We start from the raw sequence: 55,770 nt of genomic DNA, 5'->3' as shown, positions 1-55,770 counted from the left end.
ATGCTGGTGAAGCCGCGGATCTGCCAAGCGGCGGTCAAAAACGGGATATTGTATGTTAAACTGCGCAAACGTCCATCCATGTCCAAATACGTCGAGCATTCCATTCGATGGTAGAGAAGAAGGCTGACGACAACAAGCGTGCAGGGAGCGCAGCCCGAGCACGCTATTTTTGCGTTCCCGGATCATTTTTGATCGAGTGAGAGCTTGCCGGTCGATGACCTCAATTGTCACGAAATCGACGGACTTTGGATGTGTCGGCGGCTGGATAATCGATAATATTTTTCGTATAATGGCTAGTAAAGTGTTCATATTGGGTCGATAAGGAGTGTCGTCGGTGACGTTGGTAGATGTCAGCAGTGTTTCCGCCTCATTATTTATTTTGGGCGTGGTCTTCCTGCTATTGATTTTTGGTTTGCTCAGCTTCGGCATCTTGCGCATGTTCCAGCAGCGGTTCCGCGCCGGGTGGTACAGCTTCGCGGGAGCGATCGTCAGTTTTAGCGTCTTTATGTTCATTCTGAATAAGTGGTATTTATAAAACGGAGGCTGCCTCGTGGTTTGGACTGCTATATGGTTTATAATGAATATGCTGTTTGTCGCTTCCTTGATCGCGTTCCTGTTCATGCACCGCTCGCATGCGATGGCCGCGCAGCAAGGCGAGGGAGCCGGTAGAATACTGTTGCTGAAGCGTCGGAAGCTCATTGCGGGCGTAGTAAGCGCCGTTTTTTTCGCTGCGATGTGCGCCAGCTTCCTCATTAATATGAGATTGAACGGGTAAGGACTCTCATTGACGGGAGTCTTTTTTTTCGGCATTATGAAGAGAAAGCAAATAATCATTGTTCTTAAAGTCCGGTTTCAGTAACAACCTCTAACAGATTCGGAGGATCGTTTATGCATACGGTAGAGGAAATTGTCGCCCGCATGTCGAGCCAAGGGCTACGCGTGACGGACCAAAGGAAAACGTTGGCCAAGCTGTTCGCGGATTCGCCGGGATATTTATCCCCTAAAGATGTATATGAATTTATGGGCAAGACGTATACCGGCCTTAGCTTCGATACCGTCTATCGCAATCTGCGCGTCATGGAAGAGCTTGGCGTCTTGGAGCAAGTCGTTTTCGAGGAAGGCGTAAAGTTTAAGCTCCATTGCAGGGAGCATGACCATCATCATCATCTCATCTGCTTGCAATGCGGGCTTACTTATCCGATCACGTTCTGTCCAATGGTTCAAACTGCCGTTCCGGATGACTTCCGCGTCGTGAAGCATAAATTCGAGGTATTCGGTTATTGCGGAACTTGCGAGCAGGAAGAGACGGCAACGCAGCCTTAAGAGGGGGACGAACCCATGAGCGGCAAGTCCGAACGAAATCACAAGCTATCCTCTTCAGTCGGCAAAAGGTGGTCGAAGGCGCTAGCGCAGGCGCCAATCGTGTTCTACAGGAAAGCGATATCGCCGCTCAAGCCGCCGACCTGCCGATTCTACCCGACCTGCTCGGCTTACGCGCTTGAAGCGATCGAGCGGCACGGAGCCGCGCGCGGAGGCTGGCTTGCCGCCAAACGGATCGCGAGATGCCATCCGTTCCATCCCGGCGGCTACGATCCGGTGCCGGAGCCGAAGCCGCGAAGATCCGGCGTCGGCAGCCAATAGCGTAGCAGTCTGTGCAATGGGCATGCGTGACCTTGACACGGCATGACGATTTTGAGTATAGTAACATCATATCAGCATTGCCAGCGAATGGATAAGTAAAGCGTGGAACCTTCCTAGAGAGCCGGGATCGACGGTGCAAGCCGGCAAGGGGAAACGCTCGAAGATGGTCCGGGAGGCATCGCTTTCGAGCCAGGACGCGAATGTTCGGTAAGGGAGTGGCGCGGCGCCAGCGTTAACGGCGGCTGCCGTCTGCACGGACGGCGAACGAAGCAGTCTGATCTTGAAATCCAACGGCGCCGCGCGAAATGCGACGGAGGCTTGCGTGATTCGGAAAGACTGGAATTTGGGTGGTACCGCGTGAGCACAGCTCTCGTCCCATGATGGACGGGGCTTTTTTTGTGTTTATTTTTGGATTCAGGTACGATTCTCTACACCATAAACGGGAGGAATTTCGATGGGAAACAAGAAGAGCTTCTATATTACAACTCCGATCTATTACCCCAGCGACAAGCTGCATATCGGCCATGCGTACACGACGGTGGCCGGCGATGCGATGGCGAGATACAAGCGGCTGCGCGGATACGATGTCTGGTACTTGACAGGTACGGACGAGCACGGCCAGAAGATCGAACGCAAGGCGAAGGAAAAGGATCAAACGCCTCAGCAATTCGTCGATGATATCGTCGTAGGCATCAAGGAACTATGGAAAAAGCTCGAAATTTCGAACGACGATTTTATCCGCACGACCGAAGAGCGTCACAAGACAGTCGTCGAGAGCATTTTCAAGCAGCTGCTTGAGCAGGACGATATCTACAAAGGCACGTATGAAGGCTGGTATTGCACACCTTGCGAGTCGTTTTTCCTGGAGCGCCAGCTCGTCGGTGGGAATTGTCCAGATTGCGGCCGTCCGGTAGAGCTTGTCAAAGAGGAAAGCTACTTTTTCCGGATGAGCAAATACGCGGACAGACTGCTGCAGCATTACGAGCAAAATCCGTCATTCATACAGCCGGAGTCCCGCAAAAACGAAATGATCAACAACTTCATTAAGCCGGGTCTCGAGGATCTGGCCGTCTCCAGAACGACGTTCGACTGGGGCGTCAAAGTGCCCGGAGATCCGAAACATGTCATCTATGTCTGGATCGACGCGTTGTCCAACTATATTACGGCGATCGGCTACGGCAACGAAGAAACCGACAGCTTCAAGCGATATTGGCCGGCGGACGTCCATCTGGTTGGCAAGGAGATCGTCCGTTTCCATACGATCTATTGGCCGATCATGTTGATGGCGCTGGGCTTGCCGCTGCCGAAACAAGTGTTCGCGCACGGCTGGCTGCTTACGAAGGAAGGCAAAATGTCGAAGTCCAAAGGCACCGTTGTCGACCCGGTCGTCCTGATCGACCGTTACGGACTGGATGCCCTTCGATATTACTTGCTGCGCGAGGTACCGTTCGGCGCTGACGGCGCTTTTACGCCGGAGAACTTCGTGGAGCGGATCAACTTCGATCTCGCGAACGATCTCGGTAATTTGCTGAACCGTACCGTTGCGATGATCGACAAATATTTCGACGGCGTCGTTCCGCCTTTCGCGGGTTCCGTTACGGCGTTCGACGAGCCGCTGCAGAAGCTGGCAGCCTCTACGATCCAGCAAGTTGAGGACGCGATGGAGCGGATGGAGTTCTCCGTTGCGCTGACCGCTTTGTGGCAGTTCGTAAGCCGCACGAACAAGTATATTGACGAGACGCAACCTTGGGCGCTTGCCAAGGACGAGGCGAAACGAGGCGAGTTGGAATCGGCAATGTATCATCTGGCCGAGTCGCTGCGCTTGATCTCGATTATGCTGCAGCCATTCCTGACGCATGCCCCGCTCGAAATGTGGAAGCAGCTCGGCTTAAAGGAAGGTGAACTGACGAGCTGGGACAGCATGAAGGCGTTCGGCCGGACGCCTGGCGGCACGCGGGTGAGCAAGGATGCGCCGCTGTTCCCGAGGCTGGAGACGGAAGCCGAGGCTGCTTTTATCGCGGCTTCGATGAGCGGCGGAACCGTGAAAGAAAAAGAAAGCGGCTCCGAACAGGAAACATCCGCCGCACCCGAACAGTCCTCAAGCCCTCGTCCGGAAGAGAAGCCGGAGATCGGCATCGACGACTTCGCCAAGGTCGAGCTTCGAGTGGCGCAGGTTCTGTCTGCCGAGCCCGTGCCGAAAGCCGACAAGCTGCTGAAGCTGCAGCTGGATCTCGGCTACGAGAAGCGACAGGTCGTATCCGGCATCGCCCGTTATTACAAGCCGGAAGAGCTTGTCGGGCGCAAAGTCATCTGCGTAACGAACTTGAAGCCCGTTAAGCTGAGAGGCGAGATGTCGCAAGGGATGATCCTTGCCGCATCCGAAGGCGATCAGTTGACGCTCGCTACCGTGCCGGACAACATGCCGAACGGGGCTATCGTCAAATAATAGCAGGCCAAAAGCCGTTCCTCTATCGATCCGATAGGTATGGAACGGCTTTTTTTGGCGTATGGCTGTAGGTAGGCTCCTTACATAGAGTAGAGAAATAAGAAAATCCGTGTTGACAAATGCAAAGCGACGGTCTTATAATTCTAAAAGTAATCATAACGATTACTATTAAGCAGATCGGAGAACCTAATCCTATGACTTTAACGAAACCAATACACAAATCGCGCCTCATTATCGCAATGATGCTGTCGGCATTGCTGCTTGTCGCGGGCTGCGGCGGGAACGATTCGAATAACGGCGCTACGGCAGAGAACGGCGCTACGGCAGAGAACGGCGCTGCGGCAAAGAACGGCGAAGCGGCTGCAGACGCGGGCAATGCAGCGTCCGATGAGGCGAAATTATCCGTCGTGACAAGCTTCTATCCGCTCTATTACCTGGCATCGGAGATCGGCGGTGAGCATGTCGAGGTGACGAACCTGATCGCTTCGGGCGTGGAGCCGCATGATTGGACGCCCAAGAGTCAGGATTTGAACAAAGCGTCCAAAGCCGAGCTGTTCCTGTATCACGGAGCTGGATTGGAAACGTGGGTGGACGACTTCATGAAAGGATTGTCCGGTGACAGCAGCGTCGTCGCGAAGGCGATGAGCGATGGCATTACGCTTATCGAAGGTGGGGACGAGGGTGAAACGGATGGTCACGAGCATGAAGAAGAAGGACACGAGGAACATGCGGATCACGAGCATGCCATCGATCCTCACACATGGGTGAGTCCGAAGTCGGCGCAAGTCCTGGCGGAGAACGTGAAGAACAGCCTCGTCGCCGCGGATGCCGGACATGCAGCGGATTACGAGCAACGTTACGCGGCGCTGAAGAGCAAGCTGGACGTGATCGACACCGACTACACGTCCAAGCTTGGAGAAGCGACTCAGAAGAACATGGTTGTCTCCCACCAGGCCTTCGGATACATCGCAAGGGATTACGGCTTGAATCAAGTGGCGATCTTGGGGCTGAATGCGGACGCGGAGCCGAGAGCCCAGGATATTCTGGAAATTGCCAAGTTCGTCAAGGCCAATAACGTAAAGGTCATTTTTTTCGAGGAGCTCGTGTCGGATCAGATGGCCGTCATGCTGGCGAACGAAGCGAACGTGGACACGATGGTGCTGAATCCGCTGGAAGGTTTGACGAAGGAGCAGGAAAAAGCAGGCGTCACCTATTTGAATCTCATGCAATCCAACTTGCAAAATCTAGTGCAAGCATTACAATAGAATAGATAATGATCAAAAAATCGGAGCTGTCTCAGCTCCCTTTTTTTGCCGCAAGGAGCGAGTGGAATGCCAATCGAAAGCCAGACCGATGCGACTAGCGAAAACTGTCGCAATCATAATGACGTGATTACCTTAGACGGCGTATCGTTTGCCTATCAACATAAGACGGTGATGGAAAACGTAAGCTTCAGCGTGAAAGAGCGAGACTTTATCGGTCTCATCGGTACGAACGGAGCGGGCAAAACGACGCTGCTTCGCATAATCGTAGGCCTGCTAAAGCCTAGCGCCGGACAGATCCGTTTATTCGGCCAACCGATTGACAAGTTCAAGCAATGGGACCGAATCGGCTACGTGCCTCAGCGGAATGCGTTTAATCCCCAATTTCCGGCAACGGTGAGAGAGGTTGTCTTATCGGGGCTGTTCGGCCGTCGGAAGCTGTTCAAGCGGCTGTCCAAAACCGATTATACGAAGGCGACTGACGCAATGGACGCAATGGGCATTAAGGATCTCGAAGAGAAACGGATCGGGCAGCTGTCCGGCGGCCAGCAGCAACGAGTGTTCTTGGCTCGGGCGCTTATCAACGCCCCGTCGCTGCTCATTCTGGACGAACCGACCGTAGGCATCGACGCGGAGACGCAGGAAAGTTTCTTCCATATGATCAAACATATGCATCAGCACCATAATATGACGTTCTTGATGGTGTCCCATGACATGGAGATGATCCGGGGATATCTAGGAAAGGAGCCGGCGTCCAGCGCGGGCAAACTAAACTTCTACATCAAACATTCCCACGAAACCCAGGACTGCGTCGAAAGCAATTTGGCGCATAGCCTCAAAGGGTTGCGTGAGCAGATGGAAAGCGGGAAAGAGGTTATTCGGATTGGAAATTTTAACTAGCGAGTTTTTCCAGAAGGCATTGCTTGGCGGATTGTTTATTGGGATAACGGCCCCGCTCGTCGGGTTGTTCCTAGTGCTGCGGCGATTGTCCATGATCGGGGATACCATTTCTCATGTTGTCATCGCCGGCGTTGCACTCGGCTTCCTGGTTCGCGTGTATCCGTTGCTGCTTGGCATTGCGTTCGCGATCGCGGCGTCCTTTGCCATCGAGAAGCTGCGGAAGGCATATAAGTCATACGCGGAGTTATCGCTGGCGATCATGATGTCCGGAGGCGTGGCGTTGGCATCCATTCTGTTCACGATGGGAAAAGGATTCACAATGGATGTGAACAGCTACCTGTTCGGCAGCATTTATACGCTAAACAGCACGGATCTATGGATCATCGGCATCGTGACGGCCGCGGTTCTGCTCGTCATCGGCACGCAAGTGAAGGAGTTATTCCTCATTACGTTCGACGAGGAGGCGGCGTCTGTCAGCGGCTTGCCCGTTCGATTCTACAATGTTATGATTAGCGTGCTTACGGCACTTATCATTAGCGTCTCTATCAAAATCGTAGGAGCTTTGCTCGTTTCCGCGCTGCTTACGATACCGGCGGCATGCAGTTTAATCATTGCGAGAAGCTTCCGGCAAAGCGTCATCGCGGTCGTCGTCATCGGGGAATTCGCCTTATTGTTTGGCTTGATCATTGCCGGCGTATGGAATCTGGCTCCCGGCGGGACGGTCGTATTGCTATTGATCGCGATTCTGCTGCTGATGTTGTTGTTCCGCCGCGGGATCCGCATGGGCGGATAACAAGGATTGTTGAAAGGTGGTTATTTGGTGTCTGACATGAATATTTGGATAGCGCTGGGAGCGGGATTCGCATCATTTATCTCGCCCTGCTGCTTGCCGCTGTACCCGTCCTACCTGTCGTACATAACGGGCATTTCCGTAACGGAGCTCAAAGATGCGCAGCTATCGAAGGGCAAGCGGATGCTGATGATGTCGCATACGCTGTTTTTTGTGCTTGGCTTCAGTACCGTCTATTATACGCTTGGATACGGAACCAACGTGTTCAGCGAGTTTTTTAGCGAATATAACGCCCTCATCCGACAATTATCCGCTATCCTGATCATTTTGATGGGATTATTCCTCATCGGCATTTTCAAACCTCAGATGCTCATGAAGGAGCGCCGCATGAATTTGGTGCCCAAGCGGGCAGGATATTTCAGCTCGTTTGTCTTCGGCGTTGGATTTTCGGCCGGATGGACGCCTTGCACGGGTCCCGTCCTGACCGCGATATTAGGACTTGCCGCTTCCGAGCCGGGAACTTGGTTCGGGCTGACGACCGCATACTCGCTTGGTTTCGCCATTCCGTTTTTCGTCTTGGCGTTTTTCCTTGGGACTGCGCGATGGATCTTAAAATATTCCCAAACCGTTATGAAGATCGGCGGTGGAGTCATGATTCTGATGGGCATCCTGCTGTTTACCGACCAAATGACCAAAATCACGATCTGGCTTAACCTGATTACGCCGGAATGGCTGAAGTTCTAGGCGATGTGAAGTTGCAGCAAACAAAACCACAGTGTATGATACATAGAGTGCGTGTTCAAACAGCCTGGTTTTCAGCACCGAGAAGGTTGAAAGAAGCTAGGAAATGAGGAGCGGAGCGTAGTGATAGCTACGTGAGCACCGGAAGTTCCGGCTGAATTCAAGATTCGATGTCGAATAGGCATCCGGATATACTTCGTGATCAAAAACGGGCTTTTTGAACAACCGTTTAGAGTAAAACCGCGTTCAAGGTGCGAGCGCGAGGTAAGGAGGCTTTCGCGAGTGCCGACTCCGAGCATGGAAGATTATTTGGAAAGAATATATAAGCTGATCGAAGAAAAAGGATATGCGAGAGTTTCTGACATCGCGGAAGGGCTGGAGGTTCATCCTTCGTCGGTTACGAAGATGATCCAGAAGCTGGATAAGGACAACTATTTGATTTATGAGAAATACAGAGGTCTTGTCCTGACGAATAAAGGCAAAAAAATGGGCAAACGGCTAATGGACCGCCACGATTTGCTGGAGTCTTTCTTATCCATCATTGGGGTGCAAGAAGAAAATATTTATAAAGATGTGGAAGGAATCGAACATCATCTCAGCTGGGATTCCATTACCTGCATCGAGACGCTCGTGGAATATTTCCGCAGGGACGGCAGTAGGCTGGACGAGCTTCGGGCGCTGAGGAACGAACTCGAAAGCGACTGACCGATACATATCGATAGAGGCTTTTCAGCTGTGCAATCCGAAGAAACCCAAAACATTTCGCAAACGAAAAAGGCCGCCGGATCCAATTTGATCCGGCGGCCTTTTGGCATATTTCGCTAATGATATTTTGGTGTATCGTCATCATCCTTACCGCCCTCAATGACGCGGAACGGAACCGTTCTGGAGCGTGACTTGTCTTTCTTCGACTTGGCAGGCGCCGATTTGCGCGGGGCGAACGGATTGCGGTCGCGCTTCGCGTAACCGCCGGAGCTTCCCCTTCTTAGGAAGGAGGGAGGGAATTTGTAGAGCAGGAAAATGCCTCCCAGTACGATAATCGGTAGAAGAAAATTGAACGGATTGCTGCTCATCAAGCCGTCCACGAATCCGATCACGAACAAAAGCGCCACGACGATCGCGGCGATCATCCAGCCTTTCGATCTGTTACGCATGTTACCACGCCTTTCCGTACAAGGGGATTAATAGTTAAGGTTAAATCGCTTTCGGCGGGTTCGCCGGCATGCCCGATCGAGCCGCGGCTTCGCGATCGAGCTCCAGCATCCGGTTAAAGGAAGCGATCGATACTTTCACTTGCTCGTCATTCGGTTCCTTCGTCGTCAGCAGCTGCAGCCAAAGCCCCGGGAATCCGAACAGCCGGAGTACGGGCACTTCGCGAACGGCGTTCGTGAGACGCAGCACTTCGTAGGAGAGACCGAGCACAACCGGCAACAACAAGATCCGAAGATAGATTCGTTCCCAAATCGAATCCCAAACGAATATCGGAAGCGAGTAGACGACGACGCCTACGATAACGGTGAAGACAATAAAGCTGGAACCGCAGCGATAATGCAGGCGGCTGTACTTTTGGACGTTCTCGACCGTCAATTTCTCGCCCGCTTCGTAGGCGCTGATCACCTTATGCTCCGCGCCATGATACTGGAACAACCGTTTGATGAGCGGAGTCATCGAAATAAAGTACAGGTATGCTAGCAGCAAAATGATTTTGATGAGTCCTTCTAATAGATTATGACCGACATTGCTTTCGAATAACTGCTTGAACAACGCTTCTTCGATCGCTGCCGGCACGGCCGTGAAGATCAGCTTGCCGAAGATGAACGATAATACGCCCGCGACCGCCACGCTGACGACCATGCCAAGACTGAAGCCCTTCTTCTCGGGAGCAGCCGGCTTAGCATTCTCCGCAGCGCCTTCTTCGACGCTCTCGTCTTCCGCGTACGCTTCCATGGAGAAGTTCAGATGCTGAGAGCCTTTGGCGCTCGATTCGACGATGCCGACGACGCCGCGGAGCAACGGGATCTTTTTTAATGCGGTAACCCAACGTTTAGACGTTCTCGGCACCTCGTAAAATTCGATTTCGTCGTTTTTGCGCCGAACGGCCGTTACGTTGACGTGTTTGCCCGCGAACATCACGCCTTCGATGACGGCTTGTCCGCCATAGATATTTCTAGCTTCCTGAGGCAAATGTATGTCACCATCCTTGAATTTTGTGACTGCAACTCCTATTCGGAATGAGCCTATTTGACTTTCTTCTTGAGGTTGTTCAAAAAGTCCACTTTTGATCACGAAGTATATCAGGAAGTTAACTCGACATCGAATCTTGAATTCTGCCGGAACTTCCGGTGCTCACGTAGCTACCACTACGCTCCGCTCCTCATTTCCTAGCATCATCCAACCTTCTCGGTGCTGAAAACCGGACTTTTTGAACACGCACTTCTATTGTACTTGATCCAACCAAGGAATGCGAGCGCGAGCGGCGACCTATTGCTGGCATTGCCGGCACGTTTCGGCCATGTCCCCTGTGGGCGGTTATGGAGCGCCTTATTCATCCATACTAGATACATCGGAACCGTACACGACAACGATGTGGATAAACGAGGAGCGATTAGAACATGAAAAACAACAATCATTCAAAACGTTCGCATGGAAAACAGGAACGGAAAAAGAACGAGAGCCCCTATCACGAGCATCACACGAATCGTTGGCTGTACGCCATCCATATCGGGTTGTACGCGGGACTTATCTGGGGCTGTTTCCGTTGGATGTTCTACGGTTTGAAATTTACGACCGAGCTGCCGGGATTTTTGCTGGAGCCGTTTTTCAAACACAATTTTCTGATCAGTTATTGGGGCGTCGTCATCGGCATTCTTGGATTTACGGTATTTTCGATCGGCGCTTCGCTCCTCTATTTGGTGCTGTTAAGCAAGCTAAGGGGGCCATGGCCTGGCGTGTTCTACGGCATCGTCTGGTGGGCGCTTATGTTTCTGGCGGTCGGCCCGCTGCTCGGCATGACGGGAAGAGTGAACGCCGCGGGCTGGAATACGTTTTTTTCGGAGCTGTGCATATTTACGTTGTGGGGGCTGTTCATCGGCTATTCGATCGCCTTCGAATTTACGGACGAAGCGTCCCGGGAGCCGGTTGGAGCGAAGTAATCAGAAGCGACTTCTCAAGCGGCGGGCATTTGTGGTAAAATGTCTAGTGATTCAGGGCGCTATTGAATAGCTAGCCGCTGGGAGGTGCAACGATGCGCAGCATCGCAGTGTTCAACGGCCCGAACTTGAACATGCTCGGCATTCGCGAGCCGGGCGTATACGGCAAGGAATCGTTGTCTTCCATCGAAGGAATGCTGGCGAAGAAGGCGGAGGAGCTTGGCGTTGCGGTTACTTGCTTCCAGACGAACCACGAAGGAGAGATGATTGACCGGATCCATGCGGCATACGGCCAGATGGACGGCATTATCATCAATCCGGGCGCATGGACGCATTACAGCTACGCGCTGCGCGACGCTTTAAGCGCGGTTACGCTGCCGATCGTCGAGGTTCACTTATCCAACATTCATAAGAGGGAGCCGTTCCGGCACGTTTCGGTAGTGGCGCCAATCGCGGTAGGCCAAATCGCGGGATTCGGGGCGATCGGCTATACGCTTGCGCTCGAAGCGCTCGTGCATGAGCTGAATCGCGAACGGGCATAAGCGCAAAGGAGTGACAGAATTGACGACCGAGAGATTGAACCGACTTCGGAAGCTGATGGAAGAAGGTCAGCTGGAAGCGATATTGATTGGAAGCTCGCATAACCGGCGTTACATAAGCGGATTTACGGGCAGTTCCGGCTACGTGCTCATTACGCATGACAAAGCGTTGCTCCTGACGGATTTCCGTTACCGCGTGCAGGCGGTGGACCAAGCAACCGGCTTCGACATCGTCGAGCACGGCACGAGCCCGCTGGATGAGGTAAGGGAATTGCTCGCCGGCTGGGGCATCGGCAAGCTCGCGTTCGAGCAGGAGCATGTTTCCTTCGCCGACCATGCGCGCTGGAGCGCGACGATGAAGGGCATTACGCTCGTTCCGGCGGCCGGACTCGTCGAGAAGCTCAGGATGATCAAGGATGACGCGGAGCTCGCGGTCATGCAGGAAGCCGCAGATCTGGCGGACCGTACGTTTACTTACATTACCGGACTCATCCGAAGCGGGATGCGGGAGCGGGATGTTGCGCTCGAGATGGAAGTGTTCATGCGCAGCAACGGGGCGACAAGCTCCTCCTTCGACACGATCGTGGCCTCCGGCGAACGTTCGGCGCTGCCGCACGGCGTAGCCAGCGACCGGGTCATCGGCACGGACGAGTTCATCAAGCTTGACTTCGGGGCTTATTACAAAGGTTATTGCTCGGATCTGACGCGTACAGTCGTCATTGGGCAGCCGACGGACAAGCACCGCGAAATTTACAGTATCGTGCTGGAGGCGCAGCTGCACGCCCTCGAGCATATCCGTCCGGGGATGACAGGCATGCAGGCCGACGCGCTTGCGCGCGACGTCATTGCCAAATACGGCTACGACGATATGTTCGGCCATGGCACCGGACACGGCCTCGGCATGGAAATTCACGAAGCGCCGCGTTTGTCCAAGCTTAGCGACACGATTTTAACCCCCGGCATGACCGTTACGGTGGAACCAGGCATCTACTTACCAGGCTTCGGCGGCGTAAGGATCGAAGACGACATCGTGATTACGGAATCCGGCATTAAAATATTAACCTCATCCCCGAAAGAGCTCATCTGTTTGGGATAGGGACTATCATTCAGGAGGGAATCAGCAATGATTTCAGTAAACGATTTTAAGACAGGCCTTACGGTACAAGTAGACAACGACATCTTCACCGTTCTGGACTTCCAGCACGTAAAACCGGGCAAAGGCGCGGCATTCGTACGTTCCAAGCTGAAGAACCTCCGCAACGGCAACGTCGTCGAGAAGACGTTCCGCGCAGGCGAGACGATCGGCCGCGCGATCATCGAGAACCGCGCCGTGCAATACCTGTACAATTCCGGTTCCGAATACACGTTCATGGACAACGAAACGTTCGACCAGTTCAACCTGGAGAAAGATCAGCTGGAGTGGGAGCTGAACTTCCTCAAAGAGAACATGAACGTCAACATCTCCAGCTACCAAGGCGAAATCCTCGGCATCCAAATGCCGAACAGCGTCGAGCTGGCGGTAACGGAAACGGAGCCAGGCGTCAAAGGCAACACGGCGCAAGGCGCAACAAAAAGCGCGAAGGTCGAGACCGGCCTGAACGTGCAAGTGCCGCTCTTCATTAACGAAGGCGACGTGCTTCTGATTGATACGCGCGAAGGCAAATACATCTCCCGCGCATAATATTGATAGGAATTGACGAACCGTCCGGTCGAACCGGGCGGTTTTGTTGTTTTGGAGAGGCATATAAATTGAGGAAAAGTATATTCATAGGCAAGCAGCCTGTGCTATAATATGATCTTGTATGTATATGTCAAGGTTGGGGAGTGAATCAGCTTTGTCTTTGATCGTGATGAAGTTTGGAGGCAGTTCCGTAGGGACGCCAGAGAGAATGCAGCGCGTTGCGAAACGCATTATCGAGAAGCAGCAAGAAGGCAACGACGTCGTTGTGGTCGTGTCCGCTATGGGCGATACGACGGACGATCTGATTGATCAATCGAAGGTACTTAACCCGAATCCCCCGGCGCGCGAGATGGATATGCTACTCACCGTCGGCGAGCAGATTTCGATCGCGTTATTGTCCATGACCGTTCATGGCTTAGGCGGCAAGGCCGTATCCTTCACGGGCTGGCAAGCCGGCATGCGGACGGATTCGGTACACGGCAAAGCCAAAATTACCGATATAGAACCAAACCGCGTCTTCAAGGCGCTGGAAGAGGGCAATGTCGCCATTGTGGCCGGCTTCCAAGGCACAAGCACGGACGGCGAGATTACGACGCTAGGCCGCGGCGGCTCCGATACGACGGCCGTTGCGCTGGCTGCGGCACTGAAAGCCGATGTTTGCGAGATTTATACCGACGTGGACGGCGTCTATTCGACGGATCCCCGCGTCGTGAAAAACGCTCGTAAGCTGGATGAGATTTCATACGACGAAATGCTGGAGCTCGCTCATTTGGGAGCGGCGGTCCTGCATCCTCGCGCGGTCGAATATGCGAAACATTACAACGTCCGGCTGGTCGTTCGTTCCAGCTTTACGTACAATGATGGGACAAGTGTGAAGGAGGAAGCAATCATGGAGCAAGGCGTAGTCGTACGAGGCATCGCATTCGACAAAAACGTGGCAAGAATCAGCATCATGGGCGTAGAGGACGTTCCGGGCGTGCTCGCGAACGTATTCGGCGCGCTTGCGGCCGAAGGCATCGACGTGGATATTATCGTCCAGAGCGGAGTCGCGGACGGCAAAGCGGATTTCTCGTTCACCGTTTCCGGCGACGACAGGGAGAAAGCGATCGGCGTCATCGAGAGCAACCGAGGCGTCGTCCCGTTCCGCGAGACGACTTCGGAGAGCGGTCTTGTGAAGGTATCCATCGTAGGCGCCGGCATGGTCAGCAACCCTGGCGTTGCCGCGACGATGTTCAAGGCCATTTCCTCGATCGGCGTCAGCATCAAGATGGTCAGCACGTCGGAGATCAAAGTATCCTGCGTCATTTCGGCCGAGCCGCTTGCGGATGTCGTTCGCGCGCTTCATACGGCTTACGATCTCGATACGGCCGAGCAAGTTTACGTAGGCGGTCCTTCGGAACGCAGGTAATGATTTGGCAATCATAGCGAGGTGTCCCCGGGTTGGCAGCAACCTTGGCGGACACCTTTTTTTTCGAGGATGGGTGATGGCAGGCACGGACAACGATTTAGGAGCCGCCGCCGATCAATCGGAACAACTTGTACAAGATTGCCGTAATCCCCGCGGCCATTAATGGACCTACAGGTATTCCCCGCAGAAGGACGATCCCGGCGATCGATCCTAATACGAGCCCGACGATGATCTGGGGATCGATTCGAAGCAGATCCAGTCCTTTGCTGTTGATGTAGGTAGCGGCAGCGCCGCCGAGAAGGGCGAGGATGCCTTGCCATGAGGTCAGGACGGCAGTAAATTCCTTCACGCCGATCTTCCCGGAAGCAAAGGGGACAAGTACGCTAAGCGTGAGGAACAACAGGCCGAGCTCTAATCCGCGCCGTTCGATGCCGGGCAAATAACGCTCCAGATGAACAAGCTTAACCGCGAGTAGTATACATGCCGCAGTCGCGATAATGGACGATCGGCCTATGACTCCGATAATGATTAAACCCACAAGCACGATTTCTCCTACCATGAACGTTTGACTCCCATCCCAAGGCGTATAACTTGCGTCGGCGCTTTGCAACCTAAGGTCATTATATGGACGGGCAGGACGGGATATGTCTAGTGATAGATAGACTTAGTAGCGAAGAACGAGCTGGTCTCCATTCAAATACGGGACTTCGTGGATGGTATTCGCCTGAGCGCAGCATTCGATATCTTGTTTCTGTCCGAGCTTTTGCAGCCGTTTCCCTGAGGCGCTATGAAGCAGAACCTCCTCAAGATGGTCGCGTCGATCCGCATAAAGCGATTCCATCGCCATGCCGAAATCGTCCGTGTCGATGGACGAGGCACAAAATTTCCTCATTCGATTCAAAAGCATACCCGCACATACCCCGTCTTCGATCGCGAAGTCGTCATGACTGCCCGCGCACATGACGACGACGTCGCGTCGCAGCTCAAGCGCGAATTTGGCGCATGCCTCCGCGTTCAGCAGCGATGCGGCGATGACATGCTCCGCCCTCGTCGATTTGTGGATGGCCCTCGTTCCGTTCGTCGTCGTCAGAATAATACGGCGCCCTTTGACCGCATCCGACGTATATTCAGGCGGAGAGTTGCCCAGGTCAAACCCTGCGATTTTACGGCAAAACCTCTCTCCTCCGAGAAGATCGCCAGGCCGCTGCAGCGACTTCGCGTCCATCACGGTCTCTGCGGGCAAGACGCTGGTCGCTCCAGCGGCTAGCGCGGTGACGATCGTGCTCGTCGCTCGAAGCACGTCGATGACGATTGCCGTCTTGTGATGGAATTTGGCGGCGCAAGCTTCGTTAACGCTGGATATGACCTGAACCATCATGTGAACCGTCCTTCTTTCTCAAATCATATAGTCGATGACCGCGATGTTCCGGCCGAAGTGAAAAGTGTCGGAGCGAAGTCCCCTCCGCATCGCTTCCAGCGCAAGCGCGTCGGCCGGCGCCACGTTGCCAAGGTGAACGGTCGGGCCGAATTGATGGAGCAGGTCGACCTGCTGGCTCTTCAGCGGCGCTTCCCACATCAGCTTTCCGACAGGGTCAACCTTCTCCAATACGCTCTCCAGCACGGCTTCCTTGCAGCGACCCTCCTCATCGAACAATCCTACATTGATGCCGGATTCTCGCGCTTCCACCGTAACGAGATCCGCGCCTGCCTCCCAATCGCAATGCGCCGTGAAAGCAAGCTCCTCGGGGTCAATGACCGAACCCGCCGCTTTTTTGCCATATTCCGTCGTCACGACAAACCCCCTGCTCACGCAATCTTTGATCAATGAGGTTCTGCGGACCCGATCGAGCTCGATCGTGCCGTCCGATATTTCGATTCCCGTGAATCCGTAAGCCGCGACCGAATCCAGGAACGAACCGACGACGTCCTGTTTGATGGCCGCCTCCAACAAGGTTCCGCCAGGCAAGGTCACGATGTCCATCGCGCTGGCCAATTGCAGCTTTTGGCGCAGCAGCTCGGAATCGTACAGGACCGAGGTGCCGAACGCGAGCTTGATCATATCGACATAAGGACCCGCCACGCCTATAAAATCGCTGAAACTATTGAGGCCTAGCCCTTTGTCGATGACCATCGTTTTGCCCAGCAGCTTCCTTCGGTCTTCGGCACGGCTGCCGCTCGGGTCTTTCAGAAGCTGATGCCAGTTGTCTGATACAGCTGTTCTCATCGCATTGTCTCCTTCGCGAACTTCTTACAAGATGGACTGCTAGCTTGAAACAATAATCCACTATATGCGGCTACTCGTGGGCTGGTGTCCGGCATGAACGAAAGACAAGCGTGCATATACATGGAACAAGAGAGTCGAAAGAGAGGAGGGAGATCGGAATGCTGAACAAAATCGTCATGACCATGGCATCACTTCGCCTGCTGTCAGGCAGCATTGAAATATGCGCGGCGATCTTGATGCTGCGACTCAACCAGATCGACAAGGCGCTTGTCGTCAATTCGTCGCTTGCGCTTGTCGGGCCGCTGATACTCATCGCGACGACGACTGTCGGGCTCGTGGGACTTTCGGACAAGCTGTCCGCTTCCAAGTTCGTATGGGTTGCAGCGGGCGTTATCTGCCTGATGATCGGCATTTTGAAGAAATAATAGATTTGGATTCTAGTTCGAGTTCAAAAAGTTCAGTTTTCAGCACCAAGAAGGTTGAAAGAAGCTAGGAAATGAGGAGCGGAGCGTAGCTGGAGGCTACGTGAGCACCGGAAGTTCCGGCTGAATTCAAGATTCGATGCCGAATAGGCTTCAAGCGATACTTCGTGATCAAAATTGGACTTTTAGAACAACCTCTCTAGCAAAATGAGAGATTCACGGACATATTTTCGTTAGACAAGCATACATATGTAACGATCAAGGACAAACATCCGGGAGTGATGCAGATGCTGTCTCATGTTTCGCATTTGTTGCCGCTGGAGCTGAAGCGGCTGCTGGACGGGCTGCCTGCAGAAGTGAAGGGGCAGCTCGAAGAAATCCGCATACGAGAAAATCGGCCGCTCGAGATCGCTTATAGCGGACAAAGCCGGTTCGTAACGCCGGATTCCGCCTTGCGAACCGATGCCGACCATGCGGTGAAGCCGACGGCCGAACAATGCCGTAAGCTGCTGGAGAGGATCACGAACTATTCACTGTATGCCATGGAAGAAGAGCTGCGCAGAGGTTACATTACCGTGTCGGGCGGCCACCGGATCGGTCTCGCTGGAAGAACGATTTTGGACGGCGGGTCAGTCCGCGGCATTCGCGGTATCGGAGGATTTAATATCCGCATTGCCCGGGAGGTGATCGGAGCCGCCTCGCATCTGCTGCCGAAGCTGCTCGACCGCGCGCGAGCCACCATCGGATCGACGTTAATTCTGGCGCCGCCGCAGCAAGGCAAAACGACGCTGATCCGCGACATCGCGAGAACGGTCAGCTACGGTTCTTGGCCGGGCGGCGAATCGCTGAAGTGGCGGGGACGGAAGGTAGGCATCGTGGACGAACGCTCCGAGATCGCGGCTTGCGTCAGGGGCATCCCAACCTTTGACGTCGGTCCAAGGACGGACGTGATGGACGCTTGCCCGAAGGCGGAAGGCATGATGATGCTGCTACGTTCGATGTCTCCGGAAGTGCTCGTGGTCGATGAGATCGGCCGTCTGGAAGACGCCGAAGCGATCCGGGAAGCGAGCCATGCAGGCGTTCACGTCGTCGCGACCGCCCATGCCTACGATATTCATGACGCCAAAGGACGGCCAGAGCTGTTCAAGCTGATTCAGGAAGGGACATTCGCTCAGGTCGTAGAGCTGAAGCGGACGCCGGAAGGCATCATGCACCGGATCATCCAGCTTGGCGGTCAGCAGGCAGCTCCTCAGAGAAATGCGGAGGCCCAGCCGCAAAGCCTGCTAAGCTTCGCGGGGCGGAATCGGCTGGAAGAGCCATGATCAAGCTGATGGGGGCGATTCTGATCATCGTCGCCGGCACGCTGATCGGCTTCCAGCAAGCCGCGAGATTCGCGGAACGACCGAAGCAGCTCAGGCAGCTCGCGCACGCGCTTCAGCGCCTCGAAACCGAGATCGGGTACGGCCATACACCTTTACCCGAAGCGCTAGAGCGGACGGCGCAATCGTCGCCCGAGCCGATCTCGGCCATGCTGAAGCAAGCCGCAGCCGGCGTATGGGCAGCTGAAGGACCTTCCTTCCAGGAAAGCTGGACGATTGCCGTCAAAACCCACTGGCGCGACACTTCCATGAAGGCCAGCGAACAAGGCATTCTGCTCAGGCTGGGAACGACGCTCGGCATAAGCGACAAGGACGACCAAATGAAACATTTGAAGCTGGCCTTGTCCCAGCTGAAGGCCGAAGAAGATTCCGCGCGAGACGATCAAGGGCGCTACGAGAAAATGTGGAAAAGCCTTGGCGTATTGCTTGCCGTACTGATCGTCATTTTGATGGTGTAAGAGGGTGCGCTGCTTATGAATATCGATGTGAGCGCCATATTTCAAATCGCGGGAATCGGCATCATTATCGCAATGATCCATTCCGTGCTGAAGCAGATGGGGAAGGAAGACATGGCGCACTGGGTTACGGTTATCGGATTTGTTGTCGTGCTGTTTATGGTAGTCCGTCTGCTGAACGAATTGTTCCAGGAAATCAAAACGATCTTTCTGTTCCAGTAGGTGAATGCGGTGGATATGATCCAAATCGTCGGGCTCGGCCTGATTGCAACGGTTCTGATCCTGGTCGTCCGCGAGCAGAAGCCGATGTTCGCCTTCTTGCTCGCGGCATTCACGGGACTGTTTATTTTCCTGTATGTCATCGGCAAGATCGAAGCGGTTATCGCCGTGCTCGAGGATCTCGCAAACAAGTCCGGTATCCCTTCCATCTACCTGAAAACAGTGCTGAAGATCATCGGGATCGCGTATATCGCGGAATTCGGGGCACAGATCGTACGGGATGCGGGTCAGGAAAGCATCGCTTCAAAAATCGAATTTGCCGGCAAAATATTCATTCTCGTCATGGCGATCCCCATTATTAGCGTCATCGTCGAGACGGTTATCGGATTATTGCCGGCGGGGAGCTGAACGACGGCATGACGCGATTCGACGCCCGCGGAAGGGCCAAGCTGCTGCTGCTGATCTTCATCATAGCCCTCGCCTTCCAGCTGGTGCCGGCCGTACTGCAGGCGGAAGCCGCCGGAGGAGGCGCCGAACCTCCGGCGGCCGCTGGAGGGGGAGCGACCGATGGGAGTCGGGACACTGGAGCGGAAGCAGCGGAAGCCGTGACGGGGACGATCACGCAAGACCAGCTGGATTTGGTGGACACGGAGGGCGTCGAGGCTTATTGGAGCAAGCTGAGCAGCGAATACGGCGGGTTCTTCCCGGAGGGGAGGATGCCTACCTTCCGCGAAATGCTGTTGCCCGGCGGAGGTTTCAAGCTCGTCGACGTCCTCCAGGGCTTGCTCCGCTACTTATGGCATGAAGTGCTTTACAACGGCAAGCTGCTCGTGACGATCGTCATGTTGACCGTGTTCAGCATGGTGCTGGAAACGATGCAAACCGCTTTCGAGCGGAGCGCCATCAGCAAGGTTGCGTACGCGATTACGTTTATGGTGCTGGTCATCATCGCGGTGAACAGCTTTCATGTCGCCATCGGCTACGCCAGGGAAGCGATCGAAAGCATGATTACCTTCATGCTGGCCATGGTGCCCCTGCTGCTGACCTTGCTAGCCTCGATGGGCAGTATCGTATCGGTGTCGGTGCTGCATCCGCTCATTATTTTTATGATTCATGCCGTTGGCACCGTTATCTACGCCTTCGTATTCCCGCTTCTGTTCTTCTCGGCCGTCCTCCATATCGCGAGCGCGCTGACCGAGAAGTTCAAAGTGACGCAGCTGGCGAATCTGCTTCGAACGGTCGCCGTAGGAGCGCTTGGCGTCATGCTGACGGTGTTCCTCGGGGTCATCTCGGTGCAAGGGGCTACGGGGGCGGTCACCGACGGCGTCACGCTGCGGACCGCGAAGTTCGTGACGGGCAACTTCGTTCCCGTCGTCGGACGGATGTTCTCGGATGCGGCAGATACCGTCATCTCCGCTTCCATGCTGGCAAAGAATGCGATTGGCCTAGCGGGCGTCATCGTCTTGTTGTTCCTAAGCGCTTTCCCTGCTCTGAAAATATTGACTCTGGCGCTGATCTACAACATCGCGGCCGCAGTGATGCAGCCGCTAGGCGATTCGCCGATCGCGGATTGCCTGCAGACGATCGGGAAAACGATGATTTACGTCTTCGCCGCGCTTGCCGCCGTCAGCCTCATGTTTTTCCTGGCGGTCACGATCATCCTGACGGCCGGCAACGCGGCCCTGATGGTCCGATGAGAAGTCGTTTTCCTTCGGAAAACTTTGAGGAGGTGAGCTGAATGTGATCGCTTGGTTAAGCGACTGGCTGCGCGACATCATCGCGGTGATCCTGCTTGCCGTCTTGGTCGAGCTGCTGTTGCCGAACAAGGCGATGCAGCGGTATGCCAGACTCGTCGTCGGTTTGTTCATCCTCCTGACGATCCTTTCGCCCGTTCTTAGGCTGTTCCAGGAGGACATCGGCCCTAAGCTGGATGCCGGCATCCGAATGTGGAACGAAAGAGCCGCCGATCGGAACGTGAAGATGCCCTCGCTCGAAGAGATCGAGCGCAAGGCGGCGGAGCTTTCGGAGCAGCGGAACATGGAGACGGCAAGGCTCATGAAGCGGACCCTCGAGAGCGGCATGTTAGCCGAACTCAGGAAATCGCACGGGCGCAGCGTGGAAGGCGTGGACGTAACGTTGGTCTGGGGGAAGAAGCCGAAGGAAGGGGATGTCCCTGACATAGGAGAGATTCGCGTCACATTAAGGCCAGAGCAAGAGCGAGCTTCGGCGGACGTCGGCGGCTCGGTGGCGGACCAGGTGGACGACGTTGCTCCCGTCACGGTTCAGGTCCGGATCGAGGAGACAACGGAACAGGGAGCCGAAGCTTCCGCCGGCGAAGAAAGCGGCGCGGAAGGTTTCATACAGGTTGAAGGAAGCGAAGCAGCCTCGATCAAAAACGCGATAAACCAGGGCTGGGGGGTGCATAGAGATCGCATTCTAATCCAGGTGCGCACGGAATGAAACGCTGCAAGCTATACAGGCGTCTGATTGGGAGGTTGGGTGGAAGTGGCGAAATGGCTGGAAAATTTGGAATCGGCGGTCGGGGGCGGTCCAAGCGGACCGAAGCGTATAAGGACGCTGCGCATCTTGCTCATCGTAGGCGGGATCGGCGCCGCCCTCATGCTCATCAATTCGTTCCTGCCATACAAGGATGTCGACACGTCCGCGCAGGATCCCAATCCGCCGCCTGCCGCCGAAGAAGCCTGGAACCAAGGCCCGGCTGCGAGCTCGCCGTTCCTGCAGATCGAGAATGCGCTGGAGACGAGACTCGAGGAAATTTTGGGCAAGATCGTAGGCGTCGGCGCCGTGGATGTCTTGGTTACGGTTGATTCGACGGAAGAAATCGTGGTCGCGAGGCATAACCAGGAGACGCAGTCCACGACAAACGAGAATGACAAAAACGGCGGAACCCGCCACATCACGTCGATCAGCAGGGACGGCCAGGTCGTTCTGTACGAGGTGTCCGGCGACCAGAAGCCGATCGTGACCAAAACGATCAACCCGAGGATTCGGGGCATTCTCATCGTGGCCCAAGGCGCGGAGAACGCGACCGTCAGACGGTTGATTACAATCGCGGTCGAGAAAGGCGTCAGCGTCGCGGTGAACCGGATCGAAGTCGTGCCGAGCAAGCAATAGCATGAAAAAATAATCGATTATTGGGAGGCTGTTCACATGAACACGAAAAGACAAACGATTTGGTTGGTATCCATGCTGAGCTTGATGGTTGTCCTGTCCGCGTATTACCTGTTCACGCAGGATTTGGACGATACCGACAAACTCTCCGGCAGCGGCGAGAAGACGGAAGACGTATCGGAAGTGACGGGAGAAAGCAAAGACGGTCTCGTCGTGGACGAAGTGAGCCAAGAGGGCGACGGCGAGATCAGCGCGGCGGACAAGGAAGTGCTTGAGCAGCTTGAGCGCGACGGCGTCGTATCCGTAGGATTGTTCGGAGAGCTCATGTCGAAGCGCGAGCAGCAATATTCGGAAGAGCAGGACCGCATTCATGCCGTGATCGCCAACACGGGCGAGTCCACGGAAGAAGAAATTTCCGCGGCGATGAAGGAGCTGGAGCTTTTGGAAGACAAAAATTCGAGAATTACGGACTTGGAATCCGCGCTGATGGAACAATACGAAATGGCGCTGATTTCGCCGGAAAACGATCGTTATAAGGTTGTCGTCACAAGCCAGAAGCTGGAGAAGAAGGATGCGGCCAACATTATCGAGCAGGTCATGAAGACGCTTGAAGTGAAGCCGGACCAAGTATCCGTGCAATATGTGCCTGCGCCGTAAAGGCTAGCGGCATGGCAAGCCGAAACAAATCCGCGCGTCACCGGTTCACGGACCGGAGAACGCGCGGATTTTTTTTTGATATTATCGGATAATAATGAAGGGTATTTATGGGAAACGGAGAATGATACTAGGCAATGATAAGAGAAATCCGCTGTCATGGTAAAAAATAATTCGTGTTCACGCCTATTTATGGTATAATACTAAACGTTATGTGAAGAAGAGGAGTGATTACGTTCATGTTCAAGTTGAGCGAAATTAAAGAATTGGTTAAACTTATTGACCAAACTTCCGTTCAAGAGCTAGAAATCGAAAACGAAGGAGCGCGCCTTCATATCCGCAAGCCGGGAAAAACCGAAGTGGTGAATGTGCAAACGGCTCCAATTACGCATACATATTCGCAAGCGCCGGTGATCGGCCAGCCGCAAGCGGCGGCGCCGCAGGCATCCCCGCAGCCCGCAGCGGTTGAAACTGCCGCTCCAAAGGCTCCCGCGCTGGATCTTCATCAGATCGTATCCCCGATGGTCGGCACGTTCTACAGCGCCCCTTCGCCTGACGCGGCTGAGTTCGTTAAAGCCGGAGACCGCGTGAACGAGAAATCCGTCGTCTGCATTCTGGAAGCGATGAAGCTGATGAACGAGTTGGAAGCCGAAGTGAAAGGCGAAATCGTCGAGGTTCTCGTCACGAACGGACAACTCGTCGAATACGGCCAGCCGTTGTTCCTGGTGAAAGCGGACTAACACTTCTTGTTTCGAAAGGGGTTCCCACGTGAAATTCCACAAAATATTAATCGCGAACCGCGGCGAGATCGCGGTTCGAATTATTCGCGCTTGCCGCGAGCTTGGCATCTCGACCGTGGCCGTCTTCTCCGAAGCGGACAGAGACTCGCTGCATGTCAAGCTTGCCGACGAGTCTTATTGCATCGGACCGACATTGTCCAAGGACAGCTACCTGAACTTTACGAACATTATGAGCGTAGCGACCATCACGGAATGCGACGCCATCCATCCCGGATACGGTTTCTTGGCTGAGAATGCCGATTTCGCCGAAATTTGCGAGTCGTGCAACATTACGTTCATCGGACCTTCGCCGGAAGCGATCAGCAAGATGGGCGACAAAGCCGTGGCCAAGCTAACGATGAAATCTGCCGACGTACCGATTATTCCGGGCTCCGACGGCTTGATCGAAAGCCTGGACGAAGCGATGACAGTCGCGCGCGAGATCGGCTATCCCGTCATTATTAAGGCAACGGCAGGCGGCGGAGGGAAGGGCATCCGGATCGCGGAGAACGAAGAATCGTTAGTGAGCCAGATAACGACCGCGCAGCAGGAAGCGCAGAAAGCGTTTGGCAACGCGGGCGTTTATCTGGAGAAATATTTGACGGGCATGAAGCATGTCGAGATCCAGATCATGGCCGATAAACACGGCAATGCTGTCCACTTGTTCGAACGTGACTGCTCCGTTCAGCGCAGACGCCAGAAGCTGGTCGAGGAGGCGCCTTGCCCGGTTCTGTCGCCGGAGCTTCGCGAACGAATGGGCGAAGCCGCCGTGCGTGCGGCGCTCGCGGTCAATTATTCCGGAGCCGGCACGCTGGAGTTCCTGCTCGGTCCCGACGGCCAATTTTATTTCATGGAGATGAATACCCGCATCCAGGTCGAACATCCGGTAACGGAGATGATTACGAACGTCGATCTGATCAAGGAGATGATCAGCGTCGCCGAAGGCAATCCGTTGTCGTTCGGCCAGGCCGATCTGAAGATAAACGGCTGGTCGATCGAATGCCGGATTAACGCCGAGGATTCGGAACGCAATTTCATGCCGTCTCCCGGACATATTCCGTTCTATCTGCCTCCGGGCGGAGCAGGCGTACGCGTGGACAGCGCGGTTTATCCGGGCTATACGATCTCGCCGCATTACGATTCTATGATTGCGAAGCTGATCGTATGGGGAGCAACCCGCGAAGAGGCGATCGCTCGCATGAAGCGGGCATTGTCCGAGTTTGCGATCGATGGCATCCGGACAACGATTCCGTTCCATCTGAAGCTGCTTAGCCATCCCAAGTTCATTCAGGGCAATTTCGACATCAAGTTTCTCGAAGAGCATGATATCAACGCCCCCGAAGCGGCAGTCAGCGAGTAGTTAAACAAGCAGGTATAGTTTGTCATAATTCGAGCTGAATGTTATAGTATAGAAATAAGATGCGGATTAAGGCTTGGCAGAAACCAGGCCATCGCAACTTTAGGGAGGTGTACAACGAACATGAGTACGATCGCTGCGGATTACGAGAAAACAGAAATCGGTACGATTCAGATTGCACCTGAAGTCATTGAAGTGATTGCCGGGCTTGCTGCCATCGAAGTAAAAGGGGTAGCCGGCATGAGCGGCGGTTTCGCGGGCGGTATCGCGGAGCTGCTCGGAAGGAAGAACTTATCCAAGGGCGTGAAGGTGGAAGTCGGCCAACGCGAAGCGGCTGTAGACGTATCTATCATCGTGGAGTACGGCTATAAGATTCCCGAGATCGCATCCGACATCCAGAACAACGTGAAGCGCTCAATCGAGATCATGACAGGCTTGCACGTCGTAGAAGTGAATGTACATATCCATGACGTCCATTTCAAAACGACCGAGAGACCGGATGAAGAAGACTTCCAAAATCGGGTAAAATAATTGAAAAAGCTTTGTACAACCCCCTCGTGATTGGGCATGCCGATCGGCAAGGGGGTTTTCATTCGGTCTGACGGGAGGATTGGCTGCTTTGATTAAAGTCGTGGACAAGCTAATGTTGTTTCTATACAGTCTGATCGTCGGCGTCATATCGATTTTCCTCATGAGTCTCGGCTTCGGCTGGTTAACGAGCGAGATGTTGGAGGATTTATTCACGGAATTCTACCGCTTGGACGGAGTGCAGATCGGAACCGGTATTGCAGGTGTCGTGTTGCTTCTGCTTAGCTTCCGTTTCTTCATCTTGTCGCTCCATCGCGGTTCGATGTCCGCGCAATCCATCGATCAGCGGACGGAATATGGCGATATTCGCATTTCGATCGAAACGATCGAAAATTTGGCGCTGAAGACAGGCTCCAAGCAGCGCGGTGTCAAAGAGCTGCGCGCTCGCGTCCGGGCTTCCGACGCGGGTCTAGAGATCGTGCTTCGCGCCGTCATCGACGGCGAGAGTTCCATCCCAGCGCTGACGGAAGAGATCCAGCGCGCGGTGAAAGAACATGTCGAGGAAATTACCGGCATACCGGTCATGAACGTTGCCGTGTTTGTCGCCAACGTGGTTCAGGCGAATACGTTCAAGAGTCGCGTAGAATAGAGGTGGTCGACCGATGTGGAGGGAGATCTGGAGCGTCTATTGGAGAAGGATCGTAGGCGCGGCAGCCGGTCTTTTGTGCGGTATTATTTATTTGGCTTTCGGTTTTTGGGACATGTTGTTCGTTGCGTTGCTCGTTTCCGCAGGTTATTGGTTCGGCAAGCAGAAAGAGCTGACGGACGGCCCCGTAATCCCATGGCAGCGAATATGGTACGCGATAATGAGCAGGTTCCGTACCTATCGATAATTCAGTGGTCTCCTCCGTTCATCGGAAGTCGGGCAGCCGAATCCTTCCGGGCAGGGAGGAGATCATCGTTTTTTCAACTTGAAACGGAGGATTTACATGAAACGGAGATTGGCTAGGGAAATCGCGGTATCCAGCCTATACCAAATGGAAATGAATGAGGTGACGGCAACGGAAGCCGTCGATATGATCATGGACGAGCTTCGCCAGGACAATGAGCTGGGCGCGGATCCGAAGGAGATCGGAACGACGGACGCGTTCGCCAGAGAAATTGTGAACGGCGTGCTGGAGCGCAAATCCGAGATCGACGGCATGCTGCAGCAGTTTTTGACCGGCTGGCAAGTGGACAGGCTCTCGCGGGTAGACCGCCAAGTGCTGCGGCTGGCTTGCTACGAAATGGTATTCAGGGACGACGTGCCGCCCAAAGCGGCGATCAACGAGGCGATCGAGCTGGCCAAACATTTTGGCACGGATGAATCGGGCAAGTTCGTGAACGGCGTGCTCGGCAAGCTTCTGCTCGGCATTGACGAGCTGAAGGCATAACACAAATTATTAAATACGGATTCAAAAAGTTCGGGTGCGGACTTTTTGAACTACCATATAAAGGAGACGGGACGGACATGGGAGCTCATATTATCGAAGGCAAAAAGATTTCGGAACAAATTCGCGGCGAGTTGTTGCAAGAAGTAGTCAATCTGAAGGCGAAAAATGTTGTGCCGGGTCTGGCGGTTGTGCTGGTCGGAGAAGATCCCGCCTCCAAGGTGTATGTCGGATCGAAGGAGAAAACATGCATAGAGCTCGGCATCTATTCGGAAGTACACAGGCTGCCGGCGGAAACATCCGAGCAAGAGCTGCTCGCGCTTATCGATCGGCTGAACAACCAATCGACGATTAACGGCATACTCGTGCAATTGCCGTTGCCTAAACATATTAACGAAAAAGCGGTCATCGACGCGATCAGCGTTGAGAAAGATGTGGACGGCTTCCATCCGCAGAGTGTGGGCAACCTGACGATCGGAGACGACAGCCTGCTTCCGTGCACGCCTGCTGGAGTCATCGAATTAATCAAACGAAGCGGCGTTGACATTGCCGGCAAACATGCCGTCGTTATCGGCCGCAGCAATATCGTAGGCAAGCCGGTGGCGATGCTTCTGTTGCGCGAGAACGCAACGGTTACGATCTGCCATTCCCGTACGGCCGGCATGGAGGAAATCGCGAAACAAGCGGATATTCTTGTCGTCGCGATCGGCCGGACGAAAGCGATCGATAGTCGTTACGTGAAGCCGGGCGCCGTTGTCATCGATGTAGGCATCAACCGTCTCCCGGACGGGAAGCTGGCCGGAGACGTCGATTACGAGTCCTGTTTGGAGACTGCAGGTTACTTGACGCCGGTCCCGGGCGGCGTTGGTCCGATGACGATTACGATGCTGATGAGTAACACGATCACGGCAGCTAAGAGGGCGAACGGAATCGAGGTGTAGTTCCGCATGACGGTTCAACCGCGCATTTATTCCATCAAAGAACTTAACAAATATATTCGCATGAAGCTCGAAAGCGACACGGTGCTTGGCGATGTATGGCTGCGCGGGGAAATTTCGAATTTCACCCACCATTCAAGCGGTCATATGTATTTCACGCTAAAGGATGCCGACAGCAGGCTCAAATGCGTCATGTTCGCCTCGCATAACGCGAGGCTTCCTTTCATCCCTCGGGAAGGCGCGAAAGTGCTTGCACGTGGGAATATTTCGGTATTCGAAAGAGACGGCACCTATCAATTTTACGTGATGGCGATGCAGCCGGACGGTATAGGCAGTTTGTATCTGGCGTACGAACAACTAAAGGAAAGGCTGGAGAGAGAAGGGTTGTTCTCTCCCGCCCGCAAAAGACCGCTCCCTGCCTACCCCAAAGCGATTGGCGTCATTACTTCGCCAACGGGAGCAGCGGTTAGGGATATTATAACGACCTTGCAGCGAAGATACCCGCTAATCCCCGTCTACGTGTATCCGGTGCTCGTGCAAGGAGCGGGCGCAGCTCCGGCGATCGTGTCTGCCATTCAAGCGATGAACCGTTTTGGCGGCTGCGACGTATTAATCGTAGGTCGCGGCGGCGGATCGCTGGAAGAGCTTTGGGCTTTCAACGAGGAAGCGGTGGCGAGGGCGATCGTCTCTTCGTCCGTTCCGGTCATAAGCGCAGTCGGCCACGAAACCGACTTCACCATCGCGGATTTCGTTGCGGATCTGCGCGCGGCAACGCCTACCGCGGCCGCCGAATTGGCCGTTCCCCATGTTGCGGAGCTAAGTCAGCGCTTGGAACGGCTAAAGCAGCGACTAAGCGGCTCCGCTCGAAGCAGGCTCCGGATGGAAAACGAACGGCTCGATCGGGTTCGGAGATCTCCGTTCTTCCGATATCCGCGCAAATATTTGCTTGAGCAGGCACAGCGCCTCGACCGGCTGCAGGAACAGCTGCGTCAGCGAACGATGCATGCAGCAATACGGGAACGCTCTCGTTACGAAAAGCTGGAAAAGCGGCTCGCGGCGCACCATCCCGGCGAACGAATCGCATTTTCGGCCAAACGGTTAAAGACGGTCTCGAGGCAGCTGGAGCTAGCGGCTTCCGGTGTTCTGAAAGACAAAAAGCAGAGGCTGCATAGCGGAATTCGCCAACTGGATGCATTAAGTCCGCTCAAGGTGATGGCGAGAGGATACGGCCTCGTTTACGACAATGAAGGAATACGGTTGATCAAATCCGTCCGCGAAACGGCTGTCGGACAAGAAATATCCGTTAAGCTGGCCGACGGTACGATGGATTGCCGCGTCATTTCGGTGAGAGGAGAATGAGCAGGATGGAAGAGGCCAAACAAGAAGAGGTAAGCTTCGAGCAAGCCATGGATAGGCTGGAATCGATCGTTGCGCGTCTCGAGAACGGCGACGTGCCGCTGGAGACCGCAATCGAGTTGTTCCAGGAAGGCATGCGGCTGTCGCAATTATGCGGCGGCAAGCTGGAGCAGGTGGAGCACAAGATCGAGCTGCTGCTCGAAACGGAACAAGGCTTCCAGAAAAAAACGTTTGCATCGGCAAGCGAGGACAAAGGGGAATAAGCTTGGACGCAAGGGATGTTACCATAACGATCCGCGAATATCTGCTGCATTGCGCGGCCGAGACGGAAACGGCGCTGACGGGATCCCTCCCGCATGATTGGGATGTACCCGGGACGCTTCGCGAGGCGATGAACTATTCGCTTGACGCCGGCGGCAAGCGCATACGTCCGGCGCTCGTTCTGACGGCGGCAGAAGCCGTACGAGGATCGGCCGCGGACAAGACGTCGGCCATGCCGGTAGCTTGCGCGGTTGAATACATACATACTTATTCCCTGATCCATGACGATCTGCCTGCCATGGACAACGACGATTACCGGCGCGGCAAGCCTACGAACCACAAAGTATTCGGCGAAGCGATGGCGATATTGGCCGGGGATGCGCTTCTCACGCATGCTTTCCAGCTGGTTGCCCAAGCGGCGAAGAATGGAATCAGCGCGGAGACGGCGCTGTCGATCGCGGAAGATTTGGCCGTGCTTGCCGGCGCTTCGGGCATGGTCGGAGGTCAAGCGGCCGATATGCTGGGCGAACAAGGGATTACGTCGATCGGCGAGCTTGAATATATCCATCTTCACAAAACAAGCGATCTAATCGTCTTTTCCGTGAAGTCCGGCGGCAGGATCGGCGGAGCGAATCCCCGCCAGCTCGAGCTGCTTGAGCTATACGGCCGCAATATCGGGCTAGCCTTCCAGATTCAGGACGATATTTTGGATCTGATCGGCGACGCGGAGAAGCTCGGCAAGCCGACGAACAGCGACGTCGAGCAGAAGAAAGTCACGTACCCGTTCCTGATCGGACTGGACGAAAGCAAAGCGCTTGTCAACCGATTGACGGAGCAAGCCAAGTCCGCGATTATCGAAGCGGATCTGGCGAATCCCGAGAGATTGCTGCAGATTGCCGATTATTTAGTGCATCGCGACCATTGATAGGCCGACTGTACTTTGGTCTGTTGGGGTTCATTCGACAACTATGCTATAATAGGTAAAATGTAGACGTTCATCGGACGGCGTTCGAGCTGTCATCGAAAGCGAGGAAATTATGTGCTGCTTGATCAAATTAACGGACCAGAGGATTTGAAAGGATTGTCGGTAGCCCAGCTTGAACAGCTTGCTGGCGATATTCGCCAGTTCCTAATTCAGAAGCTGTCCGTTACCGGCGGTCATTTGGCCCCGAATTTGGGCGTAGTAGAATTGACGCTCGCCATGCATTATTTATTTCAAAGTCCTAACGATAAATTCATCTTCGACGTCGGTCATCAATCTTATGTCCATAAGATTCTGACCGGACGCATGGGACAATTCGATACGCTACGCAAGTACAAGGGATTATGCGGCTTCGTCAAGCGCTCCGAGAGCGAACACGATGTCTGGGAGGCCGGACATAGCAGTACGTCCTTATCTGCTGCGATGGGCATGGCTTTGGCCCGCGACTTGAAGGGCGAACGAAACCGCGTCGTCGCGGTAATCGGAGACGGTGCCTTAACCGGCGGCATGGCGCTTGAGGCGCTGAACCATATCGGACACGAGAAGCGGAACATGATCGTCATTCTGAACGATAACGAAATGTCGATCGCACCGAACGTAGGCGCTCTTCACCATTATTTGGGACGGATTCGCACCGATCGCCATTATCAGAAGGCAAAGGACGAACTCCAGCATTTCCTTAACAAAATTCCGGCCATTGGAGGCAAACTTGCCAAAACGGCCGAAAGATTTAAAGACAGCTTGAAGTATTTGCTCGTTAGCGGGATCTTGTTCGAGCAATTCGGGCTCACGTATCTCGGACCGGTGGACGGCCATGATCTGAACGGACTTCTGGATATTTTGAAGCAAGCCGATTCGATGCCTGGACCTGTACTGGTGCATGTTCTTACTGTCAAAGGCAAAGGATATTCCCCGGCCGAAGCGGATTCCCATAAGTGGCACGGCGCGTCGCCATACAAGATCGAATCCGGGCAGATGGTCAAAGCTGTCGGCCCTCCGATGTACACGAAGGTGTTCGGCGATATGCTTATCCAGCTTGCGGAAGAAGACGAGCGGATCGTAGCCGTTACGCCGGCGATGCCGGGCGGATCCGGCCTGCTTGATTTCGCGGAGAGGTTCCCGAGCCGAATGATCGACGTCGGTATTGCGGAGCAGCATGCCGCCACGTTATCCGCCGCGCTCGCGATGGAAGGGTTGAAGCCGGTATTCGCGGTGTATTCGACATTCCTGCAGCGCGCGTACGATCAGGTCGTGCATGATATTTGCCGGCAGAACTTGAACGTCGTTTTCGCGATCGACCGCGCAGGCTTCGTCGGTCCGGACGGCGAGACTCACCAAGGCGTTTACGATATCGCGTTCCTGCGCCATGTGCCTAATCTCGTAATCATGATGCCGAAGGACGAGAACGAGCTCCGGCGAATGATGAAGACGGCCGTCGATTACAACGAAGGTCCCATCGCGGTGCGATATCCGCGAATCAACGGCACGGGCGTAGAGCTTGACGCTCATCCCGAGCCGTTGCCGATCGGAGTGTGGGAAACGTTGCGCGACGGAGACGCCAGCGTGATCCTGGCGATCGGTCCCATGATCGGCGTAGCAGAGGAAACGGCGGATCTCATGAAACGGGAAGGCGTTCATGTAGGGATCGTGAACGCCAGGTTCATCAAGCCGCTGGACGAAGAGATGCTGATCGCGATCGCCGAGCAAGGCAAGCGGGTCATCGTGCTTGAGGAGGGCTCCGAGCTGGGCGGGTTTGGCAGCTCGGTCCTCGAATTTTATTCGCGGAAAGGTCTGCATGACGTACCCGTGCGCATCATCGGGGTACCGGATCTGTTCGTGGAGCACGGATCGATCGAGCAGCAGCGCGAGGAAGTCGGCTTGACGGCCGAGCGTGTCGCCGCGGAGCTGCGTGCCATGAATCCGAGACGCATGAAACGTGTTACGGGCCAAGCGTAACGGATCAAGGAGAGTTATGACGACAATACCGAAAGAACGAATAGACGTGCTGTTAGTGGAGCGAGGTTATTTCGACAGCAGGGAAAAAGCAAAAAAAGCATTAATGGCGGGTTTGGTCTTAGTGGACGAAGAACCGGTGGACAAAAGCGGAATGAAGGTGCCAAGGTCGGCCGACATTAAAGTAAAGGGCGCTTTGCATCCTTACGTCAGCAGGGGCGGCCTTAAGCTGGAGAAAGCGATCAAGACGTTTGGCATCGATATGTCGGGCAAGGTGATGCTGGATATTGGAGCCTCGACGGGGGGCTTTACGGATTGCGCTTTGCAGAACGGAGCCGCGTACGTCTATGCGATTGATGTCGGCTACAACCAGCTGGACTGGTCGCTCCGGCAGCATCCGCAAGTCCATGTCATGGAGCGGACCAATTTCCGCTACATGCTTCCGGAACATCTCGAAGGACCCATGCCGAATTTCGCGAGCATTGACGTATCGTTTATCTCGCTGAAGCACATCTTGCCGACGTTAGCGACTTTGTTGCCTGCAAGCTCCGGCGTCGTAGCGCTTATTAAGCCGCAATTCGAAGCCGGCAGGGAGAAGGTCGGCAAGTCCGGCGTCGTCAGGGAGCCGTCCGTACATGCAGAAGTGCTGCGTCAGGTGCTGGGTTATGCCGCCGAAACCGGTTACGTGCTTCATGAGCTTACGTATTCGCCGATTACCGGAGGGGAAGGCAATATCGAGTTTCTTGCTTACTGGTTAACGGGAATGCCGGGGGACATCGATGCGGCTGCGGTCGACGATATCCGGATTAGCGAGCTTGTGGCCGAGGCGAACCGCACTTTCAAAGTGAAGCCGTAAAGCGATTACGTTTTGAATCATAGTATTGCAACCAAGAAGGATGCCGAACAGTCGAACTGTATTGGCATCTTTTTTCTTTACAGAATGTCCCTCAATTTGATAAACTGATACCAAACAAACGTTCGCTTCCGTGATTCGCATTGGATGAATGAGGTGAAACGCTATGGATAAATACGGCGATTGGTTTATAATGGCGCTAGCGGGTGCACTGCTTTTGATTTGGAGTTATCGCTCCTTCTACCGCTGGCTGCATGCTCCGGTCAACATGAACCGGATCACGCTCGGCAAGGGCGGAGCGATTTCTGATCAAGACGAGAACGTCCAGCTTCTGGAACGTTCGGGCTACGAAGTGCTGTCGGCAAAACATGTCGTTCCGATTCCAGTCGAGCTCGACGGGGCACCGCTCGGAACAGGCGCTCGCATGTATATTGACTACGTCGCTACGAAGGACGAGCTTACCTACGTGGTGAAGACGGCAAGGGACCGTAAGCCAATGGATTGGACCGCCAGCGGCGTGAGGGACAGGCTGCTCGTATATGCTCTGCTGCTGCACGATTGCTCTGGCATATTGTACGTGGACGCGAAGGAAGGCACTATCCGCAAAGTCGTATTTCATTTGTCCGATTAATAGAAGTGACCACGGAGGTTTTGTATGAAAGGAATCAGGCAATTCAAGATTAGGGAAATCATAACGAACGGCATTATCGAAACGCAGGAGGAGCTCGTGGAGGCGCTGCGAGAATCGGGTTTGCAGGTAACCCAGGCGACCGTCTCGCGCGACATGAAGGAGCTTATGCTCGTCAAAGTTCCGATCGAAGAAGGCCGTTACAAATATTCTTTGCCATTAGACGCGCACCGGCAGAATCCAATCCATAAGCTGAAGCGATCGATCGTGGATCATTTCACGGGCATCGACTTTACGGATAATTTGGTCGTGCTGAAGTGTTTGCCTGGGACGGCGAACACGATTGGCGGATTAATCGACAATATGGAATGGAACGAAGTCATGGGCACCATCTGCGGCGATGATACGATTTTGATTATTTGCCGCACGAAGGAACAGAGCGCAACCATGACGGAACGATTGTTGGAATTGCTGAATTAACGATGGAATTGTTTAATGAATGATTTACTGGCGTTCAATGATTAAAGGAGGCATGCGAACATGCTGCGAGAGCTGTCGATTCGGAATTTAGCTGTAATTGAAGAAGTACATATTTCATTTCATCACGGATTCCATGTGCTCACCGGGGAAACGGGCGCGGGGAAGTCGATCTTAATCGATGCGCTTAGTTTGCTCGTTGGGGGTCGCGGCTCGGCAGATATGGTTCGTTACGGATGTGATCGGGCGGAGATGGAAGCGTCGTTCGATATGCCCAAACATCATCCCGTCTGGGCCATTCTTCGCGGTCTGGGCGTACAATTCTCGGAAGAAGAGATGCTGGTCATTCGAAGGGAGCTGTCCGCTCAAGGGAAGAGCAGCAGCCGCGTGAATGGGCAATTGGTGACGATGACGATGCTTAGGGAAATCGGCGAATCGCTCGTCAACATTCATGGTCAACATGAGCATCAATCGCTGCTTCGGACGGAACAACATCTGGAATGGCTGGATATGTTCGGCGGCGATTTGCTTATCGAACGCAAGCAGCAATACAAGCGCGCTTATCAACAGCTAACGGATATTCGAGCTTCATTGAAGGAGCTGGAGGACTCGGCTCGACACAATGTTCAGATGCTCGATTTGTACCGATTCCAAATCGAAGAGATATCGGCGGCAGCGCTTAAGCCGGGCGAGGATGAGCTGCTTACGGAGCAGAGGAAAAAGCTAATGTACGCCGAGAAACGAATGGATGCCGTGTCCGAAGCTTATTCGCTGCTCTATGGCAGCAAAGGGCTTGATGCGTTCAGCAAAGCAATTTCCAAATTATCGGATATACAGAGCTATGACAAGGCCAAGCTCGAGCCGTTGCTGGAACAGCTGCAATCGGCGTTCTATCAAGCAGAGGACGCGGCTTTCCAGCTTCGCGACTATAGAGATGGAATCGACTCTGACCCTGAATCGCTGGCACAGGTTGAAGAACGTTTAGATCTTATCCACGGATTGAAACGCAAATATGGGGAAACGATACCTGATATATTAACCTACCTGAACAAAACGACGGAGGAACGGGACAAGATCGAGAACCGGGACGAGTTGCTGACGCGATTTCGCCAGCAAGAGGATGAGGCATATCGGCATGCTTATTCGCTTGCCGAAGACTTGTCGAGTCTTCGCCGCCATGCTTCCGTCACGTTATCCGAAGCCATACAAAATCAGCTGTCTCAGCTGTTGATGCCTTCAGCCAAATTCCAAGTCTCTCTGGACGGCGCTGCGGAGCAAGATGGGAACGGCAAGTCTGCTAAGCTGCATGCGAACGGGATCGATGACGCGGTATTCTTATTGTCATCCAATCCTGGAGAACCGCTCAAGCCGCTGAACAAGATCGCTTCCGGCGGCGAAATGTCGCGGATCATGCTTGCCATGAAGAGCATCTTCGCTGAGATTGACCAGGTTCCCGTCCTTGTTTTCGATGAAGTGGATACTGGCGTAAGCGGGCGCGCTGCTCAAGCCATCGCGGAGAAAATGTCCGCCTTGTCGAAGAAATGTCAAGTATTCTCCATCACGCATCTTCCGCAAGTGGCTTGCATGGCCGATCATCATTACGAAATTATGAAAGCCGTCTCGAACGGAAGAACGGCAACGTCGGTAACAGAACTCATTCATGAAAAACGGATCAACGAGCTGGCACGCATGCTTGGCGGCGTCGAAGTTACGGAAAAAACAAGGCATCACGCACAAGAAATGCTTGATTTGGCTCATGGACTGAAGGGAGCGTAATGGAAGGCTTTCAGGGAATGTTTTTGCGGACATAAAACATGGGGGTCGGGGTAACTTAAAGGTACGCCAATGGCGATAAATCCTTTTTCGTCATGCGAAGGAATGACAGGGAGCGTGAATACATTGAACTCCAACAGGCGGAAACGTTCGTTAGGCCTGGTTCTCGTTTTCTTCGTTTGCATGATCGGGTTCTCCACGCCGTTTCAACAATTTGCTGCATTCCCGAATGAACTTCGTTTGTTCTCCGGCCAGCTGAAACGTCTGCAATACGGGGTTCCCGTGCAAGCGGAAGTTACCGTAGATCCACACATGTTACACGTTAACGGATCCTCCGAACATTCCCTATCCGTTAATTTAAGCAAGCCGCTATCCCTTCAACCTAGCCATAGCGGCCAAACGAACATGCAGGTGAAATTATTTGGTAAAATTCCTTTCAAGACGGTCAAAGTAAACGTCGTTCCAGATCTTCGGGTTATTCCCGGCGGACAAACCATCGGCGTTAAAGTAAGATCTGCAGGCGTCCTCGTCGTTGGACATCATCAGGTCGTGGACGGCAGCGGCGCCAAACATTCCCCTGGCGAAGTGGCTGGATTAAAGCTTGGAGATCTCATTACGCGCATCAACGGCACGCCAGTGAACGAAGTCCATCGGATCGGAAAGATGTGCGAGGAATACGGTATGACCAAACGTCCTCTTCAAATTACTTACAAACGCGGCGGGCAACTGAACGATACGGAATTAAAACCTATATTCGACGCAGACGACAGAGCATGGCGTCTCGGGCTCTATATTCGGGATTCGGCCGCGGGTGTAGGTACTCTTACTTTCTATGCGCCGGATCAAGGCGTATATGGCGCATTAGGACATGTCATTACCGATATGGATACGCAAACGCCGATCGAGGTCGGCGAAGGTCAGATTCTTCAATCGAGCGTTACTTCCATTAACAAGAGCCAAACCGGCGAGCCTGGCGAGAAGCGAGCCCATTTCGTTAAGGAAGGCAAGATCTTAGGCAGTATTGAACGGAATACGCAGTTCGGCATCTTCGGGAAGATGGATGAAGAGCCGGAGCACAGCTTCAGCGGCAAATCGCTTCCTGTTGCGTTTGCGGAAGATGTAAAGGAAGGGCCGGCTCAAATCCTAACCGTCGTGAACGCTCAGAAGGTGGAACGATTCGATATTAATATCGTCCACGTATCCAAACAATCCGGACCCGCGACCAAAGGAATGGTCATCAAAATTACGGATAAACGATTGATTAACAAAACGGGTGGAATCGTCCAAGGCATGTCCGGAAGTCCGATCATTCAAGATGGCAAACTGGTTGGAGCTGTAACGCATGTATTCGTGAATGATCCAACCTCTGGTTATGGCTGCTTCATCGAGTGGATGCTCCAGGATGCGGGTGTGCTGAAGAAGGAATCGCCTCCGAATCAGAACGAAGCCGCTTAATCGAAACGCCTTCAGCGTCAGTATGCGACGCGGGAGGCGTTTCACTTTTTTCGCCATAGCGCCGTTATTTATGTCGAATTTACACGAAAAAGTAGGATTTATGAAGTAAATTATTTATTATATCGAATAGTTGAAAAAAAATAAAGAAAAAAGATTTTCGACAGAAGGAATTCCATGCGACATGTCGAAAATCTAAGTTAGACAACCGATGAGCGATACCGCAAATACCGCAAATATCATTTAAGGGAGGATACTTACCTTGCACAAGATCGAAGTTTTGTTAGCGGATGACAACAGAGAATTTACTAACCTGTTATCGGAATACATATCCGAACAAAGTGATATGCATGTAAGTGGCGTGGCTTATAACGGAGAAGAAGTAATTAGGCATCTAGAGCAAACCCGTAGCGTCCCTGACGTGCTTATTTTGGACATTATTATGCCGCATCTCGATGGACTGGGCGTTCTTGAAAAGCTGAAAGAAATGAATTTGTCTCCGATGCCCAAAATCATTATGTTGACCGCATTCGGTCAAGAAAACATTACGCAAAAGGCGGTACAGCTTGGCGCTTCCTACTACATACTCAAACCGTTCGATATGGATATTCTCGCGAACCGTATTCGCCAGCTGGTGGGCAGCTCCTCGTCTTATACAGCTTCCTCCAGCTTCAGCTCCACCACGACAACATTAAAATCGAATGTCGTGCCTCTGGCCAAGGGCAAAAACTTGGATGCGAACATTACGAGCATTATTCACGAAATCGGCGTGCCTGCGCATATTAAAGGTTATCAATATTTGCGCGAAGCGATTACGATGGTGTACAACAATATCGAAATTCTTGGCGCCATTACGAAGACGTTGTATCCGGCTATCGCCGAAAAGTTCAAAACGACGCCTTCCCGCGTCGAACGCGCGATTCGCCATGCGATCGAAGTCGCTTGGACGCGCGGCAATATCGACAGCATCTCACATCTGTTTGGCTATACGATCAACATCAGCAAATCGAAGCCGACGAACTCCGAATTTATCGCGATGGTGGCGGACAAGCTGCGCATCGAACATAAGGTGAGCTAAGTCGAGTTATCGACCCGGGCATAAACGCAATTGGATTGAAGAAGCGATTCGACTCTTACTGGAGCCTTGGATACGCTTCTTTTTTCTATGGTCGGAACGCAACATCGTTGCAACAAAAAAAGGCCATCGGTCGATGCCTCATTTGTAAACGATTCTTCTGTTTAAGTAAACGTTGCTGCCGTACAAGCTGATGAGCCGGGCTGCCTCCGACTTGATAAACAAGCGGATATCCTGCAGTCGTTGCTCGCGCGGTTGAAGCGTTTCTTTCACTTTGCCGTCCACGAAGACGTCATAGACGATGGTTGTCATTTGGATTCACCTCCAGCTTACCGGGATGAATCCATCATACTTGTGCAACATCACCGCTGCATTAAGCGATGCGGGGTTGTTTGTAAAGTTTGCGCGGAATTGTCATAGGAACATAAACAAAAATATCCAATCTTAAGCTTGAGGCTTAGGCGGACGCGGACGCTTCTGCTTGAAGCGAGGCGCTACGTAATTACGCTTGCGGTCGCGGAAGAAGATCCAGCCTCCGATAAAACCGGCGCCGGCGAAAAACATCACGAAACCAAGCAGAAAAGTGAGCCATTCGAAATCCGGCGTGATCGCATCGTTGCCGAACTCGGAGAAATAGACGAACAAGGCATCTTTCATTTTCAAAAATCCGAAACATGCGACAACGCCGGGAATAACTAAAAACAAGATGGCGATAAAACGGGCTGCAAGCAATCTCATAACGGTTAAAGCTCCTTATCCTAAGCTGGTTCAATCGAAATTCTCATTCCTTTTATCATAACTTGTCCGCGATGAAGTGTCCATTTCTTCGTAAACAGTGAAAACAGTCTTGAAAAAAGGTACAATAGAATGGCAATTATCGCAGTATGATGTGGAGGCGACAACAACAATGGCAATTCAAGTGGATGTAGCCGTGCTCGGCGGCGGGCCCGGCGGATACACGGCTGCTATTCGGGCAGCGCAGACAGGCAAAAAAGTTGCTTTGATCGAGAGGGACAAGATCGGCGGAACCTGCTTGCATAAAGGTTGCATACCGAGTAAATCGATGTTACGAAGCGCTGAAGTATATAGAACGATATTAAGCAGCCAAAATTATGGGGTAACGGTTGCGCCAGAGTCGGTTTCGCTTGACTTCGGGAAGGTTCAAGCCAGAAAAGCCGACACCGTCGATCAACTGTACCGCGGGCTGCAAAGCTTAATGAAGAAACACGGCATTACGGTCATTCACGGAAAAGGACGCGTCATTGGGCCTTCCATTTTCTCGCCGAAAAGCGGTTCGCTTGCCGTTGAGTTGGAAGACGGTGAAATGGAATCGGTCGTATCGACGAACTTGATTATCGCAACGGGATCAAGACCGCGCATGCTTCCCGGGCTGGAGCGCGATGGCATACATATATTGTCCAGCGACGACGCGCTGGAAATGGACAATCTTCCTCAGTCGATCATCATTGTCGGCGGCGGCGTCATTGGCGTGGAATGGGCTTCGATGCTGCAGGATTTCGGCGTTCAGGTGACGCTCGTCGAAGCCGGAGCAAGATTGCTGCCTGGTGAGGACACCGAGGTGTCGGCAGCGCTCGCGAGAAGTTTGGGACGCAGGGGTGTACGTATTCTAACGAGCGTTCAGCTGCAAACGGATACGTTCGCGATCCAGGAGAGCGGAGTTTCCATCAAAGGTGCTACACCCGACGGCGATGTTGTCCTTGTCTCGGACAAGCTGCTCGTTTGCGTGGGCAGAGAAGGCAATGTCGAGGGCATTGGTCTTGAAAATACCGATATTCGCACGAGCAACGGCTTTATCGCAACAAATGAATTCGGACAGACGACCGAACCGCATATTTATGCGATCGGCGACGTGATCGGAGGCGTTCAGCTCGCGCATGCGGCTGCGCATGAAGGTCTAATCGCGGTCGATCACTTGAGCGGCGCCAAGCCAGCCGCGGTCGATCATCTGCTTATCCCGAAATGCATTTATTCCAGTCCCGAAGTCGCATCGTTTGGCTATACGGAGGATGGAGCGAGGACAAAGGGCTACGACATCAAAGTAGGCAAAATTCCGTTCCAAGCCATCGGCAAAGCGATCGTGTTGGGAGATGCGGAAGGTTTCGCGAAAGTGATCGCGGACCGCAAATCGGGCGATATTCTGGGCGTACATCTCATCGGACCGCATGCGACGGATCTAATCTCCGAAGCGGCGCTTGCCGGTTGGCTGAACGCGACGCCTTGGGAAGTCGGAGCGATGATTCATCCTCATCCCACGCTGTCGGAAGCGCTCGGCGAAGCGATGCTTGCGGTCGACGGCAAAGCGATTGCCTTCTAACGAATGAACTTCGCTGCCGGCAAGGTTCTGGAACGCCAAAGGGTGGATTTCCTTTTGCCGCAAAAGAGGTTATAATGGGTATAGTGAGGTCTTAGTACCAGGTTTTAAGAGTTGGCAAGGTGAAACGGCTGACGCCATCATTTGGCGGCGCAGCGCGTTACATTCCGAGAAATATAAGCACTGTATAGAGAAAACTTATACTTTCTTATATTTTTAATAAGGAGGCTATCGTTATGACCCAATTGTCTTCCGCTAGTCAGCAATTTCGTCATTTGGAGCTTGGGCTTAGCCATGAGCAAGCCGTAGATATGTACAAGACGATGGTAATGGCAAGAAAATTCGACGAGCGCGTGCTGCTGCTCCAACGGGCGGGCAAAATTAATTTCCACGTCTCGGGCATCGGTCAAGAGGTCGCGCAAGTTGCCGCGGCATTCGCGCTCGATCGGGAGCAGGATTACTTCCTGCCTTATTACCGGGATTACGGTTTCGTATTGTCCGTCGGCATGACGCTGAGGGATCTGATGTTATCCGTATTCGCGAAAGCGGAGGATCCGAACAGCGGCGGCAGGCAAATGCCGGGACACTTCGGCTCCAAAAAGCTGCGGATCGTGACGGGCTCCAGCCCGGTGACGACCCAGGTGCCGCATGCCGTCGGCATTGCGCTTGCGGCGAAGATGAAGAAAAAACCGATAGTCAGCTTCGTGACTTTCGGCGAAGGTTCCAGCAACCAAGGGGACTTCCACGAGGGCTGCAATTTTGCGGGCGTACATAAACTCCCCGTCATCCTTATGTGCGAGAACAACCAGTACGCGATATCCGTTCCCATTCATAAACAGCTCGCAGGCAAGGTAGCCGACCGCGCGCTCGGTTACGGCTTCAAGGGGCTTCAGGTCGACGGCAACGACGCGCTGGAAGTTTTCCGCGTCGTGAAGGAAGCGCGCGAGCGGGCCATCGCCGGCGAAGGGCCTACCTTGATCGAAGCGTTAATGTACCGGCTATCGCCGCATTCCACGTCGGATAACGATCTCGCTTACCGGACGAAGGAAGAAGTTGATGAACACCGGGGCAAGGACGGCATTCCGAAATATAAACAGTATTTGACCGATTGCGGCTTGTGGAACGATGAGCTCGAGCAGCAGCTTGCTGCCGACATGCGCAATATGCTGGATGACGCGACGGAGTACGGCGACAAAGCGCCGTTCCCGACGCCGGAATCCACGATGCATCACGTATACGAAGGCGATGCCGAGCAAGGGGGGCTGAACTAATGCCGGTTATGGATTATATCGATGCGATTCGGCTTGCGATGAAAGAAGAGATGGAGCGCGACGAAGACGTATTTGTGTTAGGCGAGGATGTAGGCGTGAAGGGCGGCGTCTTCACGACGACCAAGGGACTTCACGAGCAATTCGGCGAGATGCGCGCGATGGATACGCCGCTCGCGGAATCCGCGATCGCCGGCGTCGCCATCGGAGCCGCGATGTACGGCATGAAGCCGATCGCCGAGATGCAATATTCGGACTTTATGTTCCCTGCAACGAATCAAATCATTAGCGAAGCTGCCAAAATTCGATACCGCTCGAATAACGACTGGACCTGTCCGGTCGTCATTCGCGCCCCCATCGGTGGCGGTATTTTCGGCGGGCTGTACCACTCCCAATGTCCGGAATCGGTGTTCTTCGGCACGCCAGGACTTAAGATCGTCGCGCCGTATCGTCCTTACGATGCCAAAGGTTTGCTGAAGGCCGCGGTTCGCGACGCGGATCCGGTACTCTATTTCGAGAACAAAAAATGTTACAAGCTTGTTTCCGGCGAAGTGCCGGAGGACGACTACATCGTTCCGATTGGCAAAGCGAACGTTCTTCGTGAAGGCGACGACATTACGGTTATCGGCTACAGCATGCCGCTGCGTTTTGTAGAGCAAGCTGCGGAAGAGCTGGCGCAGGAAGGCATCAGCGCGCATATCCTCGATTTGCGCACGATTCAGCCGCTTGACAAGGAAGCGATTCTCGATTCCGTACGCAAGACGGGCAAAGTACTCATCGTCCATGAAGATAACAAAACCGGCGGAGTAGGCGCCGAAGTGGCGGCTATCATCGTCGAAGAGCTGCTTTACGAGCTGGATGCGCCAATTATGCGGTTATGCGGCCCCGACGTTCCGGCCATGCCGATCAACCCGCCCGGGGAGAAATTCTTCTTGCTGAACAAGGACAAAGTGAAGGAAGCCATGAAGAAGCTGGCTATGTACTAGGACCAGTTGGGAGTTGATAACATGAAAACAATGACGGAAATCGTGATGCCGCAGCTGGCGGAATCGCTAGTATCCGCAACGATCGATAGATGGCTGAAGAAGCCGGGCGATCGGATCGAAGTCTACGAACCGATCTGCGAAATATTGACGGATAAAGTAAATGCGGAACTGCCTTCGACCGTGGCGGGCACCTTGGTGAAAATATTGATCGGCAACGGTGAGACCGTCCCCGTCGGCACGGCGGTCTGCATCATCGAGACGGAAAGCGGTTCGGCTTCCGCGGTCGAATCAGCCTCTCCATCGGCTTCGTCGGCGCTGCAAGTAAATCCGGCCACTGCGGATGACGAATCCGCGCCGATGCGCAACCGTTTCTCGCCTGCCGTTCAACAGCTCGCTGGCGAACATGGCGTACGTCTGTCCGATGTGGCGGGAACGGGTCTCGGCGGCCGCGTTACGCGCAAGGACGTGCTCGCTTACGTCGCTTCGGGCAAGGCGAGCGCTCCGGCATCCGCTGCGCAGGCAGGGGTGGATCCGAAGGCGCAAGTCCGTTCTTCGGGCATCCATTTGTCCGAAACGCCAAGAATTCCGAAAATCGAGGTCGAAGGTTCCTCGAATCCGAGCAGAGGCGAAACGTTTATCGACGTCACTCCGATTCGCAATACGATCGCGCGCAATATGCGTCAGAGCGTAAGCGAAATTCCGCATGCCTGGACGATGATCGAGGTCGATGTAACGAATCTGGTCATGCTTCGCAACAAGCTGAAGAACGAATTCATGAAACGCGAGGGCATTAACTTAACCTACCTGGCGTTCCTGCTCAAAGCCGTCGTAAACGCGATCAAGGATTACCCGATCATGAACTCGACATGGGCCGTTGACAAAATCATCGTGAAACGCGATATTAACATTTCGCTGGCCGTAGGAACGGAAGACTCGGTATTAACGCCGGTCATCAAAAACGCCGATCACAAAAACGTGGCAGGCCTCGCGAAGGAAATCGACGAACTCGCCCGGAAGACGCGCGAAGGGAAGCTGACTCTATCGGATATGCAAGGCGGCACGTTTACCGTAAACAATACGGGTTCGTTCGGCTCCATCTTGTCCTACCCGATCATCAACTATCCGCAGGCGGCGATCCTGACGTTCGAATCGATCGTAAAACGGCCGGTCGTCATCAACGATATGATCGCGGTCCGCTCGATGGCGAATCTCTGTCTGTCGCTGGATCATCGAATCCTGGACGGCGTCATCTGCGGAAGGTTCTTGCAGCGAGTCAAAGATAATTTGGAAAGCTTCAATTTGGAAAGCACATTGTATTAATGGATAGGGGATAACCATCATGACGGAGAAGGATGTAGTTTACGCCTCCGGAAAGCTGGATGCCCGATATATCGGAACGGTTCCGTACGGGGAAGCATGGGAATTGCAGAAGGCGTACGTGAAACAAATCGATCAGGGGGAGCGAGCCGAAACGCTGCTCCTTCTTCAGCATCCGCCGACTTATACGCTTGGGTCGGACAGGCATCCGGAGCATCTGCTGCTCGATCAAGAGGAGCTGGAGGAGCGAGGCATTTCCGTGTTCGAGATCGACCGCGGCGGAGATATTACCTACCACGGTCCGGGTCAGCTTGTTGGGTACCCGCTCCTTTACTTGGACGCGGTGGGACTGGATTTGCACGCTTACTTGCGCAGCCTGGAGCAAGCGATCATCGATTGGCTCGGCGGGCATGGGATAGAGGCGGGGCGTAAACCGGATTATACGGGAGTATGGGTCGGGGATGAAAAAATCGCCGCGATCGGCATTAAATTCAACAAAGCAAGGCATCGCAGAGGTTTTATTACGAGCCATGGTTTTGCGCTCAACATTAAAGCCGGAATCGCGGACGAAGGATTCGGCGGCATCGTGCCTTGCGGCATCCAGCAATACGGCGTCACCTCCTTTAACGATCTGACGGGGAAGGCGCTGACGGTGGAGGAAGCCGCGGATGAGCTGCTGCCATACTTTTTGAAACAATTTGGGTTTGTCCGGATGGATGGCGGCTAACCCAGGAATAAGGATCCGATGCCTGCGAAAATAGTGGTGACCAGCAGCGTGGAAACCACGACAATGGCTACGATGCGAACCAGCTTCTGTCTATGCATATCGGTATAACGCTCCTTTCGGTTAGATACTCTACTATTGTAAACGAAACTTAGAACGGAGGAAACAGGATGATACAGAAAGACCGATTGGTAAGGCAATTTATGGACCTTGTTCGAGTGGACAGCGAAACGAAATTCGAGCAAGAAATCAGCAAAGTGCTGAAGAAGGAATTCGCGGAGCTTGGCTTATCCCTTTCGGAGGACGACGCGGCTGCGAAGACGGGCCATGGCGCGAACAACCTGTTCGCCATGCTCGAAGCGACCGAGGGACATGAAGGAGCACCGACGATTTTCTTCACGAGCCATATGGATACGGTAACGCCGGGTAACGGCATCAAGCCGCAGCTTGACGAAGACGGCTACATAAGAAGCGATGGCACCACGATTCTCGGAGCCGACGACAAAGCGGGCATTGCATCGATGTTCGAAGCGATCCGCGTATTGAAGGAAAACAACATTCCGCACGGGCGCGTTCAATTCGTCATAACCGTCGGCGAGGAATCGGGATTGCTGGGCGCGAGATCGCTCGACGCAAGCAAGATGGAAGCGGAATTCGGCTACGCGCTGGACTCGAACGGCAAGATCGGCGATATCGCCGTGGCGGCGCCGACGCAAGCGAAGGTCACCATCAAGCTGTACGGAAAATCCGCGCATGCGGGCGTCAATCCGGAGGACGGCATCAGCGCCATTCAAATCGCGGGAAAGGCGATTTCGCGCATGCCGCTCGGCCGCATCGATTCGGAAACGACCGCGAATATCGGAAAGTTCGAAGGCGGGGGAGCAACGAATATCGTTTGCGATTACGTGAAGCTGGACGCGGAGGCGCGGAGCATCGTGCAGCATAAGCTGGATGCGCAGCTCGAGAAGATGAAGGAAGCCGTGCTAAGCGCGGCCGAAGAGTTCGGAGGGAAAGGCGAATTCATAAGTGACGTCATCTACCCTGCGTACCAATACGATGACGGGGACGCCGTCGTCGAGCTTGCGAAGGAAGCGATCGTATCGATCGGGGCATCGCCGAGAACGTTCCATTCCGGCGGCGGAAGCGACGCGAATATTTTTAACGGATTGGGAATTCCTACGGTCAATCTGGCGGTTGGCTACGAACATATTCACACAACGAAAGAACAAATTAAAGCCGACGATCTTGTGAAGACCGCGCAGCTCGTCGTCGAGCTGATCAAGAAGGCGTCTCAGCGCTCGTCTCGTTAAGGTCGAGCTCGCGGATCGTTTGGTCGGATAACGTTCGGTTCGACGAGCCGATCGTCACGCGGATGGGCGGGAGCGTTTTCGTATAGACGGACATCAATCCCTCCCCCTCCGCCGAAGAGGCCAATCGGTTTAATTCGCGGCGTATTTCCCAGCCCTTGCCGATGACCCGCAGATGATGATCGGATACATATTGTTTCATCTAAACCCGCTCCCGTCGTATAGGATCGTGACCGTTTCTATATAAAATGGGTATGACGGAAGCGGACAAGTTATGCTACTTCTGTTAGAATCGGACGCAAAATAACAATAACGATCGAAAGCGCAGGTGCACGCATGAGCGATCATAATAACAATGGACCGGAAAGACCGGAATTATGGAGGGAACAAACGGTAAGCTCGGAGCCGATTTTCCAAGGGCGCATCATTTCGCTTCAGGTGGATACCGTCGCATTGCCGGACGGGCGCACGGCAACGCGCGAAATCGTGCGGCATCCGGGGGCGTCCGCCGTTTTGGCGCTGCTTGACGGCAAGCTGCTCGTCGTGGAGCAATACCGAAAGCCGATGGACAAGTTCCAGGTCGAAATTCCAGCGGGCAAGCTGGATGGCGATGAAGATCCCGCGCTTGCGGCCGCGAGGGAGCTGGAAGAGGAGACAGGCTACCGCGCCAAATCGTTGAAACAAATTTCGGCCTTCTACACATCGCCCGGCTTCGCGGACGAGAAACTTTATCTCTATTTCGCAGAAGAACTTGAGAAGGGTACCCCAAATCCGGACGAAGACGAGGATTTATTCGTGGAAGCGATCACGATGGAACAGGCGGACGCGTATATAGCGGAAGGCCGGATCAGCGACGCGAAGACGATTCTGGCCGTGTACGCTTGGAAGCTATATGTGCAAACGGGGCAAATCTAACATCATCATCGACATAACTCGTCCTCATCCCTCATAGGATAGAAGCAGACAACCCTTTCGAAGCTGGAAGGGTTTATTCTTTCCAGGGGAGAATGGGGTGCTTCGCCTTGAAATACAGCCCGAATCTATACATTTTTGTTTCCGTTTTGTTTGTTGTGGGAGCGATCTTCGGCGCTTTGATCGTTGGCGCGCTTACGCTGGAGCAGCAGCAGGAGCTGGCCGGCGAGATCAGCCGTTACGTGCAGTCGGTAGACAGCGGCGCAGGCTTAAGCGCGGAAGAACTGTTCTGGGATCGGTTCTGGTTTCATTTCAAATGGATGATGCTGATCTGGATTCTAGGCATTACGGTGATCGGGATCCCCGGGATACTCGCGCTTAATTTTTTGAAAGGCGCATTGATCGGTTTCGCGATCGGCGTGTTGATCCAGCAATACGGGTGGAAAGGGATCGTGTTTTTTTTCATCTCGGTTGTCCCCCAAAACATTATTGCGGTTCCCGCTCTGATCATCTCGAGCGCCGCGGCCATCTCGTTCGCCGTCTATGTCGTGAAGCATAGGCTTATGCTGCAGCAGCAGAAGGAAGGGCTGCTTCCGCAGCTCGGCATGCTGACGTCCACGACGATGATCATGATGTTTCTGTTCGCCGGGGCGGCTCTGTTCGAAGCCTATTTGTCGCCTGCCCTGATTGGTTGGGCATCGGTTTATCTTCCCCCATCAAACGGCACGATTTGACAGAGAATTGTTTGACTTTCCGCAAGCCTTCCCCCTATAATTGAAGATGACGTTTCCGTATACTGGATGCGACATGTTGGCAGGGGGGAAGTCATGGAAGCCCGGATCGAGAATATTAAGCAGCAATTGCAATCGCAGGGCTACAAGTTAACCCCGCAACGCGAAGCGACGGTACGCGTTTTATTGGAGAACGAAGAGGATCATCTTAGCGCGGAAGACGTCTTTATGTTAGTGAAGGACAAAGCGCCTGAGATCGGTCTTGCCACCGTTTACCGGACGCTGGAGCTTCTGAGCGAGATGCATGTCGTTGAGAAGATGAACTTCGGCGACGGAGTTGCTCGTTACGACCTGCGGGCGGATAACAGCAAGCATCATCACCATCATCTCATCTGTGTCCAATGCGGCACGATGGACGAGATAAAGGACGACTGGCTGCTTCCGTTGGAAGAGAGGCTGGAACAGGATTACGGATTTTTTGTGGTGGATCATCGGCTTGACTTCCAAGGCATCTGTCGACGCTGCCGGGATAAGAACGACCATCCGAACTAAGCATAGACGGCTTCGTCATCCGCTCCATGGATAACGAAGCTTTTTTAATTAAAAAATACTCGATTTTCGGTTCTCTTACGGTTCATGCGGAGGCGGCGACCATAATCCCTCTTCATGCTTCCGGCATACACATAATTTAAGCCCGTGCTGGAAATGGTACGCTTGAGGATGTATGAACAGGAGGCGAAGGCAAGATGAGAATCGGTGTGCCCAAAGAGATCAAACAAAGCGAGTACCGCGTAGCATTGACGCCCGCGGGCGTAACGATGCTGGTCGCAGGCGGACATGACGTCATCATAGAAACGACAGCGGGTGAAGGCAGCGGCTTCCTTGACGAAGATTACGTACGGGAAGGGGCGGTCATCTCAGCCCAAGCATCCGAAGTGTGGGCGGCGGATATGGTCATGAAAGTGAAGGAGCCGCTTAAGGAGGAATTCGGGTATTTTCGAGATGGACTGTTGTTGTTCACTTATTTGCACCTTGCTGCCGCTCCTGAGCTAACCAAGGCGCTGCTGGATGGCGGCGTAACCTCGATCGCATACGAGACGATCCAGCTGCCGAACGGCAGTCTGCCTCTGCTCATTCCGATGAGCGAAGTGGCGGGCAGAATGGCCGTGCAGGTCGGCGCTCAATTTTTGGAAGCGTTCAATGGCGGCCGCGGCGTGCTGCTCGGCGGCGTACCGGGCGTTCCGCCTGCGGAGGTCGTCGTGATCGGAGGCGGAATCGTCGGCACGAACGCGGCCAGGATGGCGTTAGGTCTGGGCGCCAACGTCGTTATTATCGAACGGAGCGCGGAGAGGATGCGTTATCTCGACGAGGTCTTCGATGGCCGAATTCGGACGTTAATGTCGAGTCCGTACCATATCGCAGAGGCGGTTAGCCATGCGGATCTCGTCATCGGGGCGGTATTGATCCCGGGAGCGAAGGCGCCGCATCTGGTGACGGAGCCGATGGTGGAACGAATGAAGAAAGGCGCGGTTATCGTTGACGTAGCGGTCGACCAAGGCGGCTCTATTGCAACGGTTGACCGGCCGACGACGCATAAGGACCCCGTTTATATCAAACACGGAGTCGTTCATTATGCCGTTGCCAACATTCCCGGAGCCGTACCCAGAACGTCGACGTTCGCGTTGACCAACGTTACGATGCCGTATGCGCTCGACCTTGCCAATGCCGGCTGGGAAGCCGTCAGGAGGAGCCAACCGCTTCAGAAAGGCGTCAATACGCATGCGGGCAAGTTGATGAACGAACCGGTGGCGCAGGCGACCGGAATCGCGTACACGCCGATAGGCAAATGGCTGGACAGCATTTCGTACGATCGACTTGAACCTTAATCAGGACAACGAGGCGATTAGCATTGTGTTTTCCGACATATCCGGTTAAATCCTCTCATATGCTTGTACGAACAGTTCTTGCGCGAACGATCATGCTTATGGCTTCCGCGCAAGTCGCTCGTGCGAAGGGGGAGGACGAGGATGGTCGTATCGTTCAAAAGCTGGGTAAGCCGGTTGTTGTTCATCCTTCTGTTTGCGGTGTTGCTTATGATCGCCGCCGGGGGTTATCGTTGGCTGCTGGACGTGGTATCGCCCGTTCATCCGTACCAGAAGCCGCGCGGCGACGCGATGAAAGTGTTCGAACACGACCCCACCTCGCCCGAGAAAGGCAACTCGGCGGATCGGCTGCGATGGTTTTATTGGTACGGAGAGTAGCCGGTGTTAAATTTTCTCCGATAGAAGTTTTTATCACTTCCTTTATAGCGAAAAAAGAAGGAAAATACAGGCTGGGCGTTGAATCACATGGGAGTCCATCCAGTCAGAAGCGGCATGCGCGAAAGGAAGTCACGATGAAAGCTCAATTAGAACAATATATTCGTTATCTGCAGCTTGAACGAGGGTTATCCGCCAATTCCGTGGCGTCTTACGAAAGAGACTTGAATTCTTGTTTCTCCTATTGCGAGGAGAATGGAATAGGCGGTTGGGAAGCTGTACAGCGTCAGCATCTCGCGACGTACATGCACCTGCTCAAAGAAAAAGGGCTGAAAGCGGCAACGATCTCTCGTCGCGTCGTTGCCGTGCGCGCCTTTTTCCACCATCTGCTGCTGAGCGGCGTCATCGTTCGGGACCCGGCGGTTTACTTGGAATCGCCGAAGCAAGAAAAGAAGCCTCCTAGAGTGTTGACGGTCGACGTGACCAGCGCGCTTATTGATTCTCCGAAGACGGACAGCGCGGCGGGAAAACGCGATAAGGCGATGCTCGAGCTGTTATACGCCACCGGAATCAGAGTATCGGAGATCGTATCGCTGAACGTCGAACATTTGCATTTGACCCTCGGTTATATCGAATGTATCGGAAGCGGGCACAAGGAGCGGATCATTCCGTTCGGCAGCCATGCCGGCGCCGCGCTCGAGCAGTATTTGGGCAATGGCGGCCGGGACGCGTTAATAACTGGGCGGGAGGCCGGATCGGCTCTGTTCCTGAATCACCTTGGCACGAGAATGACGAGGCAAGGCTTCTGGAAGATGATCAAGAAGTACGCCAGAGAGGCGCAAATCCAAGAAGAAATAACGCCCCATACGTTAAGGCATTCGGTCGCTGCGCATCTGCTGGATAATGGCGCGGACGCGCGAACGGTGCAAGAGCTGCTCGGGCATGCGGATATTTCGACGACGCTCAAATATTCGCAGGCCGGCAAGTCGCGGCTGAAGGATGTTTATCGCAGCGCGCATCCCCGCGCTTAGCATAGAGAGGATGAATCGCATCATGAAATTCGAACGTATTGCCGTCATCGTGCTTGATAGCGTCGGGATCGGAGAATTGCCGGACGCCGAGCAATTCGGTGACGTCGGTTCCCATACGCTTGGCCATATCGCAAGGGAGGTTCCGCAGCTGGATCTGCCACATCTGAGGGAGCTCGGGCTTGACCGAATTGCCTCGATCGGCGATTGGAAGCCCGCTGAGGGAGAGGCGGGGGCTTATTATGGCAAGATGGCGGAGGTCTCCGTCGGCAAGGATACGATGACGGGTCATTGGGAGTTGATGGGACTCAAGCTTACAGTGCCGTTCCAGACGTTCCCTGACGGCTTCCCGCCCGAGCTTATCGGACCGTTCGAAGAACGGACGGGACGGAAGGTCATCGGGAATAAGTCCGCCAGTGGCACGGAAATATTGGACGAGCTTGGGGAGGAACAAATGGCGTCGGGCGCCTGGATCGTCTACACGTCCGCGGACAGCGTCTTTCAGATCGCCGCCCACGAAGACGTAATCCCGCTCGAAGAGCTGTACCGGGCATGCGAGATCGCCCGCGAGCTGACGATGGATGACAGGTTTACGGTCGGCCGCGTCATCGCGAGGCCTTACGTCGGCAAGCCGGGCGCATTCAAGCGCACGCCGAACCGACATGATTACGCCGTGAAGCCGCCGGAGCCGACGGTGCTTGACGCGCTCAAGAACGGCGGCTACAACGTGATCTCGATCGGCAAGATTTACGATATTTTCGATGGGGAAGGCATTACGGCTTCGCAGCCGACCAAGAGCAACGCTGACGGCATCCGGCGAACGATCGACGAATTGGACAAGCCTTTCCGCGGGCTGTTGTTCACGAATCTCGTCGATTTCGATTCTTTGTACGGCCATCGCAGAGATCCGCAAGGATACGCCACGGCGCTTGAGGAGTTCGACCGAGCGCTTCCCGAGCTGAAGAGCAAGCTGGGTCCGAAGGATCTGCTGGTCGTAACCGCTGATCACGGCAATGACCCGACACATCCGGGCACGGACCACACGAGGGAGTATGTGCCGATTCTGGCCTACAGCCCCGCGTTCCCAGCACCGGCAAAGCTTCCGGTAAGAGAAACGTTCTCCGACTTGGGCGCAACGATCGCCGAAAACTTCGGCGTAAGCGCTCCTCCGAACGGCAGGAGCTTCTTGTCCGAGCTTCGGACGGAAGCCGAGTAACGCTAATAGACTTGTTCTGGCAAATTAATTCGTTCCATGAACCGAAGGGAGATTCAAATCCATTATGTTGAATCAATTAACAAGCGCGCATATTAAAGAAGCGGCGGAATATATCCGCGAGAAAACGAGCCTGACGCCCGAGATCGGCTTGATCATGGGTTCCGGTCTAGGCGTCCTTGGCGATCATCTAGAGCAGCCGGTCGTCATTCCTTACCATGATATTCCACACTTTCCGGTCTCTACTGTCGAAGGCCATGCGGGCGAGCTGTTGCTTGGTACGTTTTCCGGCAAGCCGGTTGTGCTCATGCGCGGCCGATTCCATATGTACGAAGGATATGGTCCCGAGCTGACGGCATTCCCGGTACGCGTCATGAAGGCGCTCGGCGTCCGTTCGCTGCTCGTGACGAATGCGGCCGGAGGCATTAACCTGGACTTCGCGTCCGGCAACCTGATGCTCATCTCCGACCATATTAACTTGACCGGACGGAACCCGCTCATCGGACCTAACGACAACGAGCTGGGCGTTCGATTCCCGGACATGTCCGAAGCTTATAGCAAAAGGCTGCGCGCGACGGCGAAGGAAATCGCAAGCTCTCAAGGATACGCTTTGAAAGAAGGCGTCTATGTAGGATTAATGGGTCCGTCGTACGAAACGCCAGCCGAAATCCGGATGCTGCGCACGCTCGGTGCGGATGCTGTCGGAATGTCGACCGTGGCAGAAGTGATTGCGGCGCGCCATTCAGGGATCGAAGTAGTCGGAATCTCCTGTATTACGAACATGGCTGCCGGAATTTTGGACCAACCGCTTTCTCATGAAGAAGTCATGGAAACGGCCGAACGAGTCAAGTCCCAATTTTTGGGTCTTGTGACGGCATTAATCTCCAAAATGTAGACAGGATTGTAACACAATTGTAACAATTGGCTCGACTCATTGTGACAGTGTTTTTCATGGCGGTCGTCGTATAATGTCCATGATTATAGAATGATGGAGTGGACGAAATCATGGACAAGCTTTTATTGGAGCTGGAGAAGCTTCGCGGTGAAATGGTGGAGACGGCATTGTTGGAACAGGATCTGCTTCATCAAGACGTGCTGGTGTTAAGCCAGTCGCTTGACGAGATCATTGTCCAAGTACAATCGGAAAGGTTGTCGCTCTATAAGAGCCGCGCCTTCTCCAAAACGAGCTAAGAATAGGCTGCCTGAAAGGCTTCGCGATCAAAAGCGGGCATTTGGAACAACCATTATACTAACGCACAGGGATACATAAGGAGGCCGTCATGCGCGCAGTCGATTTGATACACAAGAAGAGGGAAGGCGGAGAGCTGAGCGCTTCGGAAATTTCCTTCTTAATAAAAGGATACAGCGGCGGAGATATTCCCGATTACCAAATGTCGGCATGGGCAATGGCGGTGTACTACAAAGGGATGACCGAAAGAGAAACCGCCGCGCTTACATTGGCAATGGCCGAATCCGGGGACCAAGTGAATTTATCACCGATTCTTGGCGTTAAAGTGGACAAGCACAGCACGGGAGGCGTCGGCGACAAGACGACGCTCATCATCGGACCGCTCGTTGCCTCCGTCGGCGTCCCCGTTGCCAAGATGTCCGGCAGAGGGCTTGGCCACACGGGCGGCACGATCGACAAGCTGGAGTCGATCGATGGTTTCCGTACGGAGTTGTCCCGCGATTCGTTCATCGCCCAGGTGAACGACATCGGGTTAGCCGTCATCGGGCAAAGCGGCGACTTGGCTCCGGCGGACAAGAAGCTGTACGCGCTCAGGGACGTTACGGCGACGGTCGAGTCGATTCCGCTGATCGCAAGCTCCGTCATGAGCAAAAAAATTGCGGCGGGTGCCGACGCGATCGTGCTCGACGTGAAGACCGGAAGCGGCGCCTTCATGAAGACGCTGGAAGATTCGGAGAAGCTGGCGGCGGCGATGGTTGCGATCGGGACGGAAGTCGGCAGGCAGACGGCAGCGGTCATCAGCGACATGGATCAGCCGCTCGGGTTCGCGATCGGCAACGCGCTCGAAGTGGCGGAGGCGATCGAAACGCTTCAGGGAAAAGGACCCGAAGATCTTACCGAGCTGTGCTTGGTGCTCGGCTCGCATATGGTCGTCTTGGGAGGAGCCGCTTCGTCCTTCGATGAAGCGAAGGGATTGCTTCGCGAACAGCTGAGCAACGGCAAGGCTTTGGCCAAATTCAAGGCGTTCGTGGAGGCGCAAGGCGGAGACGGTTCCGTCATCGACGATCCAAGCCGGCTGCCCCAAGCGACCCGGACCGTGGAGGTACAAGCGATAACAAGCGGGTACGTGACGGCGATCCAAGCGGAGCAGCTTGGTTTGGCTGCCATGATACTCGGGGCCGGTCGGGCGACGAAGGACGCTCAGATCGATTACGCAGTCGGACTTGTGCTGCGCAAGAAAGTAGGCGACGAAGTCCGCGAAGGCGATTCGATCGCAACGTTATATGTGCGCGAAGAGCAGGGCGATACGGACAATGTGGCCGATCGCGTCCGGGAAGCGTACCGGATCGAGCCGAACGCATCGCAGAACAAGCCGCTTTTGCTAGCCGTCGTGACGTCAGCCGGCGTCAGCCGGTTTGCTCAATGAAATCGCTATGAATAGAAGAACCGTCAATCGGGCGTCATCCGATTGGCGGTTTTTTGTGCGCTTGGCAGCGCACTCGACTAAGGAGTGAAAGTCTCCAGTACACCGCAGGTGGCGGAAGTACATAGCCGACACATAGTGCTTAGTCCGTGAGGATAGGTGCGGAGGATGTGAAGGCAAATCCCGGAACAGGCGGCA

At 54.0% G+C, this 55,770-nt stretch carries 66 protein-coding genes (1 of these 66 only partly in view); 58 read left to right on the top strand and 8 right to left on the bottom strand.

The genetic code is table 11. The features are described from left to right. The 11 genes from RB620_RS16755 to mntR all read left to right on the top strand — a co-directional run. A protein-coding gene (locus RB620_RS16755) for an Hsp20/alpha crystallin family protein (protein ID WP_308096179.1) crosses the window boundary here: on the top strand, window positions 1-114 show its 3' portion. The gene continues 312 nt to the left of window position 1, outside the view; only the last 114 of its 426 coding nucleotides appear in the window; its start codon lies off the left edge, out of view; the stop codon is at window positions 112-114. A 220-nt stretch (window positions 115-334) separates the two neighbouring features. Then, entirely contained in the window at window positions 335-535 is a 201-nt protein-coding gene (locus RB620_RS16750) for a hypothetical protein (RefSeq protein ID WP_308096178.1), read from the top strand. 15 nt (window positions 536-550) lie between these two features. After that, window positions 551-775, top strand: a complete 225-nt coding sequence (locus RB620_RS16745) for a hypothetical protein (protein ID WP_308096177.1) — start codon at window positions 551-553, stop codon at window positions 773-775. A gap of 113 nt (window positions 776-888) precedes the next feature. Then, window positions 889-1,323 carry a Fur family transcriptional regulator gene (locus RB620_RS16740; protein WP_308096176.1) on the top strand — a complete coding sequence of 145 codons (435 nt, stop codon included), beginning with the start codon at window positions 889-891 and terminating at the stop codon, window positions 1,321-1,323. Window positions 1,324-1,338: 15 nt separating this feature from the next. Next, window positions 1,339-1,641, top strand: coding sequence for a membrane protein insertion efficiency factor YidD (gene yidD / locus RB620_RS16735; protein WP_308096175.1), 303 nt, complete (start codon window positions 1,339-1,341; stop codon window positions 1,639-1,641). Between the two features lie 454 nt (window positions 1,642-2,095). Further along, complete coding sequence (gene metG, locus RB620_RS16730) at window positions 2,096-4,087, top strand: methionine--tRNA ligase (protein WP_308096174.1); 1,992 nt, start codon at window positions 2,096-2,098, stop codon at window positions 4,085-4,087. Between the two features lie 194 nt (window positions 4,088-4,281). Continuing rightward, a complete protein-coding gene (locus tag RB620_RS16725; protein ID WP_308096173.1) occupies window positions 4,282-5,352 on the top strand; it encodes a metal ABC transporter solute-binding protein, Zn/Mn family in 1,071 nt (356 codons plus the stop codon). Between the two features lie 66 nt (window positions 5,353-5,418). Next, on the top strand, window positions 5,419-6,249 hold the full coding sequence (locus tag RB620_RS16720) for a metal ABC transporter ATP-binding protein (RefSeq protein ID WP_308096171.1): 831 nt from the start codon (window positions 5,419-5,421) through the stop codon (window positions 6,247-6,249). Continuing rightward, entirely contained in the window at window positions 6,233-7,042 is an 810-nt protein-coding gene (locus tag RB620_RS16715; protein ID WP_308096169.1) for a metal ABC transporter permease, read from the top strand. Before RB620_RS16720 ends, RB620_RS16715 begins: the two co-directional genes overlap by 17 nt. A gap of 27 nt (window positions 7,043-7,069) precedes the next feature. After that, window positions 7,070-7,783, top strand: a complete 714-nt coding sequence (locus RB620_RS16710; RefSeq protein ID WP_308096167.1) for a cytochrome c biogenesis CcdA family protein — start codon at window positions 7,070-7,072, stop codon at window positions 7,781-7,783. 279 nt (window positions 7,784-8,062) lie between these two features. Beyond that, on the top strand, window positions 8,063-8,485 hold the full coding sequence (mntR, locus tag RB620_RS16705; RefSeq protein WP_308096165.1) for a transcriptional regulator MntR: 423 nt from the start codon (window positions 8,063-8,065) through the stop codon (window positions 8,483-8,485). Between the two features lie 116 nt (window positions 8,486-8,601). Here mntR and RB620_RS16700 read toward each other — a convergent pair whose 3' ends face one another. Both RB620_RS16700 and RB620_RS16695 read right to left on the bottom strand, forming a co-directional pair. Continuing rightward, window positions 8,602-8,934 carry a hypothetical protein gene (locus RB620_RS16700; protein WP_308096163.1) on the bottom strand — a complete coding sequence of 111 codons (333 nt, stop codon included), beginning with the start codon at window positions 8,932-8,934 and terminating at the stop codon, window positions 8,602-8,604. A 40-nt stretch (window positions 8,935-8,974) separates the two neighbouring features. Continuing rightward, on the bottom strand, window positions 8,975-9,964 hold the full coding sequence (locus RB620_RS16695) for a DUF1385 domain-containing protein (protein ID WP_308096161.1): 990 nt from the start codon (window positions 9,962-9,964) through the stop codon (window positions 8,975-8,977). A gap of 428 nt (window positions 9,965-10,392) precedes the next feature. Here RB620_RS16695 and RB620_RS16690 point away from each other — a divergent pair, with 428 nt between their 5' ends. From RB620_RS16690 to RB620_RS16670, 5 genes are all read left to right on the top strand, one after another. Next, the gene (locus tag RB620_RS16690) at window positions 10,393-10,932 is read left to right on the top strand and encodes a YqhR family membrane protein (RefSeq protein ID WP_308096159.1); all 540 of its coding nucleotides are present in this window, start codon (window positions 10,393-10,395) and stop codon (window positions 10,930-10,932) included. Between the two features lie 92 nt (window positions 10,933-11,024). Next, window positions 11,025-11,471 carry a type II 3-dehydroquinate dehydratase gene (gene aroQ, locus RB620_RS16685; protein ID WP_308096157.1) on the top strand — a complete coding sequence of 149 codons (447 nt, stop codon included), beginning with the start codon at window positions 11,025-11,027 and terminating at the stop codon, window positions 11,469-11,471. Between the two features lie 19 nt (window positions 11,472-11,490). After that, entirely contained in the window at window positions 11,491-12,564 is a 1,074-nt protein-coding gene (locus tag RB620_RS16680) for a M24 family metallopeptidase (RefSeq protein WP_308096156.1), read from the top strand. Between the two features lie 27 nt (window positions 12,565-12,591). Further along, the gene (gene efp / locus RB620_RS16675; protein WP_308096154.1) at window positions 12,592-13,149 is read left to right on the top strand and encodes an elongation factor P; all 558 of its coding nucleotides are present in this window, start codon (window positions 12,592-12,594) and stop codon (window positions 13,147-13,149) included. Window positions 13,150-13,303: 154 nt separating this feature from the next. Next, window positions 13,304-14,557, top strand: a complete 1,254-nt coding sequence (locus tag RB620_RS16670) for an aspartate kinase (RefSeq protein ID WP_308096151.1) — start codon at window positions 13,304-13,306, stop codon at window positions 14,555-14,557. Window positions 14,558-14,654: 97 nt separating this feature from the next. Here the strand turns inward: RB620_RS16670 and RB620_RS16665 are convergent, their stop codons facing one another. From RB620_RS16665 to comA, 3 genes are all read right to left on the bottom strand, one after another. Further along, window positions 14,655-15,116, bottom strand: coding sequence for a DUF441 domain-containing protein (locus RB620_RS16665; protein ID WP_308096150.1), 462 nt, complete (start codon window positions 15,114-15,116; stop codon window positions 14,655-14,657). A gap of 105 nt (window positions 15,117-15,221) precedes the next feature. Then, window positions 15,222-15,935: a 2-phosphosulfolactate phosphatase gene (locus tag RB620_RS16660; RefSeq protein WP_308096149.1), complete on the bottom strand. Its 714-nt coding sequence runs from the start codon at window positions 15,933-15,935 to the stop codon at window positions 15,222-15,224. An 18-nt stretch (window positions 15,936-15,953) separates the two neighbouring features. Beyond that, window positions 15,954-16,781, bottom strand: a complete 828-nt coding sequence (comA, locus tag RB620_RS16655; RefSeq protein WP_308096148.1) for a phosphosulfolactate synthase — start codon at window positions 16,779-16,781, stop codon at window positions 15,954-15,956. Between the two features lie 158 nt (window positions 16,782-16,939). Between comA and RB620_RS16650 the strand changes: the two genes are divergently transcribed. From RB620_RS16650 to spo0A, 26 genes are all read left to right on the top strand, one after another. Next, window positions 16,940-17,206 (top strand): YqhV family protein, encoded by a 267-nt coding sequence (locus RB620_RS16650; RefSeq protein WP_308096147.1) that lies wholly within the window; start codon window positions 16,940-16,942, stop codon window positions 17,204-17,206. A gap of 284 nt (window positions 17,207-17,490) precedes the next feature. Further along, window positions 17,491-18,525 (top strand): stage III sporulation protein AA, encoded by a 1,035-nt coding sequence (gene spoIIIAA, locus RB620_RS16645; protein ID WP_308096145.1) that lies wholly within the window; start codon window positions 17,491-17,493, stop codon window positions 18,523-18,525. Then, a complete protein-coding gene (gene spoIIIAB / locus RB620_RS16640) occupies window positions 18,522-19,040 on the top strand; it encodes a stage III sporulation protein SpoIIIAB (protein WP_308096143.1) in 519 nt (172 codons plus the stop codon). The genes spoIIIAA and spoIIIAB overlap by 4 nt, the downstream gene beginning before the upstream one ends. A gap of 15 nt (window positions 19,041-19,055) precedes the next feature. Next, complete coding sequence (gene spoIIIAC, locus RB620_RS16635) at window positions 19,056-19,259, top strand: stage III sporulation protein AC (protein ID WP_068686620.1); 204 nt, start codon at window positions 19,056-19,058, stop codon at window positions 19,257-19,259. A 9-nt stretch (window positions 19,260-19,268) separates the two neighbouring features. After that, on the top strand, window positions 19,269-19,664 hold the full coding sequence (spoIIIAD, locus tag RB620_RS16630; protein ID WP_308096140.1) for a stage III sporulation protein AD: 396 nt from the start codon (window positions 19,269-19,271) through the stop codon (window positions 19,662-19,664). 8 nt (window positions 19,665-19,672) lie between these two features. Beyond that, window positions 19,673-20,953, top strand: a complete 1,281-nt coding sequence (gene spoIIIAE / locus RB620_RS16625; RefSeq protein ID WP_308096138.1) for a stage III sporulation protein AE — start codon at window positions 19,673-19,675, stop codon at window positions 20,951-20,953. A gap of 43 nt (window positions 20,954-20,996) precedes the next feature. Next, entirely contained in the window at window positions 20,997-21,716 is a 720-nt protein-coding gene (gene spoIIIAF / locus RB620_RS16620; RefSeq protein WP_308096137.1) for a stage III sporulation protein AF, read from the top strand. A gap of 45 nt (window positions 21,717-21,761) precedes the next feature. Beyond that, window positions 21,762-22,391: a stage III sporulation protein AG gene (gene spoIIIAG, locus RB620_RS16615; RefSeq protein WP_308096135.1), complete on the top strand. Its 630-nt coding sequence runs from the start codon at window positions 21,762-21,764 to the stop codon at window positions 22,389-22,391. 36 nt (window positions 22,392-22,427) lie between these two features. Further along, on the top strand, window positions 22,428-23,045 hold the full coding sequence (locus RB620_RS16610) for a SpoIIIAH-like family protein (RefSeq protein WP_308096133.1): 618 nt from the start codon (window positions 22,428-22,430) through the stop codon (window positions 23,043-23,045). Window positions 23,046-23,281: 236 nt separating this feature from the next. Continuing rightward, window positions 23,282-23,782 carry an acetyl-CoA carboxylase biotin carboxyl carrier protein gene (gene accB, locus RB620_RS16605; RefSeq protein ID WP_308096131.1) on the top strand — a complete coding sequence of 167 codons (501 nt, stop codon included), beginning with the start codon at window positions 23,282-23,284 and terminating at the stop codon, window positions 23,780-23,782. A 28-nt stretch (window positions 23,783-23,810) separates the two neighbouring features. Further along, the gene (gene accC / locus RB620_RS16600) at window positions 23,811-25,181 is read left to right on the top strand and encodes an acetyl-CoA carboxylase biotin carboxylase subunit (RefSeq protein ID WP_308096129.1); all 1,371 of its coding nucleotides are present in this window, start codon (window positions 23,811-23,813) and stop codon (window positions 25,179-25,181) included. Window positions 25,182-25,301: 120 nt separating this feature from the next. Further along, window positions 25,302-25,709 (top strand): Asp23/Gls24 family envelope stress response protein, encoded by a 408-nt coding sequence (locus tag RB620_RS16595; protein ID WP_308096126.1) that lies wholly within the window; start codon window positions 25,302-25,304, stop codon window positions 25,707-25,709. Window positions 25,710-25,797: 88 nt separating this feature from the next. Next, complete coding sequence (amaP, locus tag RB620_RS16590) at window positions 25,798-26,355, top strand: alkaline shock response membrane anchor protein AmaP (RefSeq protein WP_308096125.1); 558 nt, start codon at window positions 25,798-25,800, stop codon at window positions 26,353-26,355. A gap of 13 nt (window positions 26,356-26,368) precedes the next feature. Beyond that, window positions 26,369-26,599, top strand: a complete 231-nt coding sequence (locus RB620_RS16585) for a DUF2273 domain-containing protein (RefSeq protein ID WP_308096123.1) — start codon at window positions 26,369-26,371, stop codon at window positions 26,597-26,599. A gap of 96 nt (window positions 26,600-26,695) precedes the next feature. After that, a complete protein-coding gene (gene nusB / locus RB620_RS16580) occupies window positions 26,696-27,139 on the top strand; it encodes a transcription antitermination factor NusB (protein ID WP_308096121.1) in 444 nt (147 codons plus the stop codon). Between the two features lie 77 nt (window positions 27,140-27,216). Further along, the gene (gene folD / locus RB620_RS16575) at window positions 27,217-28,077 is read left to right on the top strand and encodes a bifunctional methylenetetrahydrofolate dehydrogenase/methenyltetrahydrofolate cyclohydrolase FolD (RefSeq protein WP_308096119.1); all 861 of its coding nucleotides are present in this window, start codon (window positions 27,217-27,219) and stop codon (window positions 28,075-28,077) included. A 6-nt stretch (window positions 28,078-28,083) separates the two neighbouring features. Continuing rightward, window positions 28,084-29,433, top strand: coding sequence for an exodeoxyribonuclease VII large subunit (gene xseA / locus RB620_RS16570; RefSeq protein WP_308096117.1), 1,350 nt, complete (start codon window positions 28,084-28,086; stop codon window positions 29,431-29,433). A 5-nt stretch (window positions 29,434-29,438) separates the two neighbouring features. Further along, entirely contained in the window at window positions 29,439-29,693 is a 255-nt protein-coding gene (gene xseB, locus RB620_RS16565; protein ID WP_308096115.1) for an exodeoxyribonuclease VII small subunit, read from the top strand. 2 nt (window positions 29,694-29,695) lie between these two features. Beyond that, window positions 29,696-30,616: a polyprenyl synthetase family protein gene (locus RB620_RS16560; protein WP_374121417.1), complete on the top strand. Its 921-nt coding sequence runs from the start codon at window positions 29,696-29,698 to the stop codon at window positions 30,614-30,616. A 114-nt stretch (window positions 30,617-30,730) separates the two neighbouring features. Continuing rightward, window positions 30,731-32,629, top strand: coding sequence for a 1-deoxy-D-xylulose-5-phosphate synthase (dxs, locus tag RB620_RS16555; RefSeq protein ID WP_308096113.1), 1,899 nt, complete (start codon window positions 30,731-30,733; stop codon window positions 32,627-32,629). Between the two features lie 16 nt (window positions 32,630-32,645). Beyond that, a complete protein-coding gene (locus RB620_RS16550) occupies window positions 32,646-33,482 on the top strand; it encodes a TlyA family RNA methyltransferase (protein WP_308096111.1) in 837 nt (278 codons plus the stop codon). A 163-nt stretch (window positions 33,483-33,645) separates the two neighbouring features. Continuing rightward, on the top strand, window positions 33,646-34,110 hold the full coding sequence (locus RB620_RS16545) for a hypothetical protein (RefSeq protein ID WP_308096109.1): 465 nt from the start codon (window positions 33,646-33,648) through the stop codon (window positions 34,108-34,110). A gap of 24 nt (window positions 34,111-34,134) precedes the next feature. Beyond that, window positions 34,135-34,587 carry a transcriptional regulator AhrC/ArgR gene (gene ahrC, locus RB620_RS16540; protein WP_308096107.1) on the top strand — a complete coding sequence of 151 codons (453 nt, stop codon included), beginning with the start codon at window positions 34,135-34,137 and terminating at the stop codon, window positions 34,585-34,587. Between the two features lie 60 nt (window positions 34,588-34,647). Then, the gene (gene recN / locus RB620_RS16535; protein ID WP_308096105.1) at window positions 34,648-36,360 is read left to right on the top strand and encodes a DNA repair protein RecN; all 1,713 of its coding nucleotides are present in this window, start codon (window positions 34,648-34,650) and stop codon (window positions 36,358-36,360) included. Window positions 36,361-36,483: 123 nt separating this feature from the next. Next, window positions 36,484-37,812: a SpoIVB peptidase gene (gene spoIVB / locus RB620_RS16530; protein WP_308096104.1), complete on the top strand. Its 1,329-nt coding sequence runs from the start codon at window positions 36,484-36,486 to the stop codon at window positions 37,810-37,812. Window positions 37,813-38,071: 259 nt separating this feature from the next. Then, complete coding sequence (gene spo0A / locus RB620_RS16525) at window positions 38,072-38,887, top strand: sporulation transcription factor Spo0A (protein ID WP_308096103.1); 816 nt, start codon at window positions 38,072-38,074, stop codon at window positions 38,885-38,887. A gap of 138 nt (window positions 38,888-39,025) precedes the next feature. Here the strand turns inward: spo0A and RB620_RS16520 are convergent, their stop codons facing one another. Further along, window positions 39,026-39,196, bottom strand: coding sequence for a hypothetical protein (locus tag RB620_RS16520; protein ID WP_308096101.1), 171 nt, complete (start codon window positions 39,194-39,196; stop codon window positions 39,026-39,028). A 132-nt stretch (window positions 39,197-39,328) separates the two neighbouring features. After that, complete coding sequence (locus RB620_RS16515; protein WP_308096100.1) at window positions 39,329-39,622, bottom strand: DUF2627 domain-containing protein; 294 nt, start codon at window positions 39,620-39,622, stop codon at window positions 39,329-39,331. Window positions 39,623-39,791: 169 nt separating this feature from the next. Here RB620_RS16515 and lpdA point away from each other — a divergent pair, with 169 nt between their 5' ends. From lpdA to RB620_RS16485, 6 genes are all read left to right on the top strand, one after another. Beyond that, window positions 39,792-41,219, top strand: a complete 1,428-nt coding sequence (gene lpdA, locus RB620_RS16510) for a dihydrolipoyl dehydrogenase (RefSeq protein ID WP_308096099.1) — start codon at window positions 39,792-39,794, stop codon at window positions 41,217-41,219. A gap of 233 nt (window positions 41,220-41,452) precedes the next feature. After that, on the top strand, window positions 41,453-42,487 hold the full coding sequence (locus tag RB620_RS16505) for a thiamine pyrophosphate-dependent dehydrogenase E1 component subunit alpha (RefSeq protein ID WP_308096097.1): 1,035 nt from the start codon (window positions 41,453-41,455) through the stop codon (window positions 42,485-42,487). Continuing rightward, window positions 42,487-43,470 (top strand): alpha-ketoacid dehydrogenase subunit beta, encoded by a 984-nt coding sequence (locus tag RB620_RS16500; RefSeq protein WP_308096095.1) that lies wholly within the window; start codon window positions 42,487-42,489, stop codon window positions 43,468-43,470. The genes RB620_RS16505 and RB620_RS16500 overlap by 1 nt, the downstream gene beginning before the upstream one ends. Window positions 43,471-43,491: 21 nt before the next feature. Then, on the top strand, window positions 43,492-44,790 hold the full coding sequence (locus RB620_RS16495; protein WP_308096093.1) for a dihydrolipoamide acetyltransferase family protein: 1,299 nt from the start codon (window positions 43,492-43,494) through the stop codon (window positions 44,788-44,790). A gap of 19 nt (window positions 44,791-44,809) precedes the next feature. After that, window positions 44,810-45,514, top strand: coding sequence for a lipoyl(octanoyl) transferase LipB (gene lipB, locus RB620_RS16490; RefSeq protein ID WP_308096091.1), 705 nt, complete (start codon window positions 44,810-44,812; stop codon window positions 45,512-45,514). A gap of 167 nt (window positions 45,515-45,681) precedes the next feature. Then, on the top strand, window positions 45,682-46,821 hold the full coding sequence (locus RB620_RS16485) for a M20/M25/M40 family metallo-hydrolase (RefSeq protein ID WP_308096089.1): 1,140 nt from the start codon (window positions 45,682-45,684) through the stop codon (window positions 46,819-46,821). Here the strand turns inward: RB620_RS16485 and RB620_RS16480 are convergent. Next, window positions 46,790-47,020: a hypothetical protein gene (locus tag RB620_RS16480; RefSeq protein ID WP_308096088.1), complete on the bottom strand. Its 231-nt coding sequence runs from the start codon at window positions 47,018-47,020 to the stop codon at window positions 46,790-46,792. The two genes, RB620_RS16485 and RB620_RS16480, sit on opposite strands and share 32 nt — an antisense overlap. Window positions 47,021-47,154: 134 nt before the next feature. On the opposite strand from RB620_RS16480, the gene RB620_RS16475 reads away from it, so the two are divergent. The 10 genes from RB620_RS16475 to RB620_RS16430 all read left to right on the top strand — a co-directional run bounded on the left by RB620_RS16475 (window position 47,155) and on the right by RB620_RS16430 (window position 55,575). Next, entirely contained in the window at window positions 47,155-47,733 is a 579-nt protein-coding gene (locus tag RB620_RS16475; RefSeq protein ID WP_308096086.1) for an NUDIX domain-containing protein, read from the top strand. 107 nt (window positions 47,734-47,840) lie between these two features. Continuing rightward, window positions 47,841-48,464 (top strand): stage II sporulation protein M, encoded by a 624-nt coding sequence (spoIIM, locus tag RB620_RS16470; protein ID WP_308096084.1) that lies wholly within the window; start codon window positions 47,841-47,843, stop codon window positions 48,462-48,464. 93 nt (window positions 48,465-48,557) lie between these two features. Next, window positions 48,558-49,013: a ferric iron uptake transcriptional regulator gene (gene fur / locus RB620_RS16465; protein WP_308096082.1), complete on the top strand. Its 456-nt coding sequence runs from the start codon at window positions 48,558-48,560 to the stop codon at window positions 49,011-49,013. A 194-nt stretch (window positions 49,014-49,207) separates the two neighbouring features. Continuing rightward, entirely contained in the window at window positions 49,208-50,347 is a 1,140-nt protein-coding gene (gene ald, locus RB620_RS16460) for an alanine dehydrogenase (RefSeq protein WP_308096080.1), read from the top strand. 141 nt (window positions 50,348-50,488) lie between these two features. Then, window positions 50,489-50,722: a DUF4227 family protein gene (locus tag RB620_RS16455; protein ID WP_308096079.1), complete on the top strand. Its 234-nt coding sequence runs from the start codon at window positions 50,489-50,491 to the stop codon at window positions 50,720-50,722. Window positions 50,723-50,856: 134 nt separating this feature from the next. Continuing rightward, complete coding sequence (gene xerD, locus RB620_RS16450) at window positions 50,857-51,750, top strand: site-specific tyrosine recombinase XerD (protein WP_308096077.1); 894 nt, start codon at window positions 50,857-50,859, stop codon at window positions 51,748-51,750. Window positions 51,751-51,772: 22 nt separating this feature from the next. Beyond that, the gene (deoB, locus tag RB620_RS16445) at window positions 51,773-52,963 is read left to right on the top strand and encodes a phosphopentomutase (RefSeq protein ID WP_308096075.1); all 1,191 of its coding nucleotides are present in this window, start codon (window positions 51,773-51,775) and stop codon (window positions 52,961-52,963) included. Between the two features lie 64 nt (window positions 52,964-53,027). Further along, a complete protein-coding gene (locus tag RB620_RS16440; RefSeq protein WP_308096074.1) occupies window positions 53,028-53,855 on the top strand; it encodes a purine-nucleoside phosphorylase in 828 nt (275 codons plus the stop codon). 110 nt (window positions 53,856-53,965) lie between these two features. Continuing rightward, the gene (locus tag RB620_RS16435; protein WP_308096072.1) at window positions 53,966-54,151 is read left to right on the top strand and encodes a Spo0E family sporulation regulatory protein-aspartic acid phosphatase; all 186 of its coding nucleotides are present in this window, start codon (window positions 53,966-53,968) and stop codon (window positions 54,149-54,151) included. Between the two features lie 89 nt (window positions 54,152-54,240). After that, window positions 54,241-55,575, top strand: coding sequence for a pyrimidine-nucleoside phosphorylase (locus RB620_RS16430; protein WP_308096070.1), 1,335 nt, complete (start codon window positions 54,241-54,243; stop codon window positions 55,573-55,575). Window positions 55,576-55,770: the final 195 nt, after the last annotated feature.

The organism is Paenibacillus sp. LHD-117 (assembly GCF_030929555.1).
Taxonomy (GTDB): Bacteria; Bacillota; Bacilli; order Paenibacillales; family Paenibacillaceae; genus Pristimantibacillus.
Note: the sequence above shows the minus strand (reverse complement) of the source record. Positions and strands in the feature narration are given on the sequence as shown.

Excerpts from the sequence above, each read along its gene's own strand:
- fur (WP_308096082.1), top strand. The coding sequence starts at position 48,558 with ATGGAAGCCCGGATCGAGAATATTAAGCAGCAATTGCAATCGCAGGGC.
- spoIIIAE (WP_308096138.1), top strand. The coding sequence starts at position 19,673 with ATGACGCGATTCGACGCCCGCGGAAGGGCCAAGCTGCTGCTGCTGATC.
- RB620_RS16440 (WP_308096074.1), top strand. The coding sequence starts at position 53,028 with ATGTTGAATCAATTAACAAGCGCGCATATTAAAGAAGCGGCGGAATAT.
- xseA (WP_308096117.1), top strand. The coding sequence starts at position 28,084 with ATGACGGTTCAACCGCGCATTTATTCCATCAAAGAACTTAACAAATAT.
- accB (WP_308096131.1), top strand. The coding sequence starts at position 23,282 with ATGTTCAAGTTGAGCGAAATTAAAGAATTGGTTAAACTTATTGACCAA.
- deoB (WP_308096075.1), top strand. The coding sequence starts at position 51,773 with ATGAAATTCGAACGTATTGCCGTCATCGTGCTTGATAGCGTCGGGATC.
- RB620_RS16665 (WP_308096150.1), bottom strand. The coding sequence starts at position 15,116 with ATGGTAGGAGAAATCGTGCTTGTGGGTTTAATCATTATCGGAGTCATA.
- spoIIIAB (WP_308096143.1), top strand. The coding sequence starts at position 18,522 with ATGATCAAGCTGATGGGGGCGATTCTGATCATCGTCGCCGGCACGCTG.
- folD (WP_308096119.1), top strand. The coding sequence starts at position 27,217 with ATGGGAGCTCATATTATCGAAGGCAAAAAGATTTCGGAACAAATTCGC.
- RB620_RS16660 (WP_308096149.1), bottom strand. The coding sequence starts at position 15,935 with ATGATGGTTCAGGTCATATCCAGCGTTAACGAAGCTTGCGCCGCCAAA.
- RB620_RS16495 (WP_308096093.1), top strand. The coding sequence starts at position 43,492 with ATGAAAACAATGACGGAAATCGTGATGCCGCAGCTGGCGGAATCGCTA.
- comA (WP_308096148.1), bottom strand. The coding sequence starts at position 16,781 with ATGAGAACAGCTGTATCAGACAACTGGCATCAGCTTCTGAAAGACCCG.
- metG (WP_308096174.1), top strand. The coding sequence starts at position 2,096 with ATGGGAAACAAGAAGAGCTTCTATATTACAACTCCGATCTATTACCCC.
- RB620_RS16480 (WP_308096088.1), bottom strand. The coding sequence starts at position 47,020 with ATGAAACAATATGTATCCGATCATCATCTGCGGGTCATCGGCAAGGGC.
- RB620_RS16430 (WP_308096070.1), top strand. The coding sequence starts at position 54,241 with ATGCGCGCAGTCGATTTGATACACAAGAAGAGGGAAGGCGGAGAGCTG.
- aroQ (WP_308096157.1), top strand. The coding sequence starts at position 11,025 with ATGCGCAGCATCGCAGTGTTCAACGGCCCGAACTTGAACATGCTCGGC.
- nusB (WP_308096121.1), top strand. The coding sequence starts at position 26,696 with ATGAAACGGAGATTGGCTAGGGAAATCGCGGTATCCAGCCTATACCAA.
- lipB (WP_308096091.1), top strand. The coding sequence starts at position 44,810 with ATGACGGAGAAGGATGTAGTTTACGCCTCCGGAAAGCTGGATGCCCGA.
- recN (WP_308096105.1), top strand. The coding sequence starts at position 34,648 with ATGCTGCGAGAGCTGTCGATTCGGAATTTAGCTGTAATTGAAGAAGTA.
- RB620_RS16515 (WP_308096100.1), bottom strand. The coding sequence starts at position 39,622 with ATGAGATTGCTTGCAGCCCGTTTTATCGCCATCTTGTTTTTAGTTATT.
- ald (WP_308096080.1), top strand. The coding sequence starts at position 49,208 with ATGAGAATCGGTGTGCCCAAAGAGATCAAACAAAGCGAGTACCGCGTA.
- lpdA (WP_308096099.1), top strand. The coding sequence starts at position 39,792 with ATGGCAATTCAAGTGGATGTAGCCGTGCTCGGCGGCGGGCCCGGCGGA.
- RB620_RS16545 (WP_308096109.1), top strand. The coding sequence starts at position 33,646 with ATGGATAAATACGGCGATTGGTTTATAATGGCGCTAGCGGGTGCACTG.
- RB620_RS16485 (WP_308096089.1), top strand. The coding sequence starts at position 45,682 with ATGATACAGAAAGACCGATTGGTAAGGCAATTTATGGACCTTGTTCGA.
- RB620_RS16740 (WP_308096176.1), top strand. The coding sequence starts at position 889 with ATGCATACGGTAGAGGAAATTGTCGCCCGCATGTCGAGCCAAGGGCTA.
- RB620_RS16650 (WP_308096147.1), top strand. The coding sequence starts at position 16,940 with ATGCTGAACAAAATCGTCATGACCATGGCATCACTTCGCCTGCTGTCA.
- RB620_RS16585 (WP_308096123.1), top strand. The coding sequence starts at position 26,369 with ATGTGGAGGGAGATCTGGAGCGTCTATTGGAGAAGGATCGTAGGCGCG.
- RB620_RS16505 (WP_308096097.1), top strand. The coding sequence starts at position 41,453 with ATGACCCAATTGTCTTCCGCTAGTCAGCAATTTCGTCATTTGGAGCTT.
- RB620_RS16550 (WP_308096111.1), top strand. The coding sequence starts at position 32,646 with ATGACGACAATACCGAAAGAACGAATAGACGTGCTGTTAGTGGAGCGA.
- RB620_RS16455 (WP_308096079.1), top strand. The coding sequence starts at position 50,489 with ATGGTCGTATCGTTCAAAAGCTGGGTAAGCCGGTTGTTGTTCATCCTT.
- RB620_RS16435 (WP_308096072.1), top strand. The coding sequence starts at position 53,966 with ATGGACAAGCTTTTATTGGAGCTGGAGAAGCTTCGCGGTGAAATGGTG.
- spoIIIAC (WP_068686620.1), top strand. The coding sequence starts at position 19,056 with ATGAATATCGATGTGAGCGCCATATTTCAAATCGCGGGAATCGGCATC.
- RB620_RS16610 (WP_308096133.1), top strand. The coding sequence starts at position 22,428 with ATGAACACGAAAAGACAAACGATTTGGTTGGTATCCATGCTGAGCTTG.
- RB620_RS16475 (WP_308096086.1), top strand. The coding sequence starts at position 47,155 with ATGAGCGATCATAATAACAATGGACCGGAAAGACCGGAATTATGGAGG.
- RB620_RS16520 (WP_308096101.1), bottom strand. The coding sequence starts at position 39,196 with ATGACAACCATCGTCTATGACGTCTTCGTGGACGGCAAAGTGAAAGAA.
- xerD (WP_308096077.1), top strand. The coding sequence starts at position 50,857 with ATGAAAGCTCAATTAGAACAATATATTCGTTATCTGCAGCTTGAACGA.
- spoIIIAA (WP_308096145.1), top strand. The coding sequence starts at position 17,491 with ATGCTGTCTCATGTTTCGCATTTGTTGCCGCTGGAGCTGAAGCGGCTG.
- yidD (WP_308096175.1), top strand. The coding sequence starts at position 1,339 with ATGAGCGGCAAGTCCGAACGAAATCACAAGCTATCCTCTTCAGTCGGC.
- xseB (WP_308096115.1), top strand. The coding sequence starts at position 29,439 with ATGGAAGAGGCCAAACAAGAAGAGGTAAGCTTCGAGCAAGCCATGGAT.
- RB620_RS16700 (WP_308096163.1), bottom strand. The coding sequence starts at position 8,934 with ATGCGTAACAGATCGAAAGGCTGGATGATCGCCGCGATCGTCGTGGCG.
- ahrC (WP_308096107.1), top strand. The coding sequence starts at position 34,135 with ATGAAAGGAATCAGGCAATTCAAGATTAGGGAAATCATAACGAACGGC.
- efp (WP_308096154.1), top strand. The coding sequence starts at position 12,592 with ATGATTTCAGTAAACGATTTTAAGACAGGCCTTACGGTACAAGTAGAC.
- RB620_RS16690 (WP_308096159.1), top strand. The coding sequence starts at position 10,393 with ATGAAAAACAACAATCATTCAAAACGTTCGCATGGAAAACAGGAACGG.
- RB620_RS16725 (WP_308096173.1), top strand. The coding sequence starts at position 4,282 with ATGACTTTAACGAAACCAATACACAAATCGCGCCTCATTATCGCAATG.
- RB620_RS16595 (WP_308096126.1), top strand. The coding sequence starts at position 25,302 with ATGAGTACGATCGCTGCGGATTACGAGAAAACAGAAATCGGTACGATT.
- RB620_RS16500 (WP_308096095.1), top strand. The coding sequence starts at position 42,487 with ATGCCGGTTATGGATTATATCGATGCGATTCGGCTTGCGATGAAAGAA.
- RB620_RS16720 (WP_308096171.1), top strand. The coding sequence starts at position 5,419 with ATGCCAATCGAAAGCCAGACCGATGCGACTAGCGAAAACTGTCGCAAT.